The sequence below is a fragment of the Botrimarina hoheduenensis genome, assembly GCF_007859815.1.
Classification (GTDB): Bacteria; Planctomycetota; Planctomycetia; order Pirellulales; family Lacipirellulaceae; genus Botrimarina; species Botrimarina hoheduenensis.
Window position 1 is genome coordinate 57,672 of the sequence record NZ_SJPH01000001.1, and the last position, 57,671, is coordinate 115,342.

44 protein-coding genes and 1 tRNA gene (2 of these 45 cut by a window edge) are annotated in these 57,671 nt (G+C 63.4%); 33 read left to right on the top strand and 12 right to left on the bottom strand.

Annotation, left to right across the window (positions count from 1 at the left end; translation table 11 throughout):
• Window positions 1-652, bottom strand: partial view of a family 10 glycosylhydrolase gene (locus Pla111_RS00240; protein WP_197524625.1) — the start only. Its footprint begins 992 nt before the window's first position; 652 of the gene's 1,644 nt are visible here — the first part of the coding sequence; its start codon is at window positions 650-652; its stop codon lies beyond the left edge, outside the window.
• A gap of 38 nt (window positions 653-690) precedes the next feature.
• Complete coding sequence (locus tag Pla111_RS00245; protein ID WP_146570265.1) at window positions 691-1,818, bottom strand: anhydro-N-acetylmuramic acid kinase; 1,128 nt, start codon at window positions 1,816-1,818, stop codon at window positions 691-693.
• 112 nt (window positions 1,819-1,930) lie between these two features.
• Between Pla111_RS00245 and Pla111_RS00250 the strand changes: the two genes are divergently transcribed.
• The 8 genes from Pla111_RS00250 to Pla111_RS00285 all read left to right on the top strand — a co-directional run bounded on the left by Pla111_RS00250 (window position 1,931) and on the right by Pla111_RS00285 (window position 12,276).
• Window positions 1,931-3,091 (top strand): AraC family transcriptional regulator, encoded by a 1,161-nt coding sequence (locus Pla111_RS00250; protein WP_146570268.1) that lies wholly within the window; start codon window positions 1,931-1,933, stop codon window positions 3,089-3,091.
• Between the two features lie 151 nt (window positions 3,092-3,242).
• Window positions 3,243-4,340 (top strand): PEP-CTERM sorting domain-containing protein, encoded by a 1,098-nt coding sequence (locus Pla111_RS00255; protein WP_197524627.1) that lies wholly within the window; start codon window positions 3,243-3,245, stop codon window positions 4,338-4,340.
• A gap of 261 nt (window positions 4,341-4,601) precedes the next feature.
• The gene (locus tag Pla111_RS00260; RefSeq protein WP_146570272.1) at window positions 4,602-5,990 is read left to right on the top strand and encodes a PEP-CTERM sorting domain-containing protein; all 1,389 of its coding nucleotides are present in this window, start codon (window positions 4,602-4,604) and stop codon (window positions 5,988-5,990) included.
• 158 nt (window positions 5,991-6,148) lie between these two features.
• Entirely contained in the window at window positions 6,149-7,192 is a 1,044-nt protein-coding gene (locus Pla111_RS00265; protein WP_146571503.1) for a DUF1559 domain-containing protein, read from the top strand.
• Between the two features lie 139 nt (window positions 7,193-7,331).
• Window positions 7,332-7,745, top strand: a complete 414-nt coding sequence (locus tag Pla111_RS00270; protein ID WP_146570274.1) for a hypothetical protein — start codon at window positions 7,332-7,334, stop codon at window positions 7,743-7,745.
• A 495-nt stretch (window positions 7,746-8,240) separates the two neighbouring features.
• On the top strand, window positions 8,241-9,971 hold the full coding sequence (locus tag Pla111_RS00275; RefSeq protein ID WP_146570276.1) for an FAD-dependent oxidoreductase: 1,731 nt from the start codon (window positions 8,241-8,243) through the stop codon (window positions 9,969-9,971).
• Between the two features lie 205 nt (window positions 9,972-10,176).
• The gene (locus Pla111_RS00280; RefSeq protein WP_231930504.1) at window positions 10,177-11,169 is read left to right on the top strand and encodes a sugar phosphate isomerase/epimerase family protein; all 993 of its coding nucleotides are present in this window, start codon (window positions 10,177-10,179) and stop codon (window positions 11,167-11,169) included.
• 33 nt (window positions 11,170-11,202) lie between these two features.
• Window positions 11,203-12,276 (top strand): Gfo/Idh/MocA family protein, encoded by a 1,074-nt coding sequence (locus tag Pla111_RS00285; protein WP_146570277.1) that lies wholly within the window; start codon window positions 11,203-11,205, stop codon window positions 12,274-12,276.
• Between the two features lies 1 nt (window position 12,277).
• Here the strand turns inward: Pla111_RS00285 and Pla111_RS00290 are convergent, their stop codons facing one another.
• The gene (locus Pla111_RS00290; RefSeq protein WP_146570279.1) at window positions 12,278-13,984 is read right to left on the bottom strand and encodes a divalent metal cation transporter; all 1,707 of its coding nucleotides are present in this window, start codon (window positions 13,982-13,984) and stop codon (window positions 12,278-12,280) included.
• 249 nt (window positions 13,985-14,233) lie between these two features.
• Here Pla111_RS00290 and Pla111_RS00295 point away from each other — a divergent pair, with 249 nt between their 5' ends.
• Window positions 14,234-15,076, top strand: coding sequence for a sugar phosphate isomerase/epimerase family protein (locus tag Pla111_RS00295; protein WP_315851480.1), 843 nt, complete (start codon window positions 14,234-14,236; stop codon window positions 15,074-15,076).
• A gap of 161 nt (window positions 15,077-15,237) precedes the next feature.
• Here Pla111_RS00295 and Pla111_RS00300 read toward each other — a convergent pair whose 3' ends face one another.
• A complete protein-coding gene (locus Pla111_RS00300; protein ID WP_231930506.1) occupies window positions 15,238-15,666 on the bottom strand; it encodes a helix-turn-helix transcriptional regulator in 429 nt (142 codons plus the stop codon).
• Between the two features lie 211 nt (window positions 15,667-15,877).
• On the opposite strand from Pla111_RS00300, the gene Pla111_RS00305 reads away from it, so the two are divergent.
• The 3 genes from Pla111_RS00305 (at window position 15,878) to Pla111_RS00315 (ending at window position 20,276) form a co-directional block, all read left to right on the top strand.
• Window positions 15,878-17,473 carry a proton-conducting transporter transmembrane domain-containing protein gene (locus tag Pla111_RS00305; protein WP_146570281.1) on the top strand — a complete coding sequence of 532 codons (1,596 nt, stop codon included), beginning with the start codon at window positions 15,878-15,880 and terminating at the stop codon, window positions 17,471-17,473.
• Window positions 17,474-17,513: 40 nt separating this feature from the next.
• Window positions 17,514-20,105 (top strand): DUF2309 domain-containing protein, encoded by a 2,592-nt coding sequence (locus tag Pla111_RS00310; RefSeq protein WP_197524628.1) that lies wholly within the window; start codon window positions 17,514-17,516, stop codon window positions 20,103-20,105.
• 98 nt (window positions 20,106-20,203) lie between these two features.
• A tRNA-Arg gene (locus Pla111_RS00315) sits at window positions 20,204-20,276 on the top strand.
• Between the two features lie 197 nt (window positions 20,277-20,473).
• On the opposite strand, the gene tkt is transcribed toward Pla111_RS00315, so the two are convergent.
• Both tkt and Pla111_RS00325 read right to left on the bottom strand, forming a co-directional pair.
• Complete coding sequence (gene tkt / locus Pla111_RS00320) at window positions 20,474-22,516, bottom strand: transketolase (RefSeq protein ID WP_146570285.1); 2,043 nt, start codon at window positions 22,514-22,516, stop codon at window positions 20,474-20,476.
• Between the two features lie 301 nt (window positions 22,517-22,817).
• Entirely contained in the window at window positions 22,818-25,046 is a 2,229-nt protein-coding gene (locus tag Pla111_RS00325; RefSeq protein WP_231930511.1) for a S9 family peptidase, read from the bottom strand.
• A gap of 429 nt (window positions 25,047-25,475) precedes the next feature.
• Here Pla111_RS00325 and Pla111_RS00330 point away from each other — a divergent pair, with 429 nt between their 5' ends.
• The 17 genes from Pla111_RS00330 to Pla111_RS00415 all read left to right on the top strand — a co-directional run bounded on the left by Pla111_RS00330 (window position 25,476) and on the right by Pla111_RS00415 (window position 48,441).
• The gene (locus tag Pla111_RS00330; protein WP_146570289.1) at window positions 25,476-28,043 is read left to right on the top strand and encodes a ComEC/Rec2 family competence protein; all 2,568 of its coding nucleotides are present in this window, start codon (window positions 25,476-25,478) and stop codon (window positions 28,041-28,043) included.
• Window positions 28,044-28,365: 322 nt separating this feature from the next.
• Window positions 28,366-29,361, top strand: coding sequence for an acyl-CoA desaturase (locus Pla111_RS00335; protein WP_146570291.1), 996 nt, complete (start codon window positions 28,366-28,368; stop codon window positions 29,359-29,361).
• Between the two features lie 426 nt (window positions 29,362-29,787).
• Window positions 29,788-30,057, top strand: coding sequence for a 30S ribosomal protein S15 (gene rpsO, locus Pla111_RS00340; RefSeq protein ID WP_146570292.1), 270 nt, complete (start codon window positions 29,788-29,790; stop codon window positions 30,055-30,057).
• A gap of 549 nt (window positions 30,058-30,606) precedes the next feature.
• A complete protein-coding gene (pnp, locus tag Pla111_RS00345; protein ID WP_146570293.1) occupies window positions 30,607-32,727 on the top strand; it encodes a polyribonucleotide nucleotidyltransferase in 2,121 nt (706 codons plus the stop codon).
• A gap of 174 nt (window positions 32,728-32,901) precedes the next feature.
• The gene (locus tag Pla111_RS00350; protein WP_231930514.1) at window positions 32,902-33,681 is read left to right on the top strand and encodes a sensor histidine kinase; all 780 of its coding nucleotides are present in this window, start codon (window positions 32,902-32,904) and stop codon (window positions 33,679-33,681) included.
• Window positions 33,682-33,768: 87 nt separating this feature from the next.
• Window positions 33,769-35,241: a GDSL-type esterase/lipase family protein gene (locus Pla111_RS00355; protein WP_197524629.1), complete on the top strand. Its 1,473-nt coding sequence runs from the start codon at window positions 33,769-33,771 to the stop codon at window positions 35,239-35,241.
• A 63-nt stretch (window positions 35,242-35,304) separates the two neighbouring features.
• The gene (locus Pla111_RS00360; protein WP_146570299.1) at window positions 35,305-36,726 is read left to right on the top strand and encodes a sigma-54-dependent transcriptional regulator; all 1,422 of its coding nucleotides are present in this window, start codon (window positions 35,305-35,307) and stop codon (window positions 36,724-36,726) included.
• A gap of 670 nt (window positions 36,727-37,396) precedes the next feature.
• Complete coding sequence (gene mutL / locus Pla111_RS00370; protein WP_146570301.1) at window positions 37,397-39,403, top strand: DNA mismatch repair endonuclease MutL; 2,007 nt, start codon at window positions 37,397-37,399, stop codon at window positions 39,401-39,403.
• 268 nt (window positions 39,404-39,671) lie between these two features.
• Window positions 39,672-40,820 carry a hypothetical protein gene (locus tag Pla111_RS00375; RefSeq protein ID WP_146570303.1) on the top strand — a complete coding sequence of 383 codons (1,149 nt, stop codon included), beginning with the start codon at window positions 39,672-39,674 and terminating at the stop codon, window positions 40,818-40,820.
• Between the two features lie 257 nt (window positions 40,821-41,077).
• A complete protein-coding gene (gene aroE, locus Pla111_RS00380) occupies window positions 41,078-42,565 on the top strand; it encodes a shikimate dehydrogenase (protein ID WP_146570305.1) in 1,488 nt (495 codons plus the stop codon).
• 77 nt (window positions 42,566-42,642) lie between these two features.
• Window positions 42,643-43,185 carry a shikimate kinase gene (locus tag Pla111_RS00385; protein ID WP_197524630.1) on the top strand — a complete coding sequence of 181 codons (543 nt, stop codon included), beginning with the start codon at window positions 42,643-42,645 and terminating at the stop codon, window positions 43,183-43,185.
• Between the two features lie 33 nt (window positions 43,186-43,218).
• Window positions 43,219-44,538, top strand: coding sequence for a prepilin peptidase (locus Pla111_RS00390; protein ID WP_146570307.1), 1,320 nt, complete (start codon window positions 43,219-43,221; stop codon window positions 44,536-44,538).
• Window positions 44,539-44,581: 43 nt separating this feature from the next.
• Window positions 44,582-45,076, top strand: coding sequence for a hypothetical protein (locus Pla111_RS00395; RefSeq protein WP_146570308.1), 495 nt, complete (start codon window positions 44,582-44,584; stop codon window positions 45,074-45,076).
• A gap of 121 nt (window positions 45,077-45,197) precedes the next feature.
• Window positions 45,198-46,028 (top strand): OmpA family protein, encoded by an 831-nt coding sequence (locus Pla111_RS00400; protein WP_146570309.1) that lies wholly within the window; start codon window positions 45,198-45,200, stop codon window positions 46,026-46,028.
• A gap of 120 nt (window positions 46,029-46,148) precedes the next feature.
• Window positions 46,149-46,772, top strand: coding sequence for an imidazole glycerol phosphate synthase subunit HisH (gene hisH, locus Pla111_RS00405; protein WP_146570310.1), 624 nt, complete (start codon window positions 46,149-46,151; stop codon window positions 46,770-46,772).
• A 175-nt stretch (window positions 46,773-46,947) separates the two neighbouring features.
• Entirely contained in the window at window positions 46,948-47,373 is a 426-nt protein-coding gene (locus Pla111_RS00410; protein ID WP_146570311.1) for a hypothetical protein, read from the top strand.
• Between the two features lie 243 nt (window positions 47,374-47,616).
• Window positions 47,617-48,441, top strand: a complete 825-nt coding sequence (locus Pla111_RS00415; RefSeq protein WP_231930517.1) for an MBL fold metallo-hydrolase — start codon at window positions 47,617-47,619, stop codon at window positions 48,439-48,441.
• A gap of 131 nt (window positions 48,442-48,572) precedes the next feature.
• Here Pla111_RS00415 and Pla111_RS00420 read toward each other — a convergent pair whose 3' ends face one another.
• The 5 genes from Pla111_RS00420 to Pla111_RS00440 form a co-directional block, all read right to left on the bottom strand.
• Complete coding sequence (locus Pla111_RS00420; RefSeq protein ID WP_231930520.1) at window positions 48,573-48,854, bottom strand: hypothetical protein; 282 nt, start codon at window positions 48,852-48,854, stop codon at window positions 48,573-48,575.
• Window positions 48,855-48,871: 17 nt separating this feature from the next.
• A complete protein-coding gene (locus Pla111_RS00425; RefSeq protein ID WP_146570317.1) occupies window positions 48,872-49,771 on the bottom strand; it encodes a hypothetical protein in 900 nt (299 codons plus the stop codon).
• A gap of 8 nt (window positions 49,772-49,779) precedes the next feature.
• Window positions 49,780-51,933, bottom strand: coding sequence for a carboxy terminal-processing peptidase (locus Pla111_RS00430; RefSeq protein WP_146570319.1), 2,154 nt, complete (start codon window positions 51,931-51,933; stop codon window positions 49,780-49,782).
• 253 nt (window positions 51,934-52,186) lie between these two features.
• Window positions 52,187-53,563 carry a hypothetical protein gene (locus Pla111_RS00435; protein WP_146570321.1) on the bottom strand — a complete coding sequence of 459 codons (1,377 nt, stop codon included), beginning with the start codon at window positions 53,561-53,563 and terminating at the stop codon, window positions 52,187-52,189.
• Between the two features lie 80 nt (window positions 53,564-53,643).
• Window positions 53,644-54,117, bottom strand: coding sequence for a hypothetical protein (locus Pla111_RS00440; RefSeq protein ID WP_146570323.1), 474 nt, complete (start codon window positions 54,115-54,117; stop codon window positions 53,644-53,646).
• Window positions 54,118-54,445: 328 nt separating this feature from the next.
• Between Pla111_RS00440 and proC the strand changes: the two genes are divergently transcribed.
• The 4 genes from proC to Pla111_RS00460 all read left to right on the top strand — a co-directional run bounded on the left by proC (window position 54,446) and on the right by Pla111_RS00460 (window position 57,034).
• Window positions 54,446-55,285 carry a pyrroline-5-carboxylate reductase gene (gene proC / locus Pla111_RS00445; protein WP_146570325.1) on the top strand — a complete coding sequence of 280 codons (840 nt, stop codon included), beginning with the start codon at window positions 54,446-54,448 and terminating at the stop codon, window positions 55,283-55,285.
• A gap of 69 nt (window positions 55,286-55,354) precedes the next feature.
• Window positions 55,355-55,606, top strand: coding sequence for a hypothetical protein (locus tag Pla111_RS00450; RefSeq protein WP_231930523.1), 252 nt, complete (start codon window positions 55,355-55,357; stop codon window positions 55,604-55,606).
• A gap of 5 nt (window positions 55,607-55,611) precedes the next feature.
• Window positions 55,612-56,214, top strand: coding sequence for a hypothetical protein (locus Pla111_RS00455; RefSeq protein ID WP_146570327.1), 603 nt, complete (start codon window positions 55,612-55,614; stop codon window positions 56,212-56,214).
• A gap of 256 nt (window positions 56,215-56,470) precedes the next feature.
• Window positions 56,471-57,034: an elongation factor P gene (locus tag Pla111_RS00460; protein ID WP_146570329.1), complete on the top strand. Its 564-nt coding sequence runs from the start codon at window positions 56,471-56,473 to the stop codon at window positions 57,032-57,034.
• Here Pla111_RS00460 and Pla111_RS00465 read toward each other — a convergent pair.
• Window positions 57,031-57,671: the 3' portion of a hypothetical protein gene (locus Pla111_RS00465; RefSeq protein ID WP_146570331.1), read on the bottom strand. Its footprint extends 157 nt past the window's final position; only the last 641 of its 798 coding nucleotides appear in the window; its start codon lies beyond the right edge, outside the window — the gene reads right to left on this strand; its stop codon occupies window positions 57,031-57,033. The genes Pla111_RS00460 and Pla111_RS00465 overlap by 4 nt on opposite strands.

Consider the following 57,671-nt stretch of genomic DNA (forward strand, 5'->3'; position numbering starts at 1 on the left):
GACCGGTCTCTTGGAAGTAGAGCGAGGCCGTGGTCGTGTCCCAGCCGAACTCGCGGGGCCAGGCCAAACGATCATCGAATTGCACACCGTCCAGGTCGTACGCGGCAATCGATTCGAGCGTGATATCGATCAGCAGTTGCCGCACCTGCGGCACCGCCGGGTTCATCCAGGCAAAGCCGTTGGTGCTGTTGCCGTACCGGCCCGATTGGTCGCGTAGCAGCCAGCCATTGGTGGCCATCGTGCGTGTCAGCGGGTTGTTGAACGTGTTGATCGTGCTGGTGGTGCCCACAAACTCCGAAGCAAATCCGTACTCGAACCAGCCGATGTAGTTCATCTCGTTGCGGTGGGCTTCGACAATCGTCTCGGCCACAAGGTCGCGCGTGGTGCCGAGAAACGGAGAGCGATCGCGACCGATGAGCCCCTGCATCGTCGCCGAAGGGAAGTTGGTGTAGCCCTGCTTCCAGGTTTCGATATAGACCGTGTTGAGGCCGATGTCACGCAAATCGGACATGACCGACGCGGTGTTCGCACCGCTGGAGATGTGGTTGGGCCCGGTGGTCGTCAGCCACGTGCCGCGAACCTCCGCCGGGGCGGCCAACGCAAGACCTGCTACCGACACCCCAAGGCAACACAGCAGCAGCGCAAGGCGCATCCGAACGGATATCCACGTCAGTTTCATTGCGAATACGATCACAGCCAGGGGCCTCGTGAGGTGGACATTCCGGCGCATCCCGCCACTCGACAGCCGGTGGTTTCGGGAGAAGTAACGGGCAGACCTCGCTGATAGCGTACCGCGAGCCAGCCAAAGCATTCCGCCTGCAGTGTCTCGGGGTTTAGATCACGTTGACTAACGTTGCACACCTCGTCAAAGACTTCGCTTAAGCGCTGCAAAATCAACGGGTGCCGGCTGCCGTCCCCCGTCACCCAAGCACGCGCCGGAGGCTCGGGCAGTTGCTCGACAGCCGAGACGATCGATTCGGCGATGATCGCGCAAATGGTGGCAGCGCCGTCCGTGGGACTAAGGCCAGACACATCAATCGTCTCAAAGTCGGAGCGTGTCGGCGTCCGCGGCAGCGGTCTTGAGAAGAAGGGGCTTTCCAGCGCGTTCTTGACGCTCTGCTTATCGACCACGCCTGCCTGCGAGACACGCCCATCGTAGTCGTGAGGGGCCTCCGCCACTTCCTGCACCCATTCATCCAGCAACTCAAAACCCGGCCCCACGTCGCCAGCAATGATGCTGTTATCACGGCTCAACCACGACAGACTGGTCACGGGCCCCAGGTTGAGCATCAGTGCGGGGCGTGGTTCGAGAGCCATCAGTGCCCAATGGTACAAGGCTTCAAGCGGAGCACCCTGCCCGCCAATCGACATATCGTAACGACGAAAGTCACTCACCACGGGCAGCCCGGTCCACTCGGCCAGCAGCCACGGATTGCCGATTTGAAATGAGGTGCCCTGTTCGGGGAGGCGGCGCAAGGTGTGACCGTCGAGACCAATGACCGTCGCCTTGCCCACTTCGTGCGGATGCAGGGCACGCAACTTCTCCAACGCCGACACGTACTGCTTGGTCAGCTCCAGTTCGAGCCGCAAGACCTCCGTCATGGGCAAATCGCTTTGCGTCGCCTCGAGTAACCCCCAGTGCAACGCCTTGGGGCTGGGCAAACGCACGCCCCCGATCGAGCGGATTGCGTCACGCCCATCGGTCTCGATGACGGCCGCCTGAACCGCGTCTCCGGTTACCGAAGACAGCATGCCGATTGCATACTGCCCTGCCGCTGCCGTAGGCTTGGTCGTGTTGGCTGGGGTCGCTCGTATCATACTTAGGCTGCGTTTACCGCGAGCCTTCCGGCTTTACCCGACGAGACTGTCGCGCGATTAAAAGTGGCACACTCCCCGTCCACATCAAGCTCTATCGCAGAGGAATTGACCGTTGCCAATCCACAATGTTGGCGTTCTTGTCGAAACCGATACGAGTTGGGGACGCAACCTGCTCCGCGGTGTCGCCAGCTATGCCGCGAGGTTTGGCCCCTGGAAGTTGCTCGCTCAAACGCATCATAGTTTCATCGATTGCACGATTCCAGAATCGTGGCGGATCGACGGATTGATTGTTCGCATTTCCACGCCGCTGCTGCTGGAAAGGCTGCAATCGCTGCATGTGCCGATCGTCGATGTCGGCGATCTCTTTGTGAGCACCACCGGCATCGACTCGGTGGTGACCGACTACAACGCTTGGGCCGATCAAGCGCTGGAGCACTTCCGCAGTAAGGGTTTTACTAACTTCGCCTATTATGCGCCCCCCAGCCGCGACTACTCCAACCTGCGTGGCGACGCCTTTGCCGCCGCGGTTGATCGGCATGGGTTGGTCTGCGCTCGCTATCGCCCCGGCTACCGAATCGGTCGCCAGATCAGCCCCGACGAGCATCGCAGGCGCGTCACTCGGTGGCTCGGGCAACTGCCTCAGCCAGTCGCCATCCTCGCGGCTGACGCGGTCCGCGGCAAGGATCTGGCCGAGGTGTGCGTGCAAGCCGGACTGGCGGTGCCCGATACGGTCGGCATCTTGGCCGGTGATTCGGACGAATTGACGTGCGAAATCTGCACGCCGCCGCTGTCGAGCATCGAAGTTGCGGGACGCCGGATCGGTTATGAAGCCGCGGCGCTGCTTGCCGATCGCCTGGCGGGAGGCAGCTGTTTGTCGTCATCCCGGCTGGTCGAGCCCGATGGCGTTCAGAGCCGACAGTCCACAGATGTCTTGGCCATCGACGACCCGCTCGTGGTGCGAGCGCTTCGCTTCATGCACCAAAACTCGTTTCGTGGCATCACCGTGCTTGACGTGCTGCAAGAGGTACCGGTGGCCCGGCGACAACTCGAACGGCAGTTCAAACGTTACCTGGGCAGGTTGCCCGCGGAGGAATTACGCCGCTTGCGGCTCGAGCGCGCCCGGCAGCTTTTGGCGGAATCGGAGATGTCCATCGATGACGTCGCCGAGGCGAGCGGCTACGCCGGCTCAACACAGCTTGGTGCGGCATTCCGCAAACAATTTAGGATCACGCCGCTCGCCTACCGCAAACGTTCACAGGCTGGCCCGGCCTAGAATGTCGCATACGGTGGAAAATATTACGCAGGTACATTAGACACCATCCGAGCAGCCGTATAATCTTGAATTAAGCGACCTGTCGTAGGTCCGCTCTTTTCTGCAGCTTGTCTCACCCTCACCCTGCATGACTCCAAAAGAGGAACCGCTAATGCTCCGCCCCAAGGCAACCCTGTTGGCCGCTCTTGGCCTGGCTCTCGCCGCCGTGACCGGTGCCGACGCCATCACCTTTCAAGAAATCGCTCGTTTTGACGTCTCGGGTGCCAGCTCCGATGTGGCCAGCCCCGACTTCATCGGCAACAACCCCTCGGCAGTCGCATGGGATGCCGGCAAGCTCTATGTCGCCGGCTTCGTCAACGGCCCGGCCAGCGCACAGTCCGCGATTATCGAAGTCACCAACGCCGGCAGCACCGGCGCGAACGTGGCAACCTTTAGCTCCGCTTTCGGCGGTCTAACGACCCCCAACACTCGCGGCTTCTCGGGTCTCGACCTGGAGAACGGCGTCCTCGCCGCCGCCTACGACGACGGTGCGGCTGACCCCAACGGCATTCGTGCCTTCAACGCCGCCACCAACACCCAGACCTGGGCCAAGAACGCCCGCGGTGGCAGCGGTGTGGCGCACGACCCCGGCTTTGCCAGTGTCGATTCGGGCGTTGCTTGGGCCACGTTCGGCAGCGGTCGTCGCTCGCTGCAGAACACCGCCACCGGCGCTGACATTTACACCACTGCCAACGGCATGATCATCACCGACTTCGGGGGTTCGTTCTGGCGTGACCTCGACTTCGACCAATCGACCGGTGACCTTTACGCCCGTCGTGCGAACGACGTGCTCAAGACCACCCGCACGGGCGGCAACTCGGGCACGGTGTCGGTCATCGTTGACACCAACGAGAACGCCCCGTTCGTCGCGGGTCAGAACATCGACTTCATGGCGACAGCCGACTTCGGTGATCTGGTTGTCTATAACGACCGCGCTTCCACCCTCGGCGGCCAGTCATTCTTCGACGTCGTTAAGGTGATCGATCCGGCCGGTGCGGCCGCTTCGGCCCTGTTCAGCTTCACCTACGGCGCTCCGGCGCTGGGCGTGGGCTACTACGATTTCGATTTCGATACCGCCAGCCAGACGCTGGCGATCGTCGACTTCAGCAGCCGCAACGTTCACATTTTCCAGGTTGTGCCCGAACCCTCGGCACTGGGCTTGCTCGTCGCCGCGGCGATGGGCTGCCTGGGCCGTCGGCGTAACGGCTGATCACCCGTACTGTGTTTGGATAGCAATGCCACATTGCGATCAGTAGACAATGACCGGGCGGTGCCGACTTTTACGGTCGGCACCGCCTTTATTGTTGTTGGGTAGCTTCCGAAAGCTCGGCTTACCCGAACGACTCCGTCACCCCAATCCGCCTGCACGACGAAACAAACCCTTACCGCCCCCCCCACTACCGCCCCGTCAACTAGCGCCCCCTTCAGCTGTAGCGCCCTGTCAACGGCCCCCCTCAACGGAGACTCTCCTATGACTTGCCAGCTTCTCAGCCGCGTTGCCTTCGTGGCCGCGCTCGTCGGTGCTGCCCTGCCGGCAGCGGCGATCGATTTCAACGAAATCGCCCGCTTCGACATCTCGTTCTCAAGCGTCGCCGACCTCGATCCGGATGACCTGATCGTCGTCGATAACCCCCAGTTCATCGGCACCAACGCCCTGGCCGTCGCCTGGAATGGCTCGAAGCTCTACCTGGGTGGCTACGATAACTTCGGTTCATCGCTGCTGCCGATCGGCCTGATCGAGGTGCTCAACCCGACCCGCACCGGCATCATCGAGCTGGAAGCCAGCGACTTCGGCACGCCCTTCGGTCAGATCTTCCAGCCGGTAGGCCGCGGCTACACGGGCGTTGATCTGAACGGGGGCAGCCTGGCCGCCGCCTACGACAACGGCAGCAACACTTCGAACGCCTTTCAGCTGTTCGATACCGCAACAAACTCGCTCGACTGGGACCTGACGGCGGCGGGTATCGTCGCCCGTGGCGGCGCCAGCGTGACCTTCGATCCGGGTTTTAACGGCGCTGCGGCTTCGCAGGGCGTGGCTTTCACGGCGTTCGGTAGCGGTCGTCGCGGCTTGCTCAATGAGTCAACCGGCGCGCTGGTTTACAGCCTCGATGGCGTCCCCGCGCCACAGGGCTTCCAGTGGCTGACCGACACGCCTCCTGCCGGTAACCTGGCTCGCGACATGGCGTTCGACCCCGCGACGGGTGACGTTTACGTCCGCCGCAGCAACGACGTCGATGCCGCCGATCGCTCGGGCGACAACGCCACGACCAATCGTCGCACGATCGTCGACAACGGCTCGAACGGCAACTTCAAGCTCGGCCAGAAGATCGAGTTCATTGGCGACACCGCCGAGGGCGACCTGCTCATCTACAACGACAGCAACGTCTCGACGACTGACCAAGCGTTTGCCGATGTCATCAAGATCATCGACACCGACGGCAACAACGTCGAAGCCAACTTCAACCTGATCGGCGGCGGATCGGCGCTGGATATCGGCAACGGCGCCGGCATCTACGACTTCTCGTACGATGCGGCGTCCGGCACGCTGGCGGTGCTCGACTTCTTCAATCGCAACGTGTTCATCTTCGAGGTCGGCGCTGTGGTCGAGCCGGTTCAGGGCGACTTCAACGGCGACGGCAAGGTCGATAACGGCGACCTGAACCTGCTCTTGGGCAACTGGGGTTCGGCGACCGTGCCGGGCACGTGGGTTAACGGCTTCACGGCCCCGGTCGACAACGGCGAACTCAACGCGCTGCTGGGCAACTGGGGCTTTGGCGTTGGCGTGGCCGTCCCCGAGCCCGCCTCGGCACTGCTGTTGGGACTGGCCGCCGCGGCGGTCACAGCCCGTCGGCGGAAGTGATTTGTAGCTGATTCGATTTTAGACCGATCGGGCCGAACTGCCCCCCACCGTCAACGCGCGGTGGGGGGCATAGCCCCGACGCAAGTCCTGGTGAAGCCCTGCTCAAGCGGCGTGCGGATGATTCCCAGGGGCACAACGGAAAACGGTAAGGTGACGGAATGACAGACACACGCACATCGACAAGCCCGCGCGGCTTCACCCTGGTGGAGCTGCTGGTGGTGATCGCGATCATCGGCATCCTGGTGGCATTGTTGCTCCCGGCGGTGCAGGCGGCCCGCGAAGCGGCGCGGCGTAACTCCTGCACAAACAATCTCAAGCAACTTGGCTTGGGATGCATGAACTACGCGTCGGCACAAGGCGATCGGCTGCCGCCGGGCTTTGGAGGATGGGAGTTCGACGAAACTCGACGCCAACCCAAATGGAACTTCACGAAGAAGAGCGTTCTAACTCGCATCCTTCCTTACATGGAACAACAACAGATATTTGATCAAATCGATTTCGAGTATGCGCAAAGCAGCAACCCTTATGCTGACCCTGCAAGAAACCTGGTTGTTGACAGCTTCATCTGCCCAAGCTGGGACGCTGGACCCACCAGAACCGTGGCAGAAGTACCTGGCAACGCTAGTTACGATTATCAACTCGGTGCGATTGCAACGTATCAAGCCTGCGCCGGTGCCGACGTAGCAACAATCAATACGCTACAAGGAATAAACCCGCCATCAACCGAGGAGCTCGAATCCTTGAGGATTCTATCCTCTAGCGGACCTGTATTCCTAAACGGTGCCTTTTCCTTTGAAGTTCTGCAACCACTTCCTAATCGTTTCTTTGGACGTGAAGAAGGCCGCAAGCTTAGTCAGATAACAGACGGAACAAGCAACTCGTTCTTGATGGGCGAATTCGTTGACACCGAGTGCGAAGACCTTGGCGCTTGCCAAGAGAGGCCTTGGTACAATCGCCCCTACTACCTCGGTGGTTTCCAAAACGCGCCCTATCACATGCGCGCTCTCCTGACCCAACCAAACGCCAAACTTGGTAAGTTTGAAGCGCCTTTCACTCAACGTCCTTTTAGCAGCCTGCATTCTGGAGTTATTCAGTTTGTCTACTGCGATGGAAGCGTTCACACCATCTCGGAAAGCGTCGATTTTCTTACCTATCTAGGTTTAGGCACTGTCAACGGCGGCGAGATAATCAATGCGCTCTGATTACTCAAGAGTGGCTCTAGCATGCTGTTTAGCCACAGTGCTATATGCTGGTTGCCATAACAAAAACCGTAATGCTGAAGTTGTCCAAGTAACAGGTCGAGTCTTCCTTGAAGACACACCTCTTCGATTCGGCTCGGTCATGTTCCAACCTCTGCAAGGAGGACAGCCAGCCCAGGGCGCGATCGACAGTGAGGGAAATTTCAAACTCTCAACTTACTCCCCTGGCGATGGAGCTGTTACAGGTAGACACAGAGTCCGAATTGTCTGCTACAGCCTTCAAAACCCAGACCTTAAGAAAAGCTCTCCTGGCGATTCTCTCGGAGAACTCTTAATCCCAGAGCGATACACAAGCTTCGCTCAGAGTGGATTTGAAGTTTCTGTTCTTGCCCAAGGCAATGCTCCTTTCCTGTTTCGACTAGAATCGGACAACGTCTCAAAAGAAGAAGCGCCGGCTGAAGAAGGCTCCCGCTCCGAGGAAGCCAACGCCGAATCGAGTACTGACGATGGTTTCGAAGATCGCTCTACTCCAGACAAGGACGTCGTCGAAAAATGAGCCCGGGTAAGACTACCATTTCTTCAATATTCTTCCTCCTTACTGCAATCTTGTTGGTGGGGTGCGATCGTGGCCCCGCGATGGGGAGCGTCTCTGGAACCGTAACCCTTGATGGAGAGCCCCTAAAGTTTGGCTCGGTGATGTTTCAGAATGTTGCCGGCGGACAGCCATCACGTGCTCAGATTCAACCTGATGGTCGCTTTGTACTGTCAACTTTCAGTCCTGAAGACGGTGCCGTAGTAGGCTCTTACCGGGTAAGAGTGATGTGCTATTCGTCTCAAGATCCCGCCGTCGGCCCTACAGCAGGCGACTCCCTCGGAAATCTCTTGATACCCGAGAGGTACACCTCTTTTGGCGCTAGTGGCTTGAGCTACGAAATCAAAGAAGGAGATAACTCTCCGATCGACATTGAGCTTACCAAGCAACCCCAACGCAGGTGATTATTCTGGGCTGCGTTCAGCCTTCACTTCTTTTTTCCAGTCTGCCCCGCTACGAATGAATTCGCGACTACTCAAGAGTGTCATCACAGCAGTAGCTATTTCATTCTCAACGGTGGGCTTCGGCGGGGAGAAGAACGACGCTGCTCAGCACTACGATGTTGTCATCGCCGGGGGCTCGACGGCGGCGCTTGCCGCCGCCTTTGCGGCCGCCGAGGAAGGGGCTTCGGTCGTCCTCCTCGAACCCACCGACTGGATCGGTGGGCAACTCACCTCTTCGGCCGTTCCGGCCGTCGATGAAGCGTGGCACAAGATCCATGCCGACGGCAGCGGACACGGCAGCAGCGACCCGGGCGACGTGCTGCTGAATGTTGCGGCGGTGGCGCGCGACCCGCGCAACATGACCCCCTTCTTTCGCGACGCCCTGCTCGCCACCGGCAACCCCGGCCGCGGCTGGGTCAGCCGCTTCTGCTTCGAGCCCCGCCCGTTCATGGAGCGGTTTCTGCTGCCACGCGAACGCGAGCTGGCCGATCGGCTCACCGTGCTCCGCGACACGGTCGTCAAACGCGTCGAGACCAAGGGGAATCGCATCACCGCGATTGTCGCCATTGAGCGCACGCCGCGCGCGGGCGTCGCCCACGGAGGCTACGATCAACTCCCTTCGGCGGACCTGGCCGACTGGTACGCGGCGGAAGATTCCGAGCGGTTTACCAAGACGGTGCATCGATTCACCGGCGCGCTGTTTATCGACGCCACGGAGTGGGGCGAGGTGCTGGCGCTTACCGACGCGCCAATGCTGCAAGGGGTCGAGACGGTCGATGGCGAAATCGATGGCGACGACACCTGCGGGCAATCGACAACGTTCGACTTCGTACAGCGCTTCCTCGCCGAGCCGACAACCGACCACCCTGCCCCGCCGCTGGAGAATGGCAAGCCGGTCGGCAATTTGGGTTACGGCGCCTATCGCGATAAGGCCGACGCCTGGGCCCGCATCTGGACCTATCGCCGCATCAAGGGCAGCGCCGCGGCGCCCTCGATCGGCGATCTCTGTCTGCAGAACTGGGGCTACGACATCCGCAGCGCTGAAGGGGGAAACGATTATCCCTTCGGCTATCTGTTCCTATCGCGCGCGCTGACGTCGGCGCAGCGCGACGATTGGCGGGGAGGCATCGATCTGCTAGTGATGGCCGCCGCTGAGCGCCGCGCCCTGGCTTGGCACGAATGGTTTCGTCACGCGGCCCCGCAAGGGATCGACCCCGATCAGATTCAACTTGACGGCAGTGTGCTGGGCACCGGCCACGGCATCGCCAAGCTTCCCTACATCCGCGACACGCGGCGTTCGATCGGCGTGGGCGGATTCTTGCTGAAGTTTGAGGACCTGATCGCGCCGATTGAAGAGGGCAAACTGCCCCGCCGTACCGGTACCGAGTTCCCTGACCGCATTGCGCTGGGCGCCTACCCGGCCGACATCCACCCACTGGTCGGTTGCGAGTATCCAGATCATGTGCACGTGAATCATCCAACGATGCCCTTCTACATTCCGCTCCGCGCGCTGACGAACGAGGGCTACACGAACCTGATGGTGGCGGGCAAAACGATGGCTCAGACGTTCGTCGCCAACTCCGCGACACGGCTGCACCCCATCGAGTGGTCCAGCGGGACAGCGGCGGGTGTGATCGCCGCCGATCTGGCCGCTTCGGGATCGACCACCGCCGCTGCGTGCGACGATTACGAGCGGCTGCGGAAAAAGGTCGCCAAGCACACGCCGGTTGACTGGGTTATCGACTGAGCGATCGGCCCTACGGCTGCCAGACAGCCGATTCTCTCGAATCGCGGCGAAGTTCCCCGGTTTTGCGGCTAATTTTAGCCTCGACAGGTGGAGTAAGGGCGTACGCTCGACACTCGGGACGCTGCGGGCGACACTATTGCGGGGATGCGTGCAAACGCGTGATAGGGCCCCTTTGTCTGTCGATCATCCGAGCTAGAGGCTTGCTGTGTCGTTGTCGGTTGAACTGAGCGGTTTCGCGGACGAAACCTCTCAAACCAAGGCCGCCCCCGAACAATTCGCGGCGATGGCCGCGTTGGGGTTCCGCCGCTACACGCTCCGCTTCATCGATTTGGGCAGCGGCGTGAAGAACGCCATGGACCTGACCAAAGCCGAGCTAAAAGAGCTGCTGAAGCTGCAGACGCGATTTGGCCTGAGCGTCGCAACGCTCGGCTCGCCGATCGGCAAGGTGAAACTGCTCGATAAAGACGATGGCTCGGGCAACCGCTATGTCCCTTTCCAGCAGTACCTAAAGAAGGACGTCGCCAAGGCCTGCGACCTGGCCGAGACCCTCGGCACGCGCCTCGTGCGGGGCTTTTCGTTCTATCATCCCAAAGGGACCGACCCCGCCGAGCATCTGCCGCAAGCGGTCGATCAGCTCGGTGCCATTGCCGAGGCGTGCGCTGCCCGTGGGCAGGTGTTCGGCCTTGAGGTCGAGGCGAACCTGGTCGGCCAAAGCGGTCCGCTGCTGCGGGAGATTCACAAGCGGGTAAACCATCCGGCGATGGTGCTGATCTTCGACGCGGGCAACCTGCTCACCCAGGGTTACTCGCCGGACGAGTCCTTCGAGCAGTACGAAGCGATGCGAGCCGGCCTGGGCTGGATCCACATCAAGGATTACCGACCGATCAAAACCACCACGCGTGGCGGGCACATCGACGAAGACGCGTTGAGCGATTATCAGCCGGTCTCAACCGGCAGCGGCGTCTACGAGCGGGTCTTAAGAGACCTCTTGGAGACCGGCCCCGCGATCGAGCGGCGGCTCAAAAAGCTGGGCCTCCCGGGCTTGCTGCTCGACCTGGAACCGCACGTCCGCGGCGGCGGCCAGTTTGGCGGCTACAGTGGCCCCGACGGCATGGGGGTCGCCCTGCGGGGTTTGTGCGCGATGCTCGACTATCTGGGCGTTGGCTACGACCTCCGCGGCCGTGCCGACCTCGTCTGATCAATCAACTCTCACGTCTTGGTTCGGAGCAGCATGAAGAAGCAGTACCGTATCGGCATTGTGGGCGTCGGTGCCATCGCCGGCATCCACGCCCGCGCCATCCGTGACATAGACGGTGCCGAAATGGTGGCGTTTTGCAACGGCGTGGAACCCCGCATCAGCGAGTTCCAAAGCGAATACGGCGGCGAGTATTACGACGACTACCATGCGATGATCGCCCGTGCAGATCTCGACGTGGTGACCATCTGCACGCCCAGCGGTGCCCACCTGGAGCCCGCCATGGCCGCGCTTGCAGCGGACGTCAGCGTGCTGTGCGAGAAGCCGCTCGAGATCGATCTGCAGCGCGCGGGCCAGATGCTAGACGCCGCCCGGGCATCGGCGGGCCGACTAGGGAGCATTTTTCCGCAGCGGTTCAACCCGGTAGTGCAAGCCGCCCATGAGGCCGCCAAGGCGGGCCGACTGGGCACGCTGGCAATGGCCGCCGCTTACGTCCCCTGGTGGCGGGATGACGCCTACTATGGCCCCAACCGCTGGCAAGGCACGAAGAAGCTGGACGGCGGGGGGGCCCTGATCAACCAGTCGATCCATGCGGTGGACGCCATGCAGTGGCTCGCCGAGGCGGCCGGTGCCGGTCCGGCGGTTGAGGTTTCAGCCTACACCAACATGCTGTGCCACAACCCCGAGCACATTGAGGTTGAAGACTGCTGCGCGGCGTCCGTTCGCTTCGAAAGTGGTGCCCTGGGGGTCATCCTGGCCTCGACCGCCATGTGGCCCGGCGGCGCGGTGCGGTTCCATGTGGGCGGGCGCGACGGCTCGATCGAGGTCCATGAAGACGAGCTCGTGACGTGGCGGTTCCGCGACGAAACGGCCGAAGACGAAACGACCCGCGAGCGCTTCGGCGGAGCGACCAGCGCCGGTGGCGCAGCCGACCCCATGGCGATCGACTACTCGAAACACACCCGCAATATCGAAGACTTTCTGCACGCGCTCGACGAAGATCGACCCTCGCTGGTCGAGCCGGAAGAAGCCTGGAAGTCGCTCGCCATCATCCGTGCGGTTTACGACGCGGCCGAGAGCGGCAAGCCGACACGGGTTGTCTACCGCTGAATCATGCCGTCGTGCTGGTTGGTTTGCGCCGCATGAGCAGCGCGGCGGCGATGAAGGCCCCGGCGGCGGCGAAGCCGTACCAGCCCGCTTTGCTGTAGATGCTGGTGCAAGCGCCCACGGTGGCCAGCAGCAGGGCGAGGCCCAGGATGGCGTTCACCACCACGCGCGAAACTCCTGAGAGGGCGGCGTCTCCGAGCACCCGACGGCTGTTGATCAGCATCAGGAACGTCACATAAGCGATCGGCAACAAGACCATGCCAAACACGCTGGTCGGCACCGCTAGCCAGAACATCGCCTTCTGCCAAACGAACGGGGCAATCGCACCAAACACCAGCGGGAGCAGCGAACCCAAGAAGTGGATCATCCCCCGATGCGGCGCACCGAATACCTCGCACACGACGTAGCCGTTGATCAGCATCAGCACAACGATAGTCGAGAGCGCCATCGACACTACGCCGATGCCGAACACGAGCTGCGCTACCTGGGCCCCCACGAGCGGCTCGAGGGCGTTGGCTAGGTCGTCCGCGTCACGCTGAACGAGTGTGGCGGCCATCTGCTTATCGGCGAGCGGCAACGCTGCCCGCTGAGCGATGAGCTCCGCGCCGGCGTCAGCCCATTTATTCAGTTGCTCGGCACCGTGCTCCCACGCGAGCCGTTTATCGAGCAAGCCCAGGTATTCGCCTGCCGACTTGCCGCTCGCCACCGCCGCGGCGGCCACGGGTGTGGGCTCTGCCGCGACAAGCGCTTCGTTGTACTTGCCGTGGAACTGGGCCGACGCCGCCATAACGACGCACGCCGTGGCGATCAAGAACGGCACGAACAGCCCGATCGACAGGTCAAACAGCGCCAGCCCGCGGAACGGCCGGTCCCAGCCGCGATCGAGCAGCGAGTTGGGTAGCAGGAAGGTCATGTTGATTCCCACGGCCGTAGCCGCGGCTGTCAGGATCACATCCTGGCGGCTGGCAAGGATCAGCTTGCTCCATAAGCCTTCACCGGCGGCCCCGGTGGCGGCGATCCCCTCGCGGAAGACTGCCGGCACGCCGCTCAATGACTCCCAATCGGGCACAAAGCCCCGCCACACGGCGGGCCAATCGATCCCCCCTTCAACCCCGGTGAGCTTAACCACCACACCGATGAAGCACAGGACAATGATGCCCACCAGGAGCTTGAGAATGTTCTCAAAGATCTTCATCCCGCGCCCGCCACGCTCGTACGAGATGATGGTCGCGAGCGCCACGACTGCCAGGATCGCGACCGCGAACACCTTACCGGTGGGCGTTTCGCCAAGCATTTCGGGCGCTAGGTTTTGGGTGATGGCGGCGGTGCCCAGGCCGAACTGGGGCAAGCACCACACGACATTCGCCATGAGCGTCGCGATCGCCCACCCCCAGCCCAGAACGGGGTTCACCTCTTCGGTCACCAATCGGAACGGGCGACGCCCAGTCGAGAGCGTCACATAGGCGATCGCCCCGAGCATCGCGACGCCCATGAGCATCGCCACAGGCTGGAGCCACATCAGGCCGTAGCCCGAGAGCACGCCCAGATACAAGCCACCGGCGAGCGAGCCCCCTCCTAGCGTGATCGCGCTTTGCAGCCAGCCCGGGCCCGAAAGCCGCAGATAGGCCCCCGCCTTGGCCGCGGGGCCTTTGTCGGCCACGCCTTGGAGTACGGCACGGTCGTGAGCCAGTCGGTCGTTGGTTTCCGCCATAAGATTCGCTACTGATCGCAAGAGAGTTTATGACAAGGCGTTCCAGCCAAGCCGGAGCGAGTTGGTAAGCTAAACGGGCCGAGTGCTGACGCCAAGAGACAGCTCTCTTAAGCTGCTAATCCCGGGAAGCTGCGACACCGTCTTTCAGCGGGACACAACTTGACCGCGCTGCAGTGACTCCTCTTTCTCCGCGGCAGAGCCGATCAATTAGCCACAAAACCGAAAAAGACGGGGGGAATGACGTTGGGAATGAAGCTCGCCATCTGTAACGAAACCTTTATCGACCACGATCTGGCCAGCGGTTTTCGCCTGGCGGCAGAGATCGGCTACACGGGGATCGAGATCGCCCCGTTCACGCTCGGCGAAGGGCCCAATATTTCCGCCCAGCCGCTGGCCGACGTGCGTCAGCTGTCCGCGGAGCGTCGTGCCAAGATCCGCGCTGCTGCGGATGACGCCGACCTGGAAGTGGTCGGCCTGCACTGGCTGCTGGCGAAGACAGCCGGCTTTTACCTCACCAGCCCCGATCCCGCGGTCCGCCGCGTGACGAGCGAATACTTTGTCGCGCTCGCCGAGCTGTGCGCTGATCTGGGAGGCAAGATCCTCGTGCTTGGTTCTCCGCAGCAACGCAATCTGTTGCCCGGCGTGCCCTACGAGGCGGCCGAAGCGTATGCGGCCGAGGTGATCCGCGCCGCGGTGCCAACGATGGAAGCCCGCGGAGTCACCCTAGCGCTCGAACCACTCGGCCCGGCTGAGGGAGACTTCATGACAACCGCGGCGGCGGGCAGGGCGCTGGCGGAACGGGTCGGTTCGCCGGCCTGTCGGCTCCACCTCGACGTGAAAGCGATGGCGAGCGAGCCGACTCCCATCCCGCAGATTATCCGGGAGAGCGCCGCCACGGTCGCGCATTTTCACGCCAACGACCCCAACCTGCTCGGTCCCGATATGGGCGACGTGCCGATCCGACCGGCGCTCGAAGCGCTCCGCGCGATCGACTACCGGGGCTGGGTCTCGGTTGAAGTGTTTCGGTACGAACCAAGCGGCGAAGCGATTGCGCGGACAAGTTTCGAGAACCTGCAAAAAGCTTTGGCGTAGCGCGACCTTCGGAGGGTGAACGGCGACTCAAACGTTGGCCTTGTCTCCCCGTGGTTCGGGACTTTCGCTCATCGCGCCCGAGGGGGCTGCGCGACGCGAGGAGCAAGCGAGCCACGCTGATTATCCGTTGCTCACGATCTCAATCGACGAGCTACCTGAGCCTACCGACAAGGATTCTGCTTGGCCCCGGGGTGATCGATGATGAGTGAAATCAGGTCGGCGATTTTGCAGTGAGACTCGATCGGGTGACGCAGATAGTTGTCGGTCTTTACCCGATAATGGTTGCGGCGACCGACCTTCTCTCGTTCGATAAAACCCTCTCGCTCGAGATCAACGATGATCTGTTGAATCGCCCGCTCGGTGATTCCTACCTTCGCGGCGATCTGCCGCAGCACGAGGTCCGGCTCGGCATTTAGCAGGATCAGCACGTGGGAATGGTTGGTCAGAAAGGTCCACCGATGGCGACCAACTGCCCCGCCCTTCAGGGGCAGAGCGGCTCGGGACGGCGGCGCTTCAGCAGTCACGCCGGCCTTCTTCTTTGCCTGTTTCTCGGCCAGAAGAGGCTTGCTTGTCGTTTTCTTCTTTGGCATCGGCTCCTCAGTTTGTCGGGGCAGACTGGGTCTGCGGCCCACCGCGGCAGTCAGGGCACCGCAGCCAGCGAATGAAGGTTTAGTTGATTCTTAACGCAGTTTACGAAAAAACGGACTCAACACCAGAAGCCCGATTGACGAAGTTTACTTCGTGCATTAATTTTCCTACGACCGCTGCGACTCGCTCCCCCCTAAGGCCCCCCCAAGTCTCATGACGACCACGCTACTCTTGGCACTGCTACTGCTGGCGTCGTTCGCCCTGTTCTTGCTGTGTGCCGCTCCCGCCCCGGCGTGCAACCGCCGCCCCAAGGTGGTCCGGACGACGGCAACGCTGCTGATCGGGTGGCTGTTTGGCTTGGCGCTGCTCGGTTTTCTGGGGCGGCTGTTGGGCTCGATCGATGCGATCGGCGAGCTGCGGTGGCCCGCGGCGGGACCGCTTGCTTGCGGTGTTTACTACGATGGCGTGTCGAGCCTCGTCTTGCTGCTAGTAAGTTTCGTGGGGCTGATCGTCTGCCGCTATTCGCTTCGCTATCTGGATGGCGACTCCCAGCAGGGGAACTACTTCCGCTGGGTCGCGGCGACGATCGGCAGCGTCTCGCTGCTGGTGCTGTCTGGCAATCTATTGATGCTTGTCGCGGCTTGGGTTTCCACGAGCCTCTCGCTCCACCACTTGCTCCTGCACTTTCCGACACGTGCTGGTGCGCAGCGAGCCGCGTGGACAAAATTTGTGATCAGCCGCGCTGGCGATCTGTTCCTCGCGGCGGCACTGATCCTTGTGTTTCGCGAATTCGGGACCTTTGACCTTTCCTTCCTATTCGCCGCCGTTTCTGCCGACACAGGCGTTTCCCCAGATCGAGCAAACGCCCTGGCGTGGATTGGCTGGTTGATTGTCTGCGGCGGAATCACCAAGTCGGCTCAGTTCCCGCTCCACAGTTGGCTGCCCGACACCCTGGAAACCCCCACCCCTGTTTCAGCCTTGATGCACGCCGGTGTCGTGAACGCGGGTGGCTATTTGATCATCCGCTTGAGCCGGCTCGTCGTTCACGCCCCCGTTTCTTTGGACCTGCTTGCCATCATCGGGACGACAACCGCGCTCTACGCAGGGATCACCATGCTCACCCAATCGAGCGTGAAAAAGAAGCTGGCGTATTCCACCGTCGCCCAAATGGGTTTCATGATGTTGCAGTGCGGACTCGGTGCCTTCTCTGCCGCGATGCTACACCTGGTTGCCCATTCTCTTTACAAGGCGTATGCGTTTCTCAACAGCGGCAATGTCCTGAAGGAAGAGCGCGCGACGCGCCTTGAAGAAGGGTCTCTCGCTAAAATAGGACCGAGCTTGGCAAAACTGCCGCTGATGGGGGCAGCCGTGGCTGTCGGCTGTGCGACAATCGCTTGGCTGATCGGTTTTGACTTGTCCGCCAAATCGGGCGGCTACGCGCTAGCCGCTGTTTTCTGTCTAGCGCTAACCACCGGCTTGTGGGAATCGTTGGCTTTCCACCGCAAAGCGGTTCAGGGTGCCGCTGCCATCGCCGCCGGAGTTGTCACGCTTCTCTACCTCGGCAGCTATCAGGCGATCGACGCGTTCGTGGGGGTGCATGTCGCTCCCGCGCCGGCTGACTCAACGGCCGTCTTCGCCGGCTGGTTCGTTGTCACCGCCTTCCTGGGGCTTGCCGCCCTGCAAGTCGCGTTGCGATCGCGGGCAAGCGGACCCTGGCATGAAGCCCTGTACGTACACGCCTGGAACGGGTTCTACGCCGACGCCGCGCTCACGCACTTCTTCGCGCTATTCACCAGTAAGAAGAAGTAGAACGGTCAATGTAAATCAACCATCTAAAGCGATGACCACGATGCCTACGACAGATCTAGTAGACGCACACGAATCGGCAACGCAGGTAGCCACATCCGGCGGCACCAGCCAACTGGCGGCAGAAGCATGCCGTGCCGTAGCGGCGACGATCGCGCCGGTTTGGCCGCTCGCCGACTATGTCGCGGTCAACCCGTACCTTGGTCTGACCGCTAAAAGCTTCGTCGAAGCTCGTGAGTACCTGCGAGAGTTCTCGGATTGCGAACTCTTGATGCCGGTCGAGTACTACCGGCAGCGGTTTCAGGAGAAACAATTCAGCCTGGACGAGGTTGAGTCAGCAATCCATGAGCTCGCCACGAACGGCGTCGCGGGTGCCGATATCTTGACCCGCGCGCTGCTGGAGCAAGTCCTCATCGGCCCGGCGCTCGATCAGGGCAGTACCGACGGGCCGAAGGCCGAGGCACCGACCCGCATCCGATCGATTTCCGCGGACTACGACTTGCACGCCGGCACCGATTGGACCGCAAAAATTAATGAGGAAATCGGTAAGCACTGCGCTGCCCACTACGACCGGGGCCAGGCAATCTGGCGAAGCCCCTGGCAAGACTTGCCGCTCTACGCGGCTTGGCGATCCGCGATGCGATACGATCGGCGTCTGCAAGTGCTTGGGCTCGGCGGGGTGGGCCCTCTTGCAGAAAGTCTTCCGAGCGAGCCCGAGGCCGCGATCGCCCAGCTGCTGCTGGCTTCTGGTTTACCGCACCCGACTTGGCAAGCGTATCTCCTCAGTTTGGCGTACGAACTGCCCGGTTGGAGCGCGTGGACCCAGTATCAAGCAGCCTGGCTCGAGGGCGGTGAAGCACGCGTTGGCGACGCACAGGGCGACGACCTTCTCGGGCTGCTCGCCATACGGCTCGCATACGATGCCGCGCTGGCGAAGCAACACGCTTACACCATGGACGTTAGCGCAGCCTACGCAACGCCATCACCGGACACCGATACGGACGGGTTAGCTCACGAAACGACGAACGAAGTGCTCGTACGACACGTCTTGCTGCGCGCCAATGAACTCGGCTATCGCAACCGCATCCTGGCCCAGCTGTCGGCGTCGGTGCGGGCTACGGAACGAGCCGATCAGGCAGAGCTATCCACCGAGAGCGCCCCTACCGGAACCCCGAAACTCGCTCAAATGGCGTTTTGTATCGACGTGCGTTCCGAACGGATCCGGCGTCATCTCGAGGCGGCTAACTCCCCGATCGAAACGATCGGCTTCGCCGGTTTCTTCGGCATGCCCTTCGCTTACCAGCGACTGGGTGAAGCGGCCTCAACCAACCAATTGCCCGTTCTCGTCGCCCCGCAGTTCAAGGTTGAGGAGAAAGTCCGGGCAGCGTCAGCCGTTCAGCAGGGGGTGATGGTCGATCAGCGAGACTTCGTACGAACCCTCCGAAAAGGCTGGAAGCGATTCCAAACCGCCGCCACCAGTGCCTTCGCGTTTGTCGAAGCCACCGGCATGCTCTTCGGACTGAAGCTACTCAAACGGGTCTTCTTGAGCGGGCTCGGTTCGTTCGAATCGCGGGGCGATGGTGTGCCCGCTGCGCAGCAAAGCCGGTTGGGCCCCGACCTCGAGGCCCTACCGTCGCACGGATTGACGATCACTCGACAGGCTGATTTGGCGGCTTCGCTGCTGGCCGGCATGGGGCTTTGTCACGATTTTGCGCGGCTCGTGGTCTTCTGTGGCCACGGCAGCCAGACCGAGAACAATCCCCTTGAAGCGGGTCTCGACTGCGGGGCATGTGGTGGCCATTCGGGCGAACCCAACGCGCGGCTCGCCGCACAATTGCTGAATCGCTCTGAAGTAAGGGCCGAACTGCTCACCAGGGGAATTGAACTGCCGCCACACGTTCACTTCCTGGCAGGCCTGCACAATACAACGACCGACGAAATCCGCTTCTTTGATGGGGATCTCGTCCCGGCGACGCACCTGGCCGACGTAGAAGAACTTCGCCTGGCGGTCGCTACAGCGGCAAGCAGGACAAGGCTTGAGAGGCTCCCGCTGCTCTCGGCAGCCAAGGCCAGCGATGTCTTTCGACGGAGCTTGGACTGGTCCGAAGTGCGGCCCGAATGGGGACTTACCGGCAACGCCACGTTCATCGTCGCGCCGCGTTCTCTCACCGCCCCGATCGATCTTGCCGGGCGATCGTTTCTACACAGCTATGACCACAACACGGATCCCGACGGCAAGGTACTCGAGGCGATCCTCACCGCGCCGATGGTGGTGGGCAGCTGGATCAACCTCCAGTACTACGCTTCGACGGTCGATCCTCAGCACTTTGGGAGCGGGAGCAAGACGATCCACAACGTGGTAGGGCGCTTCGGTGCTTTCTCTGGTAACTGCGGCGACCTTATGACCGGATTGCCCTGGGAGTCGATCCACGATGGCGTCCGCTACCAGCACGACCCCGTCAGACTGCTCTCGGTTGTCGCCGCGCCCCGCGAACGGATCGCAGAGATCCTCTCCCGGCACCGCAACGTCGAGCAACTCGCTCTGAATGGTTGGATTCACCTTGTCGCGTTAGACGGCGGCAAGTTTTATGAACTCTCTGCGGGTAGATCCTGGCAAGAAGTCGAGCTTAGCTAACTTCCCACAGAACCAAGCCCCCATGGTTTGGGGGCCGCGTCGGGCGAGGCACCTACCTCGCTGCCGGGGGCGAATTACCCTATAAAATCGTGCGATACGCCCTCGTAGCTCAGGGGATAGAGCATCGGTTTCCTAAACCGTGTGTCGCAGGTTCGAATCCTGCCGGGGGCATTCCTGCCGCGAGCGCGGGTCCTGCCGCCGCGATTGACTTGTTCGTCGCGAATGACACTCAAGCGGCGATGCGTTCAGGGGGCCCGCAGCGGTTTAGAGGCGATGGGTGCCGATTGCACTAAGCCGCGATAACGTAGTGCGCACGCTCTCCAGCGAGGCTTTCACTGCCCGAAACGCTGCCGGCCGCTTTCGACGCCTTAGCCGATGAGCCCTTTGGCCGCGGCCACGACCGCTTCGGTCGTAATGCCACGGGCAGCGAAGACCTGCTCGGCGGGGCCTGACTCGCCGAAGCCGTTCATGCCGACAAAGACGCCACGATCGCCGATCCAGCGGTCCCACCCCTGCCGCACGCCCGCTTCCACCGCAACTCGCGAGGTCACGCCGGGCGGTAGCACACTGTCGCGGTAGGCCGCGTCTTGCTCGGCAAACAACTCCATGGAGGGCATGCTCACCACCCGCGTCGCGACGCCGCTCTTGGTGAGCGATTCATGCGCAGCGACCGCGAGCGACAACTCGCTGCCGGTGGCGATCAAGATCACGGTCGGCTTGCCCCCGGCGGCGTCAGCAAGCACATACCCCCCGCGCTCGGTGCCCGAGGCAGGAGCATAAACGGTGCGATCTAGCGTCGGCAGATTTTGGCGGGTCAAAATCAGTGCCGTGGGGCGATGCTGATGCTCGATAGCGATCTTCCAGGCGGAAGCCGTTTCATTGGCATCGCCCGGTCGCAAGACAATCAGTCCGGGGATCGCTCGACAGGCGGCGAGTTGCTCGACCGGTTGGTGGGTCGGTCCGTCTTCGCCCACGCCGATCGAGTCGTGCGTAAAGACGTACACCACGGGCAGATGCATGATCGAACTGAGCCGCACCGAAGGACGACAGTAGTCGCTAAAGACGAAGAACGTCGCGACGTACGGCCGAACGCCCGAGAGCGCCATGCCGTTGGCCGCGGCGGCCATGCCGTGCTCGCGGATACCGAAGTGGAAGTTGCGTCCGGCGGGCGTCGCGGCCTGAAAGTGACCGGCACCATCAAATGTGAGCAGCGTGTTGGTGCTCGGTGCCAAGTCGGCCGATCCGCCGATCAACCAGGGCAGATGCGGGGCGAGGGCGTTGAGCGTCTTGCCGCTGGAAGCCCGGGTGGCCATTCCCTTGGGATCGGCAGGGAACTCGGGCAGGCTGGCTTGCCAATCGGCGGGAAGCTTGCCGGCGAAGATCTGTTCAAGCTGCTTGGCGCGTTCGGGATGGGCTTTCTTGTAGGCGGTGAACATCGCTTGCCAAGCGGCGCTCGCCGCGGCACCCCGCTTGCCGAGCGTCGCTTGGAAGTGCTCTTTAACCCCTGCGGGCACACGAAATTTTTCGTCGGTCGGCCAGCCGTAAACCGCCTTGGTGGCGGCGATCTCTTCGTCGCCCAGCGGCGAGCCGTGCGCGCCGCTCGTACCAGCTTTCTTGGGGGCACCATAGCCGATGACGCTCTTGACGATGATCAGCGTGGGCTTCTTGTTCTCGGCTTTGAAGGCCGACAAGGCCTTGCCAAGCGCGGCTAGGTCGTTCGCGTCGTCAACCGACAGAACGGCCCACCCCAGTCCCTCGAAGCGGCGTGCGACATTCTCGCTGAAGGCGAGGTCGGTGCCGCCTTCGATCGTGATCTGATTGTCGTCGTACACCCAGCAGAGGTTCGCAAGACCTAAGTGGCCAGCGAGCGAGGCGGCTTCGCACGCTACGCCCTCCATCAGGTCGCCGTCGCTGCACTGCACATAGATGTCGTGATCGAAGAGCGTGTGTTCGGGCGTGTTGTAGTTGGCCGCCAGCCAGCGCTCAGCGATCGCCATGCCGACACTGTTGCCACACCCCTGCCCTAGCGGTCCGGTTGTTGTCTCGACGCCCACCGTGTGGCCGACCTCGGGATGCCCCGGCGTGAGGCTGCCGAGCTGCCGGAACGCTTTGAGGTCATCGAGCGATAGCGCGGGCTTTCCGTCGGGCTGCTTCACACCGGCCAGGTGCAACACCGAGTAGATCAGCATCGACGCGTGACCACACGACAACACGTAACGATCGCGATTGGGCCAATCGGGCTTGGCCGGGTCGTAACGCAGCACGTCGGCCCACAGCTTGTAGGCAATCGGGGCCAGTGCCATCGGCGTGCCCGGATGGCCCGAGTTGGCAGCCTGCACCGCGTCCATGCTCAGGGTGCGAATCGTGTCGATCGCGGTCGTGACGGTGTCGGTGGCGGTCGCTTGCGTCATCGGTCTTGAGCGGGCGAAAGGTGAAGGGCCGAAAGGGTTTACCGTGGCCCGCAGTCTAGGGGCCCGGGCTCCCAACGGTCAACGCCGCCGCCTTGCTCGATACCCAGAACGGTGTTCTCCCGGCGGACGCCGAGATCACCTCGCAAACTCTTTGGGAAGCGCTCGCTCAGTCCGATGTGCGCCGGCACAGGCGGGCGCACGTGAAGGATCTCATAGCATGCGACGCCGACAACCGGCCACTTCCAAGGAACGCTCGGCTATCAGAACGACTGCTATTCGGCCGGGCTATTGGCCTGCTGCGCTACTCTTGAGGATCGTCCCCTTCTTCGGCCTGGGGCATCTGCTTGCGCTCCGCGGGGAGCGCCGCGCTCAAGCCCGGCACGCCATCGGCTCCGGCCGGCACGTGGAGCGATGACCCCTCGAAGTCCTTGCCGATCGGTTCGTAGCGCCCGCCCAGGTGCTCCGCCAAGAAAGCCTCGGTTACCGCATTGAAGCTCGTGCGATTCTCGGGCCGAGCGAAGCCGTGTCCCTCGTCCGGATACAACGCGTAGGTAACGGGGATGTTACGCGACTGCATCGCCTCGACAATTTGATCCGCCTCTAGCTGCGTCACGCGCGGATCGTTGGCTCCCTGGCCAATCAAAAGCGGCCGCTCAATACGATCGACAAACCGTAGCGGAGAACGCTCGAGCAACGCCTCGCGTCCGGCGTCGGTTGACCAGTCGCCAACCCGGAGCTTCATGACGGGCATGAACTGGGACCAGTAGAGAGGAACGTTCTCGAGCAGCGTGACAAGGCTCGACGGTCCGACGATGTCCACCCCGCAAGCAAACACATCAGGCGTAAAGGTCAGCCCCACGAGAGTGGCGTAGCCGCCGTAGCTGCCCCCCATGATCGCAACCTTATCACGCTGCGCGATCCCCTCGTCGATCGCCCACTCAACCGCGTCGATCAAGTCGTCGTGCATCTTGCCGGCCCACTCACCGTTGCTGGCATTGATGAAGTTCTTGCCGAAGCCCGTCGAACCGCGGTAGTTCACGCTCAGAACAGCGTAGCCACGGTTAGCGAGCCACTGGTGCGTGGGGTTGTAGCCCCACCCATCGCGTGACCAAGGGCCGCCGTGAACGTCCAGCACCAGCGGAACCGGGGCATCGGGCCGGCCATCGCCCTCGGGATCCACGCTGGCCGGTAGCGTCAGGTAGCTCACCAACGGGAGTCCGTCGCGGGCGGCGATCACGGGCGTGTGCATCTTCGCTAGCGGATAGTCATCAAGGTCCTCGCGGCTCTTGAACAGAAAACGCATCGAGCGCTCGCCGGTCGCGGCACCGCTTGCGGGTCGCGTATAGATGAAAAACTGAATCGCCCCGTCGTCCAAGATGTAGGCGACTGTCCAGCGGGTATCGTCCAAGGTGCGGCCCGTTACCTGGAACTCGCCATCGCGGAAGTCCTTGAGAAACTCGATATCGGGACGGATCGCCTCGTCGAGGATCTTCCACTCGATGCGGCTGTAGGTGAACGCCACCGCTTGGATGGTGTGCTCGGTCGGATGCACGAGCAGCCCGCCAACATCAGCGCGGGCATCCTCGGCCACCAGCGACACCTCGCCGGTGTCCAGATTCTTGGCGAACAGCCCGGCGGTGTCGCGCTCGCGGCTGTCCTCGTAGTACAGGGTGCGCCCGTCCTTGCTGAAGCCGGCCGGGCCGCTGGTCATGGCGTCTTCGCTGGTGAACTCGGCCATCGGCTGCCAGTCGTCGTACCCCTCGGGGCCGGGCTCGGCGGCGGTCGGTTCGAGCCACACCTGGCCCGCCTCGGGCGTGAAATTCACCGCCAGACGAACGCGCAGGTCTTCGTCGGTCACAAAGCCGGCAACGCCGGGGTTCTGCTGCAGCAGCTCGCGGTCGCCGCTCTTGAGATCCACCCGATACAGATCGTGATACCGGGGATCGCGATCGTTGAGGCCCACGAGCAGCGTATCGGGGAAACGCTCGCTGGCTCCGGCGAGCTCGCCACGGACCCCTTCGATCGGGGTCAGATCGATCGTTTGCTTGGTCTCGACATTGGTGGCATAGACGTGCCAGTTCTCGTCGCCGTCTTTGTCCTGGGAGTAGACGATGTGCTTGCTGTTGTACGCCCAGCTGTGGCCACGGATGCCCCGTTTACGGTCGTCGGTAACCGGCTTGGCGGCAGCGGGGTCATCGGCCGGGCCGACCCAGACGTTGAGCACTCCCTCGACGGGTTGCAGGTAGCTAAGCCACTTGCCGTCGGGGCTTAGCCGGGATTGCGCCTTATCCGGATTGCCGAACAGCACTTCCCGGGGAATCAGTGGCGTAGCTTGCCGGTCGGCGGTGTCTTGCGGGGTTTCCAGCGAGTCGTGCACGGTTGGCGTGGCGGTTATCGCCTGCGCAGCCGGGCCCGGGGCGACATCGCCGCAACCAACGATCATCGAAAGCAAAACGCCAAACAGGGTCAGCTCTGCCAAAAGGTCGAAGGGGCGTGAGAGCATCGGCAAGGGTGCGAAAGCAAGCAGCATCGAGAGTCCCCTACGTCGGGAAGTGGAACGTTTGGTCGGACGGCGGCGGCTGGGTAGACGCCGACGAGGGCGAGATCGAAACACGGAAGCGTCCCTCCTTGAAGCGACACGATCCGCCGGCATCTCTTACCGAGACGCAGATCGCATGCGTTGCTGAAAGAATTAGAGCGCTCCGTCCTTGGGCGCCGCCGGTCGAGTGCTCAGACCCCTTAGAGGAGGGCAAGACGCCCGCCATTGAGGAAACAACACTCGGCCCGGAGAGGCGATGGGGGAAAGCGTAACCCAGCATCGCCACTGCTGGCTACGCCGCCAAGCTCGCCCGAGTTCGCGCAACTCACCAACCCGCCCCTACCCGCCGGACTACCCCGCGCCCGCCGAATTAGCAAGCATTGCCAGCAACGCTGTCGGTACAATGGCCCCCAGCCCGCCATGCCCGCTCGCCCCGATCCTGTCGAACAGCTCCGCAGCCGACGCGCCCGCCCCCTGTTACCAGCGGCAACGCCGCTGGTTGTTGTGGCCGGCGCGGCAGCCGGAGGCGTTTTGCTTAGTCGGCTAGGGGAGTTCTCCGACGGTGATGCGCTAGCCACGATGGCGCTCATCCCAGCCCTGCTAATCGCTTGGGCGTATTTCTGGCGGCGGAATCGGTTAAGCACCGCGGCTTGCTTGCTGATGACAGCGGTTGCGGGCGTGACGGTTCTCGGAACCGGTTTTGCTTGGCGGGCGTTTCCCCAGAACGACCTGGGCCGATATGCCCGGAGATCGCCTGAGCCCGTGGCGATCGAGGCGATCGTGCTGGCCCCGCCCACCAACTACGCGGCACCCGAACCCTCGCCATTCCGCGCGATCCCCGCTGAGCCACGGTTGGTCTTCCCTGTTCAAGTGAGTGCGCTACGCAACGGCGAAAGCTGGCAAGCGGTCGAGGGACGCTGCTTGGTTTCGGTAAGCGGAGCCGGGATTGAGCTGGAGCGGGGGCAACGCGTGCGGGTCTTCGGGCAGCTCCGTCGTCCGTCGCCGGCACTCAATCCGGGACAAGACGATGCGGCCGCCAACGCCCGCAACCAGCGCCGACTGGCAGCGGTATGGACCAACACCGCACGCAGTGTCGAGTTGCTCGACCCCACGCAACCGCGTTCGGGGGTCGGCTTGCTGCTGGACCGCCTGCGGCGCTGGAGCGGCCAAACGTTTGACCGACGCCTTGGCGAAGAATCGGCCACGCTGGCCCGAGCGATGATCCTCGGCGATGGCGATCATTTATCCGGGGAACTCGTCCGGGCGTTCCGCCAAACCGGCGCGATCCATGCTTTGGTGGTGTCGGGTCTGCACGTCGGTATCGTCGCCGGCTTCGCGGCGGTGCTCGCTTGGCTACGTCTGCTCTCACGACAGCAAGCGCTGCTGTTGGGGGTCGCACTGGCGGTGAGCTATGTCATGCTGGTGGGGGGCAAACCGCCGGCGCTGCGCGCGGCGGTGGTCGGGGGGGTGCTCGCAGCGGCCGCGCTCGGACACCGCAACGCGCTCAGTTTCAACGCCCTGGCGGGAGCCGCCCTGGCGGTGCTGGCCGCTTCCCCCGGGGCATGGATGGCGACCGGCACGCACCTCAGCTTTCTCGCAGCAGCGACCCTCCTCGCGTTTTCGAGCTTGGTACGAGCCTGGAGAGAAACGCACCGCTCCTCGGCACTGCAACGCCTGATTGAACGGACACGCCCCCACCACGAGCGCTGGCTGCACCGAACGGGCGTGGCGCTAGCGCTGACTTTTGGCGCTACCGTGGCCGTGCTGATCGTCGCGGGCCCGCTGCTCGCCGAGCGTTTCCATGTGATCTCCCCGGCCGCGATTCCGCTGGCTCCGGTCATCGGCGTGACGCTCCCCACCGTGCTGCTCTCAGGGTTGTCGCTGGGTGCTTTCGCGTCGTTGGAAGGCATCGCGCCCGAACTGGTGATCGAACCCGTGATGGGTTGTCTGGCCTGGGTTTGCCAAACCGCATGCACCGCCCTGACAACCTCGGTCCGGTTTGCCGAACAGACCCCGGGGGGCTGGCTGCCGATTGCCGGGATGGGCACCGCGCGCCTGTTCTTCTGGTACGGCTGGCTCGCCGTGGCGGCGCAAGTTTGGCTTCATCAGCGTGCGTGGTGGGGGCTGACATGGCGAGCCGGGCTGGCGGGGCTCGCGTTGTCGATCAGCGGCTCCTGGCTGGCAACCCCTTCGCAAGCGCTTCGCTGCGAGGTGCTGGCCGTCGGCCACGGGGCCGCAACGCTTGTTAGCGCGCCCGGCGGGATCCACATACTGATCGACGCGGGGTCGCTCGGCGATCCGGAACTGGTCTCCCAAACGCTCGCTCGCGCGCTGTGGGCACGGGGCGTCACCAAGCTCGACGCCATCATGCTCTCCCATGCCGATGTGGACCATTACAACGGCGTGCCCGGCTTGTTGGAGTATTTCCCCGTCAGGGCTATCTGGTGCTCTTATGGCATGTTTGACGCGGTCGAGGGCCCCGACGATCCGTCGGCCCCCGCCACACTCCAACGGCTGCTTGCCACTAAGCGGATACCCGTCCGACGCCTGCAGCAAGGGGATCGGCTCCGGCTAGGTAAAAGTGGTGCCGGGCTCGTGGTGCTACACCCCACCGACTTGGGCGTTGTGGGCTCGGATAACGCCAACAGTGTGGTCCTGGGACTAGAACACCAGGGCCGCCGGGTTCTGCTTCCGGGGGATCTCGAGTCACCCGGGCTCGAGCAGCTTTTGTTGCAGGAGCCCTACCCGTGCGACGTCCTGCTCGCCCCGCATCATGGCAGCCGACGCAGCAACCCGCCGGGTTTCTCGGCTTGGTGTCGGCCCCAAACCGTGCTGATCAGCTCCGGCAGCCCGACCCCCGCCACCGCGACCGAATACCGCACCGCGGGGGCGAAAGTGCTCAATACCTTCGAGCAAGGAGCGCTCACCGTGCGTATCGAGGAAGCAATGCTGGCGATTGAGCCTTTCCACAAGGCCCCGCAGCGCTAAATCCCCTCTTTTTGCTCCCCCCAGCCCATCGGAAACAACGGCCGCTCCGCAGCTCTACGGAAAGTCCTGTTGCACGTGATTCTCCCCCCGAAGAAGGGGCGTCGGCCTAGCCACAAGCGGCCGGACCGCCTATCTTTCCACGCGTACTCGATAACCGCTGAGAAGCGGTCTCAACACTTACACCCATCAGCCGTTGCCCCTTCGGGGAATTGCATCTGAGTCCGATGCTCGGCGATGCCGAGCCAATCCTCGGACGCTCCTTGCCTCCCCCTCGCTTTCCCGGCGTGCTTGGCAACCGCCCCCATCCTATCCGGTTTCTTTCATGTCGATCATCTCTCCGCAACCTCCGCGCACCGGTTCGACCGCGAAGAAAGCTGTCGCGGCTCCCGCCCAGGAAAACGCCCAGGGCATGAGTCAACCGATGGATCCGATGAACTCGTGGGCAATGTGGCGGCGCGGTGCCGACTGGCCGACGGTCGTGTGGATCACGGTCGTCCACGCCTCGGCACTGGCGGCACCTTTTTACTTTAGCTGGCAGGGCTTTACCGCTTTCGTCCTGCTGTACATCGCAACGGGCATGTTCGGCATCTGCATGGGCTACCATCGGTTGCTAACCCACGGAAGCTTCCAGACCTATCGGCCGATCCGCTGGCTGCTGGCCTTCTTGGGCGGTCTGTCGGGCGAGGGTTCGGCGCTGACCTGGGTGGCGAATCACCGCAAGCACCACAAATTCAGCGACAAAGCGGGCGATCCGCACTCGCCGCGCCATGGCAAGTGGTGGGCCCACATTTTCTGGTTCATGCCGAATCTAGGCCAGAAGTGGCGCAAAGAGGTCCTAGAGCGCTACGCACCCGACATGATGAAAGACCGCGTGATGGTGTGGCTCGACCGCATGTTCTTGCCGTCGCAGTTTGCGATGGGGGCCGTGCTGTACGCGATCGGTTACTACGGAACCGCGCTGGGCATGGGTGGTGAGAACGCGGTTTACTACGGCTGCTCGATGTTCTTTTGGGGACTCGCCCTGCGGATGGTCTACGTCATGCACGTGACCTGGCTGATCAACTCGGCAACACACCTCTGGGGCTACCGCAACTACGAAACCACCGACGACAGCAAGAATCTGTGGTGGGTTGCGCTGCTCTCATTCGGCGAGGGTTGGCACAACAACCATCACGCCTATCAGCGTGTCGCCGCACAGGGGCACAAATGGTGGGAGCTGGATACCACCAATTGGGCGATTCTGGCGATGGAGAAGCTCGGCCTGGCCTGGAATGTGGTCCGCGTGCGGGATATTCCCGACGGAACCCGCCCCGCCTGAGGCCCTACCGAACGAAGCTGCCGCACAGCTGCCGAACTATTACGGCAGGATGAAGGGGCCCAAAATCGGCCTAACGGCGGGAGAAGAGCGTTTTCGGCCCTCCGCTGGCAAGCTCTCCGACCGCAAAAGCCCGAATCCTCCCCCCGTTGGCGTTGCAAGCGTCGCGGCGGTCGGTACAATCCGGGGCTTGCAGCGTAAACGAACTTAACCACTATCGAGGCGGCGGCCGCCGTGGCCCCGCACAGGAGCAGGTGCACCCCCCGCAAACGAAGCGGCAGGGACCACGCACCAGACGATGACACACCGACGGAACTCCCTTCCCTCCTTAGCGACGTCCTGAAGGCCGTCGATTCGTCACCCCGCAACGGGCGCGGTGGCATAGCAGGGCGGAGTTGCTAGGCAGAAATCACAGCAGGCATTTTTTTAATGGCGCTTACGACCGAGAAGACCAGCAGCATTTCGAAGGACTTCGGACGGAACGAGTCGGATTCCGGCTCGCCCGAGGTACAGATCGCGCTGCTCACGACTCGGATCGCCGAGATGACTGAGCACATGCAAGTTCACAGCAAGGACTTCGCCAGTCGGCGTGGTCTGCTGCGGATGGTGAGCCGTCGTCGCCGCCTGCTGGACTACGTCAAGCGAAAGAACCCGCAGATGTATCTCGATCTGTTGCAGCGGTTGGGAATCCGCAAGTAAGCGTCCGCCTTGTCGGCCGCTTGGCCGATCGGTGTCGCTTCGACTCGGCCTTCTCAGACGATTTCTGTCGCAAGCTTTTCCGACGCATGTCGGTGAGCGTAACGAGACTCCACGACTTCCAACTGGGTCATGCCCTCGCATGACATGGTTTTGGCTGGAGGATTCTCGATCGCCCCTACCGAGACGCGTCGCTTAACGACGCCGTACCGACGGCCCGCACCGCGGTTCCCTCCCGGGAAGGCAAGCGGCAGCCACGGGCTCCCCCGCAACGCAACACCGCGTGACGGGCCCGCAACTCGGCATCCAAAAGCAGTTTCCACCAGCGGGCTCACAACCCCCACAACCACGTCCCCCCAACGCCCGCGTGTCGGGCTCAGCGGACCTTACAAACCACCAATCGGTCAAACGGCTCACCCACGGCTCTGCCCGGAATCAGCCCCGTCCAACTGCACGCGCTAACAGCTCTTTCGGTGAATCGTCGTTCGCCGAACAAATCAACCACTTTTTCGCTCAGTCTTCGTTTATCACGTCAGTAAAGGAATTGAAGTTTTGGAACGCACCTTCGTAGAGAAGCAGATCGGCCGTAGCACGATCAAGATCGAGACCGGTGCCCTCGGCAAGCAAGCCGCGGGTTGTGTGCTGGTCTCGCTAGGCGAGACGGTCGTGCTGACCGCCGCCGCCACCAGCGCCCCTCGACCGGGCCTCGACTTCTTCCCGCTCACGTGTGATTACCGCGAACGGTTCGCCGCGGCGGGCAAGTTCCCCGGCGGCTTCCTCAAGCGTGAAGGACGTCCGACGACGAAAGAGACGCTCACCTCGCGTCTGATGGACCGCCCGATCCGCCCGATGTTCGCGGCCGGATTTATCGATGAGGTACAGGTCCAAGCGATGGTCGTCGCGAGCGATCGCCAGAACGACGGCGACGTGCTGGCGATGATCGGTGCTTCGGCAGCGCTAACGATCTCGTCCATGCCGTTTCAGGGCCCGTTGGGCTCCGTGCGGATTGGCAAGATCGACGGCAAGCTGGTCGCCTTCCCGACCGCTGACGAGCTCGAGTTCAGCGAACTCGACCTGATCGTCTCGGGCACGAAAGACGCGATCCTCATGATCGAGGGCTTCGCCCGCGAGATGCCCGAGGACGAGATGACCGAGGCGCTGCTCGAAGCGCATCGTCTGGTCGGCGAGCTGTGCGACATGCAGCTCGAACTGCGTCAGAAGCTCGGTGTGGCTCCCAGCACCTACGTTTCGCCCGAGCCGAATGGGCTGCTTGAGAAGCTGGACGCCGCGTACGGGGCCAAGCTCAAGGCTGCCAAGCTAATCGCCGGCAAGCAGGACCGGTCCGAGGCTTGCAGCGCGCTGAAGGCCGAAGCGATCGCGGCGATGATCCCCGATCCCAAGGCCGAAGGGGCCATCGAACTGGGCGCGCTCAAGAATGCTTGGCACGACCTCGAGGCCAAAGTCATTCGCGCCTCGATTCTCGAAGGAACCCGTCCCGATGGTCGCGGCTCGAAAGACCTCCGGGGCATCACCTGCGAGGTGGACGTCCTGCCGCGCGTTCACGGCTCGGCGGTCTTCCAGCGTGGCGAAACGCAGTCGCTGATCACCATCGCCCTGGGCACGGGGCGTGACGAGCAACGCGTCGACGGCCTGTTCGAGGAGTACAGCAAGCGGTTCATGCTGGACTACAACTTCCCCAGCTTCTCGGTCGGTGAGTGCCGCCCGATCCGGGGACCCGGTCGCCGCGAGATCGGCCACGGCATGCTCGCCGAGCGCTCGGTGAACCCCATCCTGCCCGAGCACGATGACTTCCCCTACACGATCCGCGTGATCTCGGACATTCTCGAATCGAACGGATCGAGTTCGATGGCGAGCGTCTGTGGTGCCACCCTCGGCCTGATGGCCGCGGGCGTGCCGATCACCAACCCGGTGGCGGGGATCTCGGTCGGCCTGGTGAAGGAAGGCGAGCAATGGACGCTGCTGACCGACATCCTGGGCGACGAGGATCACTTCGGCGACATGGACTTCAAGATCGCCGGCACCCAGAACGGCATCACGGGCATCCAGCTCGACCTGAAGATCATGGGCATCAGCGAGGAGATCATCCGCGCCACGCTCCAGCAGAGCCGCGAGGCCCGGATCGAAATCCTGCGAGCCATGCTCAGCACGATCCAGCGGCCGCGTGAGACCACCGCCGAATCGGCACCCCGACTGGTTCGGACCAGCATCAACCCGGAGAAGATCGGCCTGCTGATCGGTCCGGGCGGCAAAACGATCCGTGGCATCCAAGAGGACTGCGGCGTGCAGATCGACGTCGACGAGGACGGCACGATCACGATCGCCGGGCCGGACCAAGAGACCGTCACCGCCGGCCTGGGCCGGGTCGAGGCGCTCACCGCCAGCGTGCAGGTGGGACGCATCTACGACGGCAAGGTCAGCAGCATCAAGGACTTCGGTGCCTTCATCGAGATCCTGCCCGGCAAGGACGGACTCTGCCACATCTCGGAGCTGTCCGACGGCTACGTTGCCAGCGTCGGCGACATCTGCAAGGTCGGCGATCGCATGAAGGTCAAGGTCATCGCCGTCGATGACCAAGACCGCGTCAAGCTGAGCCGCAAGGCCGCCATGGCCGAAGCGGAAGGCGAGAAGCAGCCGGCCAGCACCGAAGCCTGAGACGAACCATGACGACCTAAAAGCGAGAGCCGGGCCTCCTCGCGGGGCCCGGCTCTTTTTTATTGGCGAACCTGTTTCGTTAGCGAACATGCTCCACATGATCCTAGCGCGTGTAGACTGCTAATAGGCGGCACGCCGCTCAAGCTGATCCTCTTCACTCTTGTATCGAAAAGCGTGATCGAGAACGCCACTACCGACGAAACGGTCCAGCGGCTGATGGACCAGTACGCCGAAATCGCGCGGCTAGCCGGGGGGCTTGCGCACGAGATCAAGAATCCGCTCTCGACGATTCGGCTCAACATGCAGCTGTTGGCCGAGGACTTGCTGCCCGAACGCGACGACGATGACGAAGACGCCGTGCCGCTATCGATCGAGCAGCGCCGGGTGGCCAAGCGCATCGAGGCCGTCCAGCGCGAGTGCTCGCGGCTGCACGAACTGCTGGACGACTTCCTTAACTACGCGCGGGTGCAGCGGATCGATCTGGTGCCGCGCGACCTGAACGTGGAGATCGCCGAGGCGCTCGACTTCTTTGAGCCAGAGTGCGACGCCGCGGGGATCGAGATCGTCCCCTACCTGGACGCCGACCTGCCCACGGTGCGGCTCGATCGCGAGTCATTCCGCGGCGCGCTGATGAATCTGCTGCTCAACGCCAAGCAGGCGATGCCCGACGGCGGGCAGATTATCGTGCAGACCCGCGGCTTGGGAGATCGAGCCGCGATCTATCTGACGGATACGGGCGTGGGCATGAGCGACGCCACCGCCGGCCGTATGTTTGAGACCTTTTTTAGCACCAAGCCGGGCGGCTCGGGATTGGGACTGCCGACCACGGCGAAAATCATCGAAGCCCACGGCGGCGCGATCACGGTGCAGAGCGAGCTAGGTCGCGGCACGCGGTTCACGATTGAGTTACCCTCGGTGGCGAGGCTCCCTAAATCCACCAACGCGGCCGGATAACGCCCCGGGCCCCACCGAGCCGGCATGCCCGATTGGTTGGGTGCGGAACTGCTTCCGTGGCACTCCTGCCTGCAAGAAAGTAACCCCATGATTAACAACCAAGCGCCCGCTGTGCCGAACTCAATCGGCTGGCTGGTTGTGGTGCTCCTTCTTGTCAACATGCTGCCGACGACGGCGTCGGCTCAACCCTTCAGCGGCGATATCAACCGCTGGGTGGCGCAAGATACGCTTGCCCCGCCCGAGCCGGGGGCGATCTTGTTCACGGGCAGCTCGAGCATCCGGCGCTACGAGCAGCTAACCCGCGACTTTGCGGACTATCACGTGATCCAACGTGGGTTCGGGGGTTCGCAGTTCGAGGACCTAGTCGGATACGCCGACGAGATTGTGCTGCCATACCGCCCTGCGGCGATTGTGGTTTGGGAAGGGACCAACGACATCAATGCGGGCGAAAGCGCCGCGGAAGTGGTGGCCGACTACGAGGCGTTTGTGGCGAAGGTCCACTCGAGTCTGCCCGGCACGCCGATCTTTTACTTGGGAATCATGCCCACTCCCGGGCGTTTCGCGTGTTGCGAGACCCGCAACACCGAGGCCAACACGGCCATCGCCGCCCGCGCGGCAAACAACCCGGCGTTGCACTACATCGATCTGCCCGCCGCCTTCCGTGCGTTGTCGCCCCCCACCGGGCCAGACTTCAACGCGCTGTTCGTGGACAACATCCATCTCAACCGGGCGGGCTACGATCTGTGGACAAGCTTGATTCGTCCGCAGCTAATGGCGGTCGTGCCGCCGAACAAGGAGTTCAGTCCCAACCCCCTCTCGCCGCGACCGGGCGTACGGCTGTTGTTCGATTTCGGCCCCAGCAATCCACAGGACGGTGACGCCACGGTGGGGCCCGACGTGCGTGGCAATCACTGGAACAACTGGCACGCCGCCGAGGGGGGCATTGCCGTCAACGCCGGCGAGCGGATCACCAATCTTGTCGATACCACCGGCGCGGCAACCGGTATCAACCTCACGATTACCGGCGGCTTTGCCACCAACGGCAAGCTCCAAGGCGGGCTGCTCCAAGCCGATCCCGCACTGCTGGGGGATTTCGCGGTCGCGACCGCCACCCAAGACTATTTTTTCAGCAGCGCCGACAATCGGGTTGGTGGCGGCAATGACGACCGTCCGGGCGGATTCATGCTGGAGGGCTTGGATCCTGAACGCCAGTACGAGTTTCGCTTCTTCGGCTCGCGGGCGGTGAGCAGCCTGCGTACGACCGAGTACCGCGTCTACGGACAGAACACGGGGGTGGCCAAGCTCGTGACCTCGGGTCCAGGGATCAGCGCCGCCGGCACCGGTGCCGGAAACGACGACGAGATTGCGCTGGTCAGCGGGATCCGACCCGATGGCTACGGGCAGATCTTTGTCGATCTGACTCTGTTGCGGGGAGACTTTGCGTACCTGAATGCGATGGAAATGCGGGTGCTAGAGGTCCCTGAACCGGCGTCGCTCGGCACGCTGGGCTGGCTGGGCGTTTTGCTGGCGGCCCCGCTTTTTGGCGGTCGCGGGCTCTGAACGGGCGGGCTCCGCTGCGCTCTGGCTTTCGCACCGGGGGCCAGGGGTCCATAATCGCCTGCCATGGCGAAGAACCAAACACGAGCCACCGCGGGACCACCGATCAAGGTGCTCGTGGTCGATAACGATCACGGCCACGCCGAGGCAATGGCCGAAAGCCTGGCCAAGATCGGCTATGAGTGCCAAGTGGCACACGCCGGTGCCGAGGCGCTCCCGCTGCTGGAGAAGCACGCCTTCGAGATCGTCGTGACAGACCTGGTGATGCCCGGCGGGATCGGCGGCCTGGAGCTGCTGGGCGAAGTCAAGCAGCATCTGCCCGACGCCGAGGTGATCCTCGTCACCGGCCACGGCACGGTCGAGTCGGCGGTCGAGGCGATGCGCCGCGGCGCGTTCAACTATCTGCTCAAGCCGCTCGATCTGGCACAGCTTCGGGCGGTGGTCGATAACGCCGCCCGCAGCCAGCACCTCCGCCGCGCCAACGCCGAGCTGCGCAAACGGCTGGACGAGAAGTTCGGCTTCGAGGGGGTCGTCGGCGAGAGCGAAGCGATGCGCGGCGTGATCGAGCGGCTCAGCCGCATCGCCCCGACCGACGCCTCGGTCCTCATCCAGGGCGACACCGGCTCCGGCAAGGAGTTGGTCGCCCAGGCGATCCACCAGAACAGCCCCCGCAAGGCGCGGCCCTTCGTCGCGCTGAACTGCGGGGCCCTGTCTGAGAACATCCTAGAGAGCGAACTCTTCGGCCACATCAAAGGGGCGTTCACCGACGCCTCGCACGATCGCGTGGGCAAGTTCGAGTACGCCGACGGCGGCACGCTCTTTCTGGACGAGGTCGGCGACATGCCGCTCGCGACGCAGATCAAGCTGCTGCGAGTGCTCGAATCGGGCGAGATCACGCGCGTCGGCTCGAACGAGGTGAAGCGCGTCGATGTGCGGATCCTGTCGGCCACCAATCGCGACCTCGAAACGGCGATCGCTGAGGGCTCGTTCCGCGAGGACCTCTATCATCGGCTGAAGGTCGTGACGGTGCGGCTGCCACGGCTGGCCGAGCGACGTGATGACATACCGCTGTTGGTCGAGCATTTCGTGCGGCTGCACGCCAAGCGTCATCACAAGAAGGCACCGGGCGTGTCGGCCGCGGCGCGGCGGCGGCTGCTGGCGTACGACTGGCCGGGCAACGTCCGCGAGTTGAAGAACGCCATCGAGAGCATGGTGGTGGTTGACTACGACGGCGTGCTCGACCTGGATGATCTGCCCGAGCAATTCCTCGCCGCCGGTCCCGTCGACGAAACCGGCGAAACCGCCGGGAACCTGTCTACCGGCACCGCCCTGGCGGACCTGGTCGGCAAGTCGATGTCCGACATCGAGGGGCTGTTCATCGGCGAAACTCTCAAGGTCACCGGCGGCAACCGCGAGGACGCCGCCAAGATGCTCGGCATCGGCGAGCGCACGCTGTACCGCAAGATCAAAGAGTACGGACTCAACTGAACATGGTGCTTAGAAGACTGTCGATAGCGAGGGTAAAACGATTAAACGGCGGGATTCGAGCAATATGGTCGATTCGGGCCTAACACACCTGCTGACTTCGTTTTCAAGATGACGAGACGCGACACTAAACTCGAATCAGAAGGCGCTGAGTTCCTGGTTTTAGGTAACTTGCTGGCTCGTGGTGTTCAGTGTCACAAGGCCTACACGCAAACAGCTAGGTACGATTTGCTAGCGCTGTCACATGACCATAAGATCGCCGTCACGATACAAGTAAAAAGTCGTTGGGATCTGAAGGCTCGCGGGTTCTTCTTGAAGTCAGTCGATTCTGACTTTGTTGTGGCTGTTTTTCTAAACCGCTCAACAACTGATCCGAGCAAAGAAGCTGACCCCAAATACTTTGTGCTTCCAAAGCGAATCGTTAAAAAGTACTGGCGCGACGAGAAGGTGCCCAAGGTGTATCTCCCTGGTATCTACAACTTACAGCGATACGAGTCTGCCTGGAATCTGATAGCCGCGAATCTAGAGCCGAAATAATATCCCATCGATATAAAAGTTATTCACATTCCCCCATCACGAACTACCTCTTTATCTACACACACTAAGAACTCCCCCACGCCCGACTAACTTTGCAGCCTAATCAACTTAAGTCCAAAGCTACGGATAGCTCACGATGCCCGCGATCAAGCCCTTACCGCCGCTCGTCGTGAACCAGATTGCCGCGGGAGAGGTGGTCGAGCGGCCGGCGAGTGTGGTGAAGGAGCTGCTCGAGAACGCCATCGACTCGGGCGCAACACGGATCGACGTGCTGCTCGAAAAAGGGGGCGTCGAGCGCGTCCGCGTTGTCGATAACGGCACCGGCATCGACGCCGATGACCTACCCTTGGCGATCGCCAACCACGCCACCAGCAAGATCACCGCCGCCGAGCAGCTGTTCGAAGTCGGCACGCTCGGCTTCCGCGGCGAGGCGCTCGCGTCGATCGCCTCGGTCAGCCGTCTGACAATCCGCAGCCGCGCCCGCGGGGCCGCCGAGGGGGCCGAGCTCACCGTCTGCGGGGCCGCCGAAGCGGTTGCCGCCCCCGCCGGCTGCCCCGAGGGAACCACGGTCGAGGTCGATGACCTGTTCTTCAACACGCCGGTGCGACACAAGTTTCTGCGCTCGGCCCAGACCGAGGCGGGACACGCCACCGAAGCGTTCACGCGGGTCGCGCTCGCGCACCCGGGAGTGCATTTCACCCTCACGCACAATGGTCGGCTGATCCACGAGCTGCCCCCCTGCCCCGCCGCAGCGGACGCCACCCTAGAACCACGGCTGGCTGGCTGGCGGCAGCGGATCGCCACGCTGTTTAGCGACGACCTTGCCGCCGCGCTGGTGGCGGTCAGCAGCCGCGACGAGCGACCAGACGGCACGGCGATCACGCTCGAAGGGTTTGTCGCGAACCCCTCGCAAAGCCGCTCGCACGCGCGCCTGCAGTACCTGCTGGTCAACGGTCGCTCGATCCGCGATCGCTCGCTACAGCACGCGCTGGGCGAAGCCTATCGGGGCCTGCTGCTGAGCGGGCGCAAGCCGATCTGCTTCTTGCGGCTCGACATGCCCGCCGCGCTGATTGATGTGAACGTGCACCCGCAGAAGCAAGAGGTGCGCTTCGCTGAAGCCGGCGCGCTCTACAGTCAGCTGCTGGGAACCTTACGCACAAAGTTCCTCTCGACCGACCTGCGGGCCGGGGCGCAGACCGACCGTAGCGCCGCTGATGATGCCGCCGATGGGGGCGAAACCGGCGCGCTGGTCGCGTGGGCCCGGCAGGGGCTCTCCCAGCGTCGGCTCGACGAAGCGGCCCCCGCCGCCGGAGAGCACTTCCGCGCAGCATCTTCGGCATCGCCAACCACGGAGCGCCCGCTCGAAGCGTTCCGTCCGTTCCCGGGCGATCACACGCCGCTCACGCTGCACCGCTTTGCGGGACCGAGGCCGAGCACCGGCAACGCCGCTTCTCTTCCGAACGCACCGCTCCCGGACAGGCCCGGTACGGAGACGACGCTGTCAACTAGCAACACCGCGGAGCACGCCTCCGACGACAACTCCGCACCGCCTGCTGGCGCAGCCGCAACCCTGCCCGGCGGCCGGGCGATGCAGCTGCACGATCGGTACCTGATCGTGGAAACCGCGCTGGGCATGGAGGTGATCGATCAGCACGCCCTGCACGAGCGGGTGCTGTACGAGAAGCTGCGCCGCCGCGCGCTCGACGGCCCGCTCGAAAAGCAGCGGCTGGTGGTCCCCGAGCCGGTCGATCTGTCGCCCGCCGAAGCCGCGGCGGCGCTCGAGCACCGCCCGCTGCTGGCCAAGCTCGGCATGGAGATCGAGCCGTTCGGCGGCGACACCGTGCTCGTCACCACGTTGCCCGCGCTCTTGCGGCGGGCCACCCCGGCCGAAACGCTCCGCGAGATCGCCGCGCAGCTGGTCGCCGGCGGAGCGCCGGGTGCCCGCGACGTGTTCGACGAGCTGCTGCACAGCATGAGCTGCAAGGCCGCGGTCAAGTACGGCGACCCCCTCACCCCCGCGGAGATCGACGCCCTGCTCGCCGCCCGCGTCGACACCGAGAACCACCACCACTGCCCCCACGGCCGGCCGACGTCGCTGGTGTTCACCCGGCAAGAACTCGACCGCCGCTTCGGCCGCACTTGAGGCGGGGGGCGTTGGGCAGGCTGTCAACTCGAGCGCCCGATTGAGCAGCAAAAAAGTGTGGCTTACGCAGAGGGTTGTGTGCCGCAGCGGGGCTTGTCCGGTAGTGGGTAGCTGCGACCCGTTTCACACGGCTGGCAAGCCAGCAGTGGCACCCGGCGAAGCAACACAATCGCCCGGTTTCGTTTACAATAAGGCCACTGCCAACGCCGGGTGACTGGCGCGGTTAGCCGGTACCTACTCTGCCTGTCTCGAAATCCTGGATGCACCCATGACTTTCAAATCACTGGTACCGACGGGGGTGTCACGCGTGGCGGGCGTCGCGCGCAGGGCGGCGTTTGGCTTGCTGCTGTGCTGTTGCGCCACGAATGCCCTGGCCGCGCCGCTGACCGGGCTGACGCGGATTACCAGCACTCCTATTTTCGGTGGTAGCCCCACGGTCACGTCGGATACGGCTTACGTATCGGTTTCGAGCGAGGCGCCTGGCGTGTGGGCGGTCACTGACAGCGGCAGCGTCTTCACGCCCGCTCCGCTCTCCCCGGCAGCGCCGATAAGTAGTTTGACACGGGTCACGGAGGCTAACGATGGCCACCTCTACTACGCGGTGAACTACGGAATAGACACTTCTGGACTGTTCGGCGGCGCCGCCCTCTACAGCCTATCCAACCCCTCATTCGTTCCGGTCGTGTGGGGCGGGGATGTGACGCACGGGGGAGTGCGGAGGGACCTCGTTGGCGCCGGCACTGTGGATGATTTTATCGGCGGTGGAAGCCCCGTCTTCTTGTTGCCCAACGGCGAAGTGTCGCCGATGGAACTTCCCGACGGTTCAGCAGGTGCAGTATACTCGGCGACCCCCAACGGATACGCCATTGGGTCCGCGGTAGTGCCCATGACGATCGGAAATGCGCCCGCGGTATGGGATCCAGAGGGGAGATTCCGGTTCGTGGAGACCGCCGGCTCTCCTGTCTCGATACGTGATCGGGCAGACGGTCAGGGAGTCAATATCGGGCTCTTTTCCGGCTTTGATATTATCTACGGCGATCAACCCCCCATAGAGTTGCGAGGACCGAATAGCGACTTTCCTTACAGCGGTTTCCCAATCGTCACCGAAGGAGACTTCGTCGTGGTCGCCCCTGAATTGGGCAATGATTACTACGCTTTCTACCCGGGCATCATTCCGGGAACCACGGACCGCATGCGTCCCCTCCTTGAAGTGTTCCCGCAGTTGTCGGCGCTCGATAACCTCGTCGTCTCCGGCGCCACGTCGATGGGTGGGAACGTCTACCTAACAATCCGCGCCGCCGACGGTCTCTATCTGTTCGGCGCCCCCGACCCGTCGCTCATCCCCGAGCCAACGACGGCGGCGCTGTGCTGCGGCCTGCTCGTAGGCGCGTCCCTCCGCAGCCGTGCCCGAGCGTGACCGCCATCTGACGCCGCCCCCCGCGGGCTCTCGCCCTAGGTGCGCTCACGCGGATCCGTCTGCTGCGTTATGTAAAGCGACACTGTTTACCCAACGGTGACGCCACAATCGCGGGTCTTCCTATCTTCCCCGCGCCAGCGGCTAGCCACGGGCCCTTCGGCTAGCGAAACTAGGAGATTCTCCCGGGACGGGGCTGCCGCCCCTCGGGGAGATCCGTTTGTGCCCCGCCGTTTTCCCTGTTCCGCCCCGTCTGCCCGATGATCTGCGTCAGCATTGGCCGAAGCCGTCATAAGCACATGCTCGCCGAGCACAAGCACCTTGTCGAACAGGGGGCCAAGCTCGTCGAACTGCGGCTGGACTACATCAGCTCGCGTGTCAACTTGCAGCGGCTGCTGGCCGATCGGCCCTCGCCCGTCATCATCACGGTCCGCCGCGAGCAGGATGGGGGCAAGTTCAGCGGGACGGAAGAAGAGCGCATGATGCTCCTGCGTGAGGCGATCGCCCTGGGGGTCGACTATATCGACCTGGAAGAAGACATTGCGCACAAGGTGCCGCGGTACGGTGCCACCAAGCGGCTGGTGAGCTACCACAACTTCCGCCACACGCCCGAGAACCTGGCCGAGCTGCACGCGCAGATGGCGACCAAAGACGCCGATGTCATCAAGCTGGCCACTATGGCGCAGCACCCGGTGGACAACGTGCGGATGCTGGAGCTGGTCCAGAGCAGCGCGATCCCCACCGTCGGCATGTGCATGGGCGACATCGGCGCCCCGTCGCGCATCCTCGGCGCGAAGTTTGGCTCGCCGTTCACCTACGCCACGTTCCACCACGAGCGGACCCTGGCCCCGGGGCAGCTCAGCTTTCAGCAGATGACCGAGATCTACAACTACGATCGGATCGGCCCCGAGACGGACGTGTACGGCGTGATCGCCGATCCGGTCGGCCACTCGCTCAGCCCGCAGATCCACAACGCGGCGTTCGCCCACGCGGGGGTGAACGCCGTGTATGTGCCCTTCCGCGTGCCGGCCGACACGCTGGCGGACTTCATGAAGAACGCCGAGCGGCTGGGCGTTAAGGGATTGAGCGTGACGATCCCGCACAAGGAGGCGATCACCGCGCACCTGACCAAGGTCACGCCCGACGCCAAGGGGATCAAGGCGGTCAACACGGTCGTGCGTCGGGGGGCTGACCTGGTGGGTTGCAACACCGATTGCGGCGCGGCGATGGACTCGCTGGAGCACGCTCTGGGCGAAGTCGGTGCCAACCCCAGCCCGCTGGCCGGCAAGCGCGTGCTGCTGCTGGGGGCCGGCGGCGTGGCGCGGGCGATCGCCTACGGGCTGAAGAAGCGGGGGGCCAAGACCACCGTCGCCGGCCGCTCACGCGAACGCGCGGAACGCCTCGCCGACGAGTTCGACGGGCGGGCGATCGACTGGAACGCCCGTCAGAGCACCAGCACCGACGTGCTCATCAATTGCACGCCAATCGGCATGCACCCGAATGTCGATCAGTCCCCGTTCGGCAAGTCGTACCTCAAGCCGGCGCTGGTGGTGTTCGACACGGTCTACAACCCCGAGTCGACCCTGCTGGTGAAAGAGGCCCGGGAGCACGGCTGCACGGTCATTACCGGGGTTGATATGTTTGTGCGTCAGGCGGCTCTGCAGTATCAGTTGTTCACCGAGTCGGCCCCGCCGACACAACTGATGCGCGAGACCCTGAAGCGGGCGATCGGACCCGTGCGCTACTAGCAAGCCGCGGCTCTGGTTGTGACACAACCGTCTTGTGCGTTGTTCTTACTGCCCGGCATGGCCCCCCACGATCTGCTTTGAACGCCTCGCCACCTCAGACCGAGCTGCTGTTCCTGACCGGTTACCGGGGCAGCGGCAAGAGCACGGTTGCCCGCCTGATCGCCGCGCGGCTCGGTTGGGAGTGCGTTGATTCAGATGACGTGATCGAGGCCGAGGCCAGCCTGCCGATCGCCCAGATCTTTGCCGAGCAGGGCGAGCCGGCGTTCCGTGATCTTGAAGAGCGCGCGGTGGCGGGCCTCTGCACGCGTTGCCAAACGGTTGTCGCGCTGGGCGGCGGGGCCGTGCTACGCCCGGCGACGCGCGCGCGGCTCCGGGCCGCGGGGCCGGTTGTGTGGCTGACCGCTTCCGCCACGACACTTGCCCAGCGGATTGCGGGCGACACCGCCAGCGACGTCCGCAGGCCCCGCCTGACCGGTTTATCGGGGCTCGCAGAAGTCGAGCAAGTGCTGGCCACCCGCGAGCCGATCTACCGAGAGTGTGCTACCGTTGCGATCGATGGCGAGGGCCGCGACCCCGCGGCGATCGCCGACGAGGTGGTCGACTGGCTGCGTGGCCGCTAGCCCCCTCTCCAGCCGCTCAGCCGGAAGCCCGCTGTGTCCTTCGCTCTGCTCACGCTCGTCTTTCTGCTCTCCGCGGCGGCCGCCTCGCTCGGCAACGCGGCGGTTTACGAATTCGCGTGGAACGCCCGGCGCGTCTCGCCTTGGCAACCTGCCGCGGAAGGGGTCGCTCAGCGCAACGGGCTGGACCGCGTGCCGATCCTCGGCTGGCTGCGGCTGAGGCGTGACCATAAGGTTTTGGGGCGTGGCTTCTGGGTGCGCCCGCTGCTGGTGGAATTGGGGTTCGCCACGGCGATGACCTGGCTGGCGTGGTGGGAGGTGCTTCGCGCGGGGCTCGTCACGCCCCAGATTGGTGCGCCGCTCGACGCCGCCTCGCTCGCCACGCCGCTGCTGGCAACCCTCGCGGCACACCTCGTGCTCGCGTGGCTGATGCTCGTCGCCTCGCTGATCGACGTTGACGAGAAGACGATCCCCGACGCGATCACCGTCCCCGGCACGCTGCTCGGACTGCTGCTGATTGCGCTGCTGCCCGGCGGGCACCTGCCCAACGTCGAGGCCCGCTACACCGCGCCCGCGGTGGGCGTGCCGCTGCAAACCGGGGGCAAGCCGCTCGATGACGGGCTGGGTAACAACGTGTGGCTCGAGCCGACGCATGTCACGGCGCCGCTCGACTGGCCCGCGACGCTGGTGGGCGGACAAGGGCACGGTGTATCGCTCGGGATCGGCTTGGGCTGTTACGCGCTGTGGTGCTTTGCGCTCACGCCCCGCTACTGGCGGACCCGACACGGTTACGCACGCGGGCTGGGACTGCTGCTACGCCGCGTGGGCAGGTCGCTCCGCACCCGGCCGTTGCGCGAAATCTTTCTGGGCGGCGTGCTGGGGATCACCACGGTCTGGTTCACCGGTGGGGCCGCTTGGCAAGGATTGCTTACAGCGCTGGTTGGCATGGTCCTCGCCGGGGCAATCGTGTGGTCCGTGCGGATCATCGGCTCGCTCGCGCTGGGGCGCGAAGCAATGGGCTTTGGCGACGTAACGCTGATGATGATGGTCGGCACGTTTGTCGGCTGGCAGGCCGGGCTGCTGACGTTCTTTCTTGCCCCGTTCGCGGGACTCGTGGTGGGGATTGCGCAGCTCGTGCTGTGCCGTGATGACGAGATCCCCTACGGCCCGTTCCTGTGCCTAGCGACCGCCGCAATCGTGGTCCGCTGGGGCCACGTCTGGCCCGAGGCCGAAAAACTGTTCGCCCTGGGTTGGATCGTGCCGGTCGTGCTGCTGATATGCCTGGTGATGCTCGGCGTGCTGCTGGGCATTTGGCGGGTCATCAAGCAGCGACTGCTCGGCATGGGCGATGCTTGAGCGTCACTACTTCCTTCCCCCCCCGTCGCCGCTAGCACGCTCGATGTCTGTGATCGAAACCGTCACCGATCTGGCCGCCGGCGCGGAGACGCTCCAACGGCGGCGTTACGGAAGGATCGAGACCCGGGCCGGCAAGCTCGCTAGCGTTCAGCTACGGCCTTGGCCGCATTTGCTCTCCTGGCCCGAGATCTGGCCCGTCGGTCCCGCGTGGCGGCCTGACGGCCCTCCCGACCGGTGTCGGCTGTACTACAACCAGCCGCGGGGTCACGAGCGCTTTATCGCGCTGAAATACGTGGCCTGTACGCCGGGCACGAGCTATCGGACCCTGGCGGCGGCGCTGGCGGTGCTCGACACGATCGCCGCCATCAAGCGGGTCGACGCCCTGCTCTGCGACGCGGCAAACGAGCGGCTCTCGGAGCGGTTCTTGCGGCGCTGGGGCTGGGAGCCGCACGCGCCCGCTTGGCGACGCCGGAACTACATCCGGCGGTTCTACGGCGTTTACCCTTCGGCAGCGGTGGCGAGCACGGGGGCGTGCTAGCACGTTGGTGCGGCGGTCTTGGCTCGGCGGAGCGCGATTGCTACGCTCCGCCCCCACGCGCCGGGTCGGCAGCCGTCGGGCCCGCACGTTTTGTTCTACGCCACCTCCGTACACGCGCACGATGCCGCGCTCTTTCACGCTCTGCTTGGCGCTTTGCCTGCCGGCGATGGTCGGTTGCGGTCGGGTTGTGTTCCGTCCGCAACAACCGCCGCAGACCGTCGCGCTATCGCTCGAACAGCAGCAGCAGATTGCGCAGCGCGAGCAAGAGCTACAGTCGCGCGCGAGCCAGCTCGACACCGATAACCAAGAGCTCGAAGCCATGCTGGCCCAATCGCGGCAGCAGGTGCAATTGCTCAACGATCAGATCGTCGCGACCCAGGATCAGCTCCGTGCGACCGTGGATCGATTGGCCCATACGGAACAATCAAATTCGCAACTGAAGCAACGGACCGAAGCGCTCGTTGCCTCGGTTAGTCAGCCCGCCGGGGGCTCGATGATTCGGCCCAACAGCACGCTGCTCCAGCCGTTGCGGCTTAGCGGTGCGGCGGGCGTCTCGGTCCGCCAGGATGGCGATGTTATCCGTGTCGCGATCGCCGCCGACGAGCTCTTCTACACCAGTGCGGCGCAGCTCCAGCCGGCCGGCGAACGGCTCCTGCAGGGCGTTGTCGGCGAGCTCACGCGTGCGTACCCGGAGCACCTGATCGGGCTGGAAGGCCACACCGACGGTGCCCCGCTGGCCTCGGCTCAGTACCCCACAAGCCACCATCTTTCCGTCGCGCAAGCCACGACGGCCTACGACGTGCTCCGCCGCGCGGGACTGCCCGCCGCCCAGCTATTCGTCATCGGGCACGGGGCGAACCACCCGCTGGTCTCGAACGCGACCGAGGCAGGACGGCAGAAGAACCGCCGCCTGGAACTGGTCGTGTACCCCGAGACCGTGCGCGACCGCTAAAGCGGCGGCTGGTAAGGCATCGTCTTGCGAGCGACAATGAACGCCTAGCGTTTTTTAACGCTGCGTGTCCTGACCGGGCGCGCTTCCTGATTTTTTGGCTTAGAGCACGCAGCGCCTGTTGTGATCGCGATTATCGACTACGGGATGGGCAACCTTCGGAGCGTTCAGAAGGCACTCGAAAAGGTCGGTCACGCCGCGACGATTACCGCTGACCCCGCCCTGCTCGCCACCGCTCGGCGGGTGATCCTCCCCGGCGTAGGGGCCTCAGCCGACGCCCTGGCGGCGGTGCGCAGGCAGGGGCTCGAGGGGCCCATCAAAGAGGCGATCGCCGCTGGCAAGCCGTTCCTGGGGATCTGCCTGGGGCTCCAGATGCTCTTTGATGTGAGCTATGAAGACGGCGAGCACCAAGGCCTTGGCGTGCTGCCGGGCAAGGTGGTGCGTTTCCAGTTGCCGCGGACCCTGAAGGTGCCCCACATGGGGTGGAACCGGATCCGCCTGGCGGGGAGTCCCCCTCTGTATGCCGGCATCGATGAGGGGGAGCACTTCTATTTTGTGCACTCGTACTACGTGGTACCGCAAGACGCGTCGATCGTGGCGACGCGTACCGACTACGGTGCCGAGTTCTGCTCCAGCGTGTGGCGAGACAACCTTTACGCCACGCAGTTCCACCCGGAGAAGAGCCAGTCCGCGGGCCTCCGACTGCTGAAGAACTTTGCCGAGCTGCCGATGAAGCCCCCTAAGTGAGTGGGCCACGGTTCCGGCAAGAGCGGTTGTAGGGCTAACAAGGGCTGACCACCTCGCGATCCTTCGCAGGAATCCGCGAAATAGGCGGGTGGTGACCTACGTTTTGAGGGAGCCGTCACGACGCCTTTGCTCCCCCCGAATAGTGACCCACCCTTGCCAAGTTGGATTGGTCAAAATGGATCCGCATCGCCGCAACAAGCAGTTTATCGATTCTGAGGTACAGGGTGCGCTGGCACGCCGCATGGCGATCCACTGGTTGATGTACGCCCTTATGGCCGCGCTGTTGCTGATCGGCATCCGCTGGCTGGTGAATCCCAACACGCCGCTCGTTGATCATCTCAACGAAGCTTGGCGCAGCTATGGCCCCGTCTTCATCATCTTGCTGAGCATGGCACCGCTCTTTATCTACGACGCAATGAAGCTCAGCAATCGCTTCACCGGCCCGGTGCTGCGACTACGCCGTGGACTCAACGAGCTCGCAAGCGGAAAGGCGGCTGAGGAGATCAAGCTGCGGGAAGAGGACTTCTGGCAAGACATCGCCGAAGACTTCAACCGCGTCGCCGTGCGGCTCAACGGCTCGGATGGTGCGAAGCACACTTGAGGCACACGACACGCGTGAACGACCGCTGGCAGCCCTTCTTTAGCGCTCGGTCCCGGCCGGATCTCTAACGGCAGCAGCAATGACCCGCCGCAGAGAAGACCGCCGGCAGCAATCGTTGGGCAATCGGCACAAGACTCGTTAGAGTAATTCATGTGTCGCGGCGTGCCGCACCTTGCTCGTCGTGAGCGCGACCGCTGTGCTGAATCCGTCCCGTTCTCTCCCCCGCGTTGCCCCGCACCGATCGTGTCGCGCGAAGTCGTTTCCGCCGATATCCGCGGCCAACTGGTTCTATTGGGTACCGGCACGAGCGTGGGCGTGCCGAGCATCGGCTGCGGATGCGCGGTCTGCACCAGCACGAATCCCAAGAACAACCGCACCCGCTGCAGCGTGATCCTGGGCCTGCCCGAGGGCAACCTGCTCATCGACACGTCGCCCGACATGCGACAGCAGCTGCTGCGTGAGAAGATCGGTCTGATCCACGCCGTGCTGTACACTCACGAGCACGCCGATCACTTGTTCGGCCTGGACGATCTGCGGCTGATGCAGTTTTACCTGGGCGGACCGGTACCGCTGTACTGCGAAGAGTGGGTCGAACAGCGGATCCGCAAGTCTTTTGACTATGCGTTTGTGCGCCGGCCCAACCTGCACCGCGGCGCTGTTCCGGCGCTCGAATTCAAGCGCATCGGACCGGTTAACGGGGGCTGGCCAGCGATCGAGTTGCTGGGGGCCAGCATCACCGCCGTGCGGCAGCACCACGGCCCGAACTTCGACACGTTGGGCTTTCGCTTCGGCAACGTCGCCTACTGCACCGATGTTTCAGCGATGCCGGAAGAGAGCAAGGAACGCCTCCAGGGGCTCGACGTGCTGATCCTCGACGCGCTCCGCGAGAAGGGGCACACCACCCACTTGAGCCTCGACCAGGCAATCTCGCTCGCCGAAGAGCTACAGCCCAAGCAAACTTACTTCACGCACATGGCGCACGACCTTGAACACGAGGCGACCAACGCCCGCCTGCCCGCAAGCATGCAGCTGGCGTACGACGGCTTAAGGATCGCTTTGTTGTCGTGATCTCCAAGATAGTCTACCGAGTCATTCTTAAATTGTAACTCGATTGCGATCGAAAGAGCGATTGATCACTTCCACGGTCTCGCATCTCTGGATCGCGTAGAAGCAGATTGTCTTCAATCTTGGCAAGCGCTTCAGGCTAGGAATTGCCGCGCTATCAATAGCTCGTCGAGCAGGGCCGTGACGACGGGAATGATAGTGTCGTCGCCAAGCCAACTGGCAACCCGGTTCGACCAGCTTGCTGGTAAAAGTCCTGGCTCACGGTAGTGGACACTGCCGCCGAGCGACTCGATCCCCGCAACCGTGGCGTGCTGATTAATCGCCGAAACGTCGAGTCGCCAATAACGACAGACGGCACGAGAATCGGCAACGCTAGCCAGAACCATCGCTGCAATCCGCCGCCGCTTCTCATGCATTCGATGGCTTGTAACAGTCAGTCCTCAAGGACTTCCAGCTCGTTCGGCATGCGATGGTCGGCGAGCTCGTCCCATAGCTCACCCTTCGGATCTTCCTCGATCGTATTCACGGTGACGTCCCACTTTTCGCCGAGCCGCTTGCTCTTGTGATACTTGCCGTGGAAAGCACCGCTCGCAGCGCAACGCAACCCTCGCGGGCCAACATACAAGCCGTTGGTTGTCACCCGTGAGTGCCAATGTTCGAGCTCAATGTCGAGCTCGTGAGCGACCAATTCGGGACCCAGCGTAGCGGTCAGCAGGCAGGTGCTGCCCGGCCACTTTGATGCCTCGGCGACGAGCCTTCCTGACTCGGCCCCTGCCTCCCACGACAACACCTTTACAATCATCTTCCCGAAGCCAACGCCAAGGGTGTTCTTCAACTCGGCGACCGACCGCTCGTCGCCGGTCGTGCAGCGATGCTTGTTTTCACGGGTGCGGTGTTCCCACACGAGCGGGTTCATGAAGCCGTTGTCGTGGCAACCAAAGACCTCGTCAAACCGTGTGCCAACAACCTTCCAACGAGAAATTGGATTGTACTTTTTCGGCTCAAGCGCAAGGAACTCTGCCGCGACATCACCGTCGCGAATCGCCCACGCATAGCGGAACAGCGATGTATCGATACGATCGGGATTGGACACCGGTGGCGGCTCGTACCCGTTCAGCGTTGCGTGGATGGATTCCCTCCAGGCACCGTCGAACGGCCGCCGATAGTTTGTCCGATTGCAGTCGATCCGCAGGTGATTGAATCGGGCGTCGTTCGCTATTAGTCGCTCAACCAACTCGTCTGCGTTGAGCAAACGCAGGTCGAATTGCTCAACCAACAGCTCGGCATACGACACTTTACAGATGAAGACAAGACCTACTAACAGCGTGAGCATGGTCGATCTCACCGCACAACCGCCACCTTGTTCTCGAGCAGCAGCCGCACGTAATCGACCGTGATCGAGAGCGCTTCCTGGTTGTAGTGGTCCTCGGCGTCGAACGCAGGGCGATCCGAGTCACCCATCTTCTCGCCGATCTCTTCCTTCTCTTTTTCCTCGTCCAGTTGGGCGCGTTCCACGAGATACTGCTCCAGGTTGAGCGTCACCTCTTGGCGTTCTTTTTGGTTCTCGTAGAGGTTGATGCGGCGGCGATCGTCGGCAAAGTCTTTGGACTTCGAGATTCGGCTGTCCGACTCAACTTGCAACGCCTCGGCGAGCTGGCCATCGACCATGCCCAACCGGGCGTGCTCGAGCGGGCGGACGCGATCAAATTCCATGGCGTAGTCCATCTCCGCCTCGGTGATCCCTTCAAGGTGATCCGTGATCGAGGGGATCGTCACGTCGGCCAACACGCCCCGGTTTTGAGTGCTGTCGCCGCCCGGGCGATAGAACTGCTGGATCGTCATCTTCAGCGCGCCCAGGTTCGGGCCGTTGCCGATGCGGAAGATCGCTTCGCTTAGGTCGAATAGCTGCTGCACGGTTCCCTTGCCGTGAGTCGATTGATCGCCGATAACAATGCCGCGACCGTAGTCCTGAATGGCACCGGCGAAGATCTCGCTGGCTGAAGCGCTGAAGCGGCTGGTCATGACCACGAGCGGCCCGTCCCATTCCAAGCCGGGAGCGTCGTCGTTGTAAGGCACCACGCGGCCATCGGGGCCCTTCACCTGCACGACCGGTCCGCGGTCGATAAACAGGCCGGTCATGTTGACCGACTCGGTTAGCGAGCCGCCGCCGTTGAAGCGGAGGTCTACCACAACGGCATCGACGCCGTTGGCGTTGAATTGCTGGAGCAGGCGACGCACGTCGCGCGTCGTGCTGCGATAGTCGGGCTGATTGGTGCGGGCCCCCTCCATGTCCATGTAGAAGCTGGGGAGGTTGATCACCCCGACTTTGTAGGGCTGGCCGTTGGGCTTCTTACCCCAGTCGATCATGGCGCTGCGCGCTTCTTGATTCTTCAGTTCGATCCGATCACGGGTGATCGTGTACTCGGCGGTCTCCTTGGGATTATCAACCGGCTTGACCTGCAGCCGAACGATCGTGCCACGCTTACCGCGGATCTTTTGGACCACATCATTCAGACGCATATCGACAATGTCCTCGGTCTCTCCCGAGGTGCCCTGACCGACACCGATGATCTTGTCGCCCGTCTTCAGATCGCCGCCCCGATCCGCGGCACCACCGGCGATGATCTCGTGAACGACCGTGTAGCCATCTTCGCTGCGGAGCGACGCCCCGATTCCGTCCAGCTCAAGCTTCATCTGGATGTTGAAGTTCTCGAGCGTCGAGGGCGACATGTAACTCGAGTGCGGATCAAAACCCGCGGTCATCGCAGTCAGATAGAGTTCCAGCAGCTCATCGCTGGTGGTCTGGTTCCAACGCTTGCGAACACTGTCATAGCGTTTGCCGATCTTCTCGCGAGCTTCCTCAAGATCGACTTCATCAGCGAGTTGCACCAAAAGGTCGAACTTGATCCGCTTCCGCCAGCGCTCAAAAGCTTCTTCCGGAGTGGCCGGATAGTTGGTGGCATCGCGATCACTGACCATCGTTTCATCGATCGTAAAATCATGCTCGGCCCCAACCAGTTGCGTGGCCGTTGCAACGCGTTCCTCAACACGCGACAGGTAGCGAGTAAACACCTGATGCGCGAAGCTGATGTCACCGCGGCGGAAGAGTTCGTCCAAACGGTCCCGATTGCGTGAGAATTCATCGACGTCGGACTGATAGAAATAGAGCTTCCACGGGTCGAGCGTCTCGATGAACGCGTCCAAGCAGCGGGCCGACATCTCGTCGTCGATCGGATGCCGCGAAAGGTGCCGGCGTTCCATCAGCAGCCTGACGGCGAGCGCGATCTGGCGGTCTTGGGCTGAGGGATTCTCAGGCCGGGCCGCAGCGGGCGAAACCGGAGCCACGCACAGCGCGAGCGCTGCGATCGCGACGGCTATCCCGCCCAGCAGACTCCGCCCGCCCAGTGGACGCCGTCCGCCCAGGAGGGCCCGATCGCCCCCACCGAGCTGACCGCCACCGAGCCCCTGAGACCCCAACGTTTCACCGCGCTCCATATCACACCCTTGATAAGGTCACCGGCCGCCGGAGCGGTCGGAGTATTTCAGAGTCCTTCCCCATGGTCGCCGCCAGCTCAGCCGGCGTCACGCCAATTGGCACAATACTGCCCTGTTACCATACCGGCAAGATCGACGCCCTTTGCCGAGACGCCCGATTCCCGCGGATTGTAACCCGCTCCTTACGAAGATCGCGGCTCGTTGGTTCGCCGGGCCGCCGCACCAGAGGCCGCCACACCCCGTACCAAGAACCTCAGGCACTAGGCTGAGCGTCATCAGGTGGCACAGCGGTGAGACTCGCCACAAGCCGAAGATCATCCGCAGGAACCATCGTACGCAGATCAAGAACCGTGCGGCCATCGATCGGTTGGCGGCGGGGGAGGATCGTGGGCCTCTCGGCGGGCTTCCGTGAGCGCAGCTCGGCCTCCCCGATCCCCTCCAGTGCGATCCCCCATGAGGGAAGCCGCACCAGCCCTAAAGGTCCGACAGCGCGTTCGGGGCCCAACTCAATCGGAATCGCCGAGAGGATCCCCTTGCCCGCCGCGAGCTGCGGTGCCAACCGCTCCGCTCGCGCTTGCAGGTTTTCTAGGGGCGTGTCGATCAGGCGATACAGGGGGTGCGCAAAGCGGAGCTGTTCGGGCTCGTCGAACAGTTTCAGCGTCGCGAGCAAAGCGGCAAGCGTCAGATCCGCTGCTTCGTCCATAGCGAAGTCGGCACTACGCTCGATCGGTTCGATCGCCTTGCGGGTCCCGGCGACGATCGCACTCGGCGGGCCGCCCACCAAGCCAACGCCAGCAAGCAGTACCACATCGGCTCCCGCCTCAAGCACCGAGCGGGCGTTAGGAGCGTCTGTAGCATGGGGCGTCGCGACGGGCGCAGCGCCCCCCAGGTCTTCCACTAGCAGCGCACCACGCGGCCGCAGGGCGGCCGCCAGCTCGGCGGTTGACGGGCGGGCCGAAGCCCCCTCGAGCCGATAGAACTCGCACCCTCGGCGGAGCACCAGCGCCCCCGGCGCTGCGGCGGCAGCGACGTAGTCCTGAACCGTGGCCCCTACGGGTCCGCCTATCTCAACTAATGCGAGACCGCAGCTCGAGGTAAGCGTGCCCAGTGAGCAGCCGGGAGCCGGATCGGTCGTTTCCGACTTGGCGACAATCACGGTCCGCGTTTGCTGCGCGTGGGCGCGGAACGTCGCCCGCAAGGCGCTGCCGGAGGTGGCAAAAACAAGGGCGTGCTCAGCCCCCAGCTGCTTCGCCAGTGGCGCTCCCAGATTCGCGTCGGTCTCGTGCGGCATCGAAGCGACGCGCACAAGCTGTTCGATCGCGGCTTCCGCAAGCGGCGCTGCCGACCCACGCGGCCCCCAGAGTTCACCGCTGGCGTTGATGATCGGCGCAACGGGCAGCGCGGCAGGAACATCGAGTCGGTGGATCAGCCGATCCAGCAACTCGGTGGGGCTGGTTCCGCGGAGGTCTTCGGTGCGGCGGCTGAGCTCAGCCCCCAGATCGTCGATCGCCACCCGCACGCGGGCGAGCGTTTCCGACCGATTCCATCGATCAACCGCCTTGCGGACGCCCGGATGATCGAGCAGTTCGTTGAGCGACGGAAGCTTGCCGAGCAGGTCTTGTGGTGACATGCCTGGGTTGTAACGCCCCCGAACAACGGCCGGCTACCGCCGGACGCTGAAATTCCGCCGAAACGTTAGCACTTCGCGGTTCAGCGAACCTGTGACGGACGATCTTGCGCGAGAAACTCCGTAACCGTTTCGGACCCGCGCGACGGTTCGGGTTGGAACATCCGTGCGAAGAAACCGGGCTCGTCCTTGGACGCGGTCTTACCAGCACGGTTTGATCCCTGACCGAACGGCAGCTTGCTGACCATGGATCCCCAACCCGCGCGGACGCTCTCAGCGGCGCGGCCAGACATGTCCGAGACACGCTCGAGGGTCTGGGCGACCGGATTTTCGCGGGGCTTGCTGTCGGGCTTGGCATCTGCCGAGGCCCAGGGCTTCCAGTTGATCTCGGGCATCGAAACCTTGGGCCAACTCATGTTGAACCAGGGGGAATCTACCATCGGCTCGCCGGCTTGCGGGGGCACCGGCGTCTCCTCGGCGGCAGCCGGGGCATTCAGGGCGGCAGCCACAATTAGCAGAGCAGATAGGCCGAGCAGGATTCGTTGGGGGCGAGACATGATCGGGCGCCTCGTGCGGCGGACAGCGTGAAAGGGGTAACGACATGGCCTACGCGGGGCCAAGATCACGAGAACGGCGCGGAGACTGACAGCCCGGGCCCCTGCCGTCCAGAGCGATCTCCTACGGGTGCTAGCGGCCGGCACCTGTGCGGGGGCCCCTGGCGGCTCTCTTGCCGACTAATCTGTGTGGGGCTTGCCGACTAAGCTGCGGGGGCTTGCCGATTAAACGGTGGCGGATGAAGAGAACGTGTGCGATTGTGACGAGCCCGGCGGTCGCCTAGCATGCACTGCCCGCGACCCTCCCCCCCGACGACACCCCCTCTTGGCGATGCCAGCACCCCCCTCAGCCCCCCTCAGCGACACCCGTATCGGCCTGCTAGGTGCCGGCCAAATGGCCCGTGCGCTGGCCGCCGGATGGGTCCGCACGGGACTCGCTAAGCCCGGGGATCTGATCGCGTATGACCCGTCCGATGCCGCTTTCGAGGCCTTCACCGCGTCCGTCGGAGCCGGGGTTGTCCGCGCCGCGTCGGCCGCTGAAGCGGCCGGTGCCGACGCCCTCTTGCTAGCCATCAAACCGCAGTACGCGGCAGAAGCCCTGCCCGCTGCCATCGAAGGCTTGCGTCCCGAGACGCTGGTCGTATCGATCCTCGCGGGAACCACGCTCAGCACTCTGGCCGGCATGCTACCCGCCGGTCAACCCCTCGTGCGTGTGATGCCCAACACCCCCTGCTTGGTAGGCCGGGGAGCTTCCGCCTACGCGCTGGGGCCTGGCGTTGCCGACGCGCAGGGGGCGTGGGTCGAGGCGTTGCTCTCGGCAGTCGGGTTTGCCGCTCAGGTGCCCGAACCGCTGCTCGACGCCGTGACGGGCCTCTCGGGGTCCGGCCCCGCCTACATCTACACCATTATCGAAGCCCTGGCCGATGGGGGGGTGCGCGCGGGTTTGCCGCGCAAACTCGCGGCCGAACTAGCGCTGCACACCGTCGCAGGGGCGGCGGAGATGGTCGCGCAAACGGGCGAACACCCGGCGGTGCTCCGCGAGGCGGTCTCCAGCCCTGCCGGAACCACGATCGCTGGACTCGGCGAGCTGGAACGCCGGGGCCTCCGCGCCGCGTTGGTCGAGGCGGTTGTCACCGCCGCCGAACGTGCGCGCGAGCTCGGGCGCGGTTAAGCTGAAATTTAGCGTGTTTTTTCCTCGCTCGCCGCCGTGGGCGGCAGCGACCGATCGGGAGCCTCTGCCGTGTCGATCCTCTACCTCGTTGATGACAAACACGTGCCGCTGTATCGCGTCATGTGGGTCGCCGCGACGCCCCACTTTTGTGGCGAGCCCGACTGCCAACGCGAGGGCTACTACGAGGTCCGCCTGGAACAAGAGGAATCGGTGTGGGCCAACCAGCGCGAGCGTGACGGCATGCTTACGGCTCTGGATAATTGGCAGGGAGGCATGGGCGCTCCCGATGACGACCCGGACGGAGATCAAGCCTCGTGGTGAACAGCATGGACGGTTACAGCGACGAGTTCGATCACGACTTCGACGACGACTTTAGCAGCGAAATGTCCGCGGACGAGGATCTCGACCCTACGGACTCGAGCCCGGCCGAGGCCGAGTACGCTTGGCGTGAGACCTACTTCGTACTGATGCGTGCCGATGATCGGCCGACGCTGACGCAGGTCGAGGCGACCCTGAGCGAAACGGGCGGTCGGCGTTGGACGATCGAGAATCTTCGCGCGGACGAAGACGGACTCTTCGAGTCGCTCCTCGTGCGCGCTCCTGACGATCACTCGGCGCTCGAAGTACGCTTTGAGTGGGGCGATTCCGTACAGGAGCAAGCCATGGAGCTTGCCACCTCCCTTAAAAAGCAGCTCACCCCGGACGACCTGGCGCAACTGATTCGGGCGGACGCCCGACTCGATGTGCTGCACCTGGAACAGCTCAGCCGGGGAGGACTTAACGATACGCCGGAGGGTTCGGACCCCGACGAGCTGGAGATGCTCTCCGAGGGGCTCGACCCGGGCACGCTGCTGATGGTGGTTGCGGCGCTGGCCAAACTGACCGATGGCCTGCCGTTCGACCCTGCCGCGGGTGAAGTTTTGACCTAGTCGGCCGCTAGTTTTGCCGCATATCGCTTTGTGGGTCGATAGTTACCGCTCGTCACCCCCGCCGATCGGCCGCGATCCCCGCGGGCTAGAAACGTGATCCGCCCCGCTCCGCTAAGACGTGTCCGCCGTGCGGGGGGAGTAGGGGACGTGACCGTTAGACCGTACACTTTTGCGGCGACTTAAGGGGTTGGTTAGAAACCCCGTCGCGAACCCTCCTGACTGGATTCCGCCCCCCTTTCTCTCGCAGCTTCTCTCTATGCTCGCCAAGGACATTAAGCCCGGTTCGATCGTGGTCTCGGACGGGGCCCCGTGCATCATCGAGAACGTGACCGTGCAGTCACCTAGCGCACGCGGCGGCGCGACGATCTACAAGTTCCGCGCTCGGAACCTTGTGACCAAGAACAAGATCGACTTGAACCTCAAAGGGACCGAGGGGCTGGAAGATGCCGACTTCCAGAAGCGCGAGGTGACCGTTATGTACGCCGACACCGAGTCGGTCCATCTGATGGACACCGAGACCTACGAGCAGTACGCGATCGCGCTGGCGGATGTCGAGAACGAGATGAAATTCGTCCGCGAGGGATTCGAGGGACTCCTCGCGCTGATCTACAACGGCGAGTGCGTGGGCGTGACGCTGCCCGCGATGGTCGAGCTAAAGATCACGCAATGCGATCCGGGCGTGAAGGGCAACAGCGCCACCGGCCGCACCAAACCGCTACAAATGGAAACCGGCCTCCAGATCCACGGACCCGAGTACCTGAAAGAGGGCGAGATCGTAAAAGTCGATACGCGCACGAGCGAGTTCTTGGGACGTGCCTAAGCCCCAGCCGTTTGACTCGTACGCCACGGGCCACTGACAACCAGGGCGAACATCGCGACCGCCAGCGCGGCGGGCTCCGGCACGGCGAGGCCCGTCGCGAGCGCGGCACCGAGCTGGGCGTCCATCACGTCCATGTCGGGCACCACTTCGCCGTACTGAGCCGACCAATCGGCGAGCGACGGGAGCAACGCGTTTCCGACGGCAGCAGCGTCAAAGATCAACGTGTAGTCGGCGGCATCAACCACGCCGTCCTCGTTGGTGTCCGCCGAGCGGCCCGTGCGGGCAAGCAGCCGCAACTCGTACTCAAATCCGTCGGCCACCCACGGCGGCTGCGTCGTCTGGCCGTAGACGTACATCCACGGGCCAAGGAGCGCGGCGTACAACTCAACCGAAGACTGTTCAAGCGGCGAGGTCGCGCTGCTGGTGTTCGCCAACCCGCGAAAGCGGTACACGTCGAACGGAGCCCCCAGCGGCAGCAATTCGCCGGTGAGGTTATCGAGGTTGAAGAGATCGTCCACATCGATAAAGGCGGGCAACATCGGACCGAGCGGTGCCATCAGGTCGGCATTGTCGAACCGGGCCTGATGCCGCAGCGTGGTCGGCGGATCGTTGATCCACTCGCCGACAAAGTCGTAAG

Excerpts from the sequence above, each read along its gene's own strand:
- Pla111_RS00245 (WP_146570265.1), bottom strand. The coding sequence starts at position 1,818 with ATGATACGAGCGACCCCAGCCAACACGACCAAGCCTACGGCAGCGGCA.
- Pla111_RS00255 (WP_197524627.1), top strand. The coding sequence starts at position 3,243 with ATGCTCCGCCCCAAGGCAACCCTGTTGGCCGCTCTTGGCCTGGCTCTC.
- Pla111_RS00260 (WP_146570272.1), top strand. The coding sequence starts at position 4,602 with ATGACTTGCCAGCTTCTCAGCCGCGTTGCCTTCGTGGCCGCGCTCGTC.
- Pla111_RS00265 (WP_146571503.1), top strand. The coding sequence starts at position 6,149 with ATGACAGACACACGCACATCGACAAGCCCGCGCGGCTTCACCCTGGTG.
- Pla111_RS00270 (WP_146570274.1), top strand. The coding sequence starts at position 7,332 with ATGTTCCAACCTCTGCAAGGAGGACAGCCAGCCCAGGGCGCGATCGAC.
- Pla111_RS00275 (WP_146570276.1), top strand. The coding sequence starts at position 8,241 with ATGAATTCGCGACTACTCAAGAGTGTCATCACAGCAGTAGCTATTTCA.
- Pla111_RS00285 (WP_146570277.1), top strand. The coding sequence starts at position 11,203 with ATGAAGAAGCAGTACCGTATCGGCATTGTGGGCGTCGGTGCCATCGCC.
- Pla111_RS00290 (WP_146570279.1), bottom strand. The coding sequence starts at position 13,984 with ATGGCGGAAACCAACGACCGACTGGCTCACGACCGTGCCGTACTCCAA.
- Pla111_RS00295 (WP_315851480.1), top strand. The coding sequence starts at position 14,234 with ATGAAGCTCGCCATCTGTAACGAAACCTTTATCGACCACGATCTGGCC.
- Pla111_RS00300 (WP_231930506.1), bottom strand. The coding sequence starts at position 15,666 with ATGCCAAAGAAGAAAACGACAAGCAAGCCTCTTCTGGCCGAGAAACAG.
- Pla111_RS00305 (WP_146570281.1), top strand. The coding sequence starts at position 15,878 with ATGACGACCACGCTACTCTTGGCACTGCTACTGCTGGCGTCGTTCGCC.
- Pla111_RS00310 (WP_197524628.1), top strand. The coding sequence starts at position 17,514 with ATGCCTACGACAGATCTAGTAGACGCACACGAATCGGCAACGCAGGTA.
- tkt (WP_146570285.1), bottom strand. The coding sequence starts at position 22,516 with ATGACGCAAGCGACCGCCACCGACACCGTCACGACCGCGATCGACACG.
- Pla111_RS00325 (WP_231930511.1), bottom strand. The coding sequence starts at position 25,046 with ATGCTGCTTGCTTTCGCACCCTTGCCGATGCTCTCACGCCCCTTCGAC.
- Pla111_RS00330 (WP_146570289.1), top strand. The coding sequence starts at position 25,476 with ATGCCCGCTCGCCCCGATCCTGTCGAACAGCTCCGCAGCCGACGCGCC.
- Pla111_RS00335 (WP_146570291.1), top strand. The coding sequence starts at position 28,366 with ATGTCGATCATCTCTCCGCAACCTCCGCGCACCGGTTCGACCGCGAAG.
- rpsO (WP_146570292.1), top strand. The coding sequence starts at position 29,788 with ATGGCGCTTACGACCGAGAAGACCAGCAGCATTTCGAAGGACTTCGGA.
- Pla111_RS00355 (WP_197524629.1), top strand. The coding sequence starts at position 33,769 with ATGATTAACAACCAAGCGCCCGCTGTGCCGAACTCAATCGGCTGGCTG.
- Pla111_RS00360 (WP_146570299.1), top strand. The coding sequence starts at position 35,305 with ATGGCGAAGAACCAAACACGAGCCACCGCGGGACCACCGATCAAGGTG.
- mutL (WP_146570301.1), top strand. The coding sequence starts at position 37,397 with ATGCCCGCGATCAAGCCCTTACCGCCGCTCGTCGTGAACCAGATTGCC.
- Pla111_RS00375 (WP_146570303.1), top strand. The coding sequence starts at position 39,672 with ATGACTTTCAAATCACTGGTACCGACGGGGGTGTCACGCGTGGCGGGC.
- aroE (WP_146570305.1), top strand. The coding sequence starts at position 41,078 with ATGATCTGCGTCAGCATTGGCCGAAGCCGTCATAAGCACATGCTCGCC.
- Pla111_RS00395 (WP_146570308.1), top strand. The coding sequence starts at position 44,582 with ATGTCTGTGATCGAAACCGTCACCGATCTGGCCGCCGGCGCGGAGACG.
- Pla111_RS00400 (WP_146570309.1), top strand. The coding sequence starts at position 45,198 with ATGCCGCGCTCTTTCACGCTCTGCTTGGCGCTTTGCCTGCCGGCGATG.
- Pla111_RS00410 (WP_146570311.1), top strand. The coding sequence starts at position 46,948 with ATGGATCCGCATCGCCGCAACAAGCAGTTTATCGATTCTGAGGTACAG.
- Pla111_RS00420 (WP_231930520.1), bottom strand. The coding sequence starts at position 48,854 with ATGCATGAGAAGCGGCGGCGGATTGCAGCGATGGTTCTGGCTAGCGTT.
- Pla111_RS00425 (WP_146570317.1), bottom strand. The coding sequence starts at position 49,771 with ATGCTCACGCTGTTAGTAGGTCTTGTCTTCATCTGTAAAGTGTCGTAT.
- Pla111_RS00430 (WP_146570319.1), bottom strand. The coding sequence starts at position 51,933 with ATGGAGCGCGGTGAAACGTTGGGGTCTCAGGGGCTCGGTGGCGGTCAG.
- Pla111_RS00435 (WP_146570321.1), bottom strand. The coding sequence starts at position 53,563 with ATGTCACCACAAGACCTGCTCGGCAAGCTTCCGTCGCTCAACGAACTG.
- Pla111_RS00440 (WP_146570323.1), bottom strand. The coding sequence starts at position 54,117 with ATGTCTCGCCCCCAACGAATCCTGCTCGGCCTATCTGCTCTGCTAATT.
- proC (WP_146570325.1), top strand. The coding sequence starts at position 54,446 with ATGCCAGCACCCCCCTCAGCCCCCCTCAGCGACACCCGTATCGGCCTG.
- Pla111_RS00455 (WP_146570327.1), top strand. The coding sequence starts at position 55,612 with ATGGACGGTTACAGCGACGAGTTCGATCACGACTTCGACGACGACTTT.
- Pla111_RS00460 (WP_146570329.1), top strand. The coding sequence starts at position 56,471 with ATGCTCGCCAAGGACATTAAGCCCGGTTCGATCGTGGTCTCGGACGGG.